Source organism: Amycolatopsis sp. NPDC114484 (assembly GCF_055633755.1).
Map to the genome: position 1 here is coordinate 431,968 of NZ_JBVKDQ010000001.1, position 57,671 is coordinate 489,638.

Annotated in this window: 52 protein-coding genes (1 of these 52 running past the window's edge); 32 read left to right on the top strand and 20 right to left on the bottom strand. The window is 69.9% G+C overall.

Annotated features, from left to right (window positions below; genetic code table 11):
* From ACZ7SW_RS02150 to trmB, 5 genes are all read left to right on the top strand, one after another.
* A protein-coding gene (locus ACZ7SW_RS02150; protein WP_470228583.1) for a hypothetical protein crosses the window boundary here: on the top strand, positions 1-560 show its 3' portion. 187 nt of this gene lie to the left of the window's left edge; the window shows 560 of its 747 coding nt (coding positions 188-747); its start codon lies off the left edge, out of view; the stop codon is at positions 558-560.
* A gap of 156 nt (positions 561-716) precedes the next feature.
* Positions 717-1,625, top strand: coding sequence for an ABC transporter ATP-binding protein (locus tag ACZ7SW_RS02155; RefSeq protein ID WP_470228584.1), 909 nt, complete (start codon positions 717-719; stop codon positions 1,623-1,625).
* Positions 1,622-2,365, top strand: a complete 744-nt coding sequence (locus ACZ7SW_RS02160; protein ID WP_470228585.1) for a hypothetical protein — start codon at positions 1,622-1,624, stop codon at positions 2,363-2,365. Before ACZ7SW_RS02155 ends, ACZ7SW_RS02160 begins: the two co-directional genes overlap by 4 nt.
* Positions 2,366-2,582: 217 nt before the next feature.
* On the top strand, positions 2,583-3,077 hold the full coding sequence (locus tag ACZ7SW_RS02165; protein ID WP_378308959.1) for a hypothetical protein: 495 nt from the start codon (positions 2,583-2,585) through the stop codon (positions 3,075-3,077).
* A 20-nt stretch (positions 3,078-3,097) separates the two neighbouring features.
* Positions 3,098-3,805, top strand: a complete 708-nt coding sequence (gene trmB / locus ACZ7SW_RS02170; RefSeq protein ID WP_344282676.1) for a tRNA (guanosine(46)-N7)-methyltransferase TrmB — start codon at positions 3,098-3,100, stop codon at positions 3,803-3,805.
* Between the two features lie 122 nt (positions 3,806-3,927).
* Here the strand turns inward: trmB and ACZ7SW_RS02175 are convergent, their stop codons facing one another.
* Positions 3,928-6,198 (bottom strand): FtsX-like permease family protein, encoded by a 2,271-nt coding sequence (locus tag ACZ7SW_RS02175; RefSeq protein ID WP_470228586.1) that lies wholly within the window; start codon positions 6,196-6,198, stop codon positions 3,928-3,930.
* Positions 6,195-6,890, bottom strand: a complete 696-nt coding sequence (locus tag ACZ7SW_RS02180; protein WP_037809043.1) for an ABC transporter ATP-binding protein — start codon at positions 6,888-6,890, stop codon at positions 6,195-6,197. Before ACZ7SW_RS02180 ends, ACZ7SW_RS02175 begins: the two co-directional genes overlap by 4 nt.
* A 187-nt stretch (positions 6,891-7,077) precedes the next feature.
* Here ACZ7SW_RS02180 and ACZ7SW_RS02185 point away from each other — a divergent pair, with 187 nt between their 5' ends.
* The 3 genes from ACZ7SW_RS02185 to ACZ7SW_RS02195 are packed head-to-tail and all read left to right on the top strand — an operon-like array spanning position 7,078 to position 10,868.
* Entirely contained in the window at positions 7,078-8,880 is a 1,803-nt protein-coding gene (locus tag ACZ7SW_RS02185; protein ID WP_470228587.1) for a sensor histidine kinase, read from the top strand.
* Positions 8,877-9,530 carry a response regulator gene (locus tag ACZ7SW_RS02190; protein WP_470228588.1) on the top strand — a complete coding sequence of 218 codons (654 nt, stop codon included), beginning with the start codon at positions 8,877-8,879 and terminating at the stop codon, positions 9,528-9,530. The genes ACZ7SW_RS02185 and ACZ7SW_RS02190 overlap by 4 nt, the downstream gene beginning before the upstream one ends.
* A 30-nt stretch (positions 9,531-9,560) precedes the next feature.
* Positions 9,561-10,868, top strand: coding sequence for an amidohydrolase family protein (locus ACZ7SW_RS02195; RefSeq protein WP_470228589.1), 1,308 nt, complete (start codon positions 9,561-9,563; stop codon positions 10,866-10,868).
* Positions 10,869-10,870: 2 nt separating this feature from the next.
* Here ACZ7SW_RS02195 and ACZ7SW_RS02200 read toward each other — a convergent pair whose 3' ends face one another.
* The 6 genes from ACZ7SW_RS02200 to ACZ7SW_RS02225 form a co-directional block, all read right to left on the bottom strand.
* On the bottom strand, positions 10,871-11,548 hold the full coding sequence (locus ACZ7SW_RS02200; protein WP_470228590.1) for an SDR family oxidoreductase: 678 nt from the start codon (positions 11,546-11,548) through the stop codon (positions 10,871-10,873).
* Positions 11,549-11,600: 52 nt separating this feature from the next.
* Positions 11,601-13,280 (bottom strand): arabinofuranosyltransferase AftB family protein, encoded by a 1,680-nt coding sequence (locus ACZ7SW_RS02205; protein ID WP_470228591.1) that lies wholly within the window; start codon positions 13,278-13,280, stop codon positions 11,601-11,603.
* Between the two features lie 141 nt (positions 13,281-13,421).
* Positions 13,422-14,792, bottom strand: coding sequence for a DUF7850 domain-containing protein (locus ACZ7SW_RS02210; RefSeq protein WP_470228592.1), 1,371 nt, complete (start codon positions 14,790-14,792; stop codon positions 13,422-13,424).
* Positions 14,793-14,846: 54 nt separating this feature from the next.
* The gene (locus ACZ7SW_RS02215; protein WP_470228593.1) at positions 14,847-16,928 is read right to left on the bottom strand and encodes a PhoX family protein; all 2,082 of its coding nucleotides are present in this window, start codon (positions 16,926-16,928) and stop codon (positions 14,847-14,849) included.
* A 160-nt stretch (positions 16,929-17,088) separates the two neighbouring features.
* The gene (locus ACZ7SW_RS02220) at positions 17,089-18,309 is read right to left on the bottom strand and encodes an MFS transporter (RefSeq protein WP_470228594.1); all 1,221 of its coding nucleotides are present in this window, start codon (positions 18,307-18,309) and stop codon (positions 17,089-17,091) included.
* The gene (locus ACZ7SW_RS02225; RefSeq protein WP_470228595.1) at positions 18,306-18,791 is read right to left on the bottom strand and encodes a MarR family winged helix-turn-helix transcriptional regulator; all 486 of its coding nucleotides are present in this window, start codon (positions 18,789-18,791) and stop codon (positions 18,306-18,308) included. The genes ACZ7SW_RS02220 and ACZ7SW_RS02225 overlap by 4 nt, the downstream gene beginning before the upstream one ends.
* Positions 18,792-18,876: 85 nt before the next feature.
* Here ACZ7SW_RS02225 and ACZ7SW_RS02230 point away from each other — a divergent pair, with 85 nt between their 5' ends.
* Both ACZ7SW_RS02230 and ACZ7SW_RS02235 read left to right on the top strand, forming a co-directional pair.
* Positions 18,877-19,515, top strand: coding sequence for an HAD family hydrolase (locus tag ACZ7SW_RS02230; RefSeq protein WP_470228596.1), 639 nt, complete (start codon positions 18,877-18,879; stop codon positions 19,513-19,515).
* A 107-nt stretch (positions 19,516-19,622) separates the two neighbouring features.
* The gene (locus tag ACZ7SW_RS02235) at positions 19,623-20,480 is read left to right on the top strand and encodes an SAM-dependent methyltransferase (RefSeq protein WP_470228597.1); all 858 of its coding nucleotides are present in this window, start codon (positions 19,623-19,625) and stop codon (positions 20,478-20,480) included.
* 70 nt (positions 20,481-20,550) lie between these two features.
* On the opposite strand, the gene ACZ7SW_RS02240 is transcribed toward ACZ7SW_RS02235, so the two are convergent.
* The gene (locus ACZ7SW_RS02240; protein ID WP_470228598.1) at positions 20,551-21,639 is read right to left on the bottom strand and encodes an inositol-3-phosphate synthase; all 1,089 of its coding nucleotides are present in this window, start codon (positions 21,637-21,639) and stop codon (positions 20,551-20,553) included.
* A 65-nt stretch (positions 21,640-21,704) separates the two neighbouring features.
* Positions 21,705-22,262, bottom strand: coding sequence for a PadR family transcriptional regulator (locus ACZ7SW_RS02245; RefSeq protein WP_452077986.1), 558 nt, complete (start codon positions 22,260-22,262; stop codon positions 21,705-21,707).
* 245 nt (positions 22,263-22,507) lie between these two features.
* On the opposite strand from ACZ7SW_RS02245, the gene ACZ7SW_RS02250 reads away from it, so the two are divergent.
* The 3 genes from ACZ7SW_RS02250 to ACZ7SW_RS02260 all read left to right on the top strand — a co-directional run bounded on the left by ACZ7SW_RS02250 (position 22,508) and on the right by ACZ7SW_RS02260 (position 28,661).
* Positions 22,508-22,909 carry a DUF5318 domain-containing protein gene (locus ACZ7SW_RS02250; protein WP_470228599.1) on the top strand — a complete coding sequence of 134 codons (402 nt, stop codon included), beginning with the start codon at positions 22,508-22,510 and terminating at the stop codon, positions 22,907-22,909.
* Between the two features lie 319 nt (positions 22,910-23,228).
* Entirely contained in the window at positions 23,229-25,892 is a 2,664-nt protein-coding gene (locus tag ACZ7SW_RS02255; RefSeq protein WP_470229228.1) for a transglycosylase domain-containing protein, read from the top strand.
* Between the two features lie 441 nt (positions 25,893-26,333).
* Positions 26,334-28,661 carry a transglycosylase domain-containing protein gene (locus tag ACZ7SW_RS02260; RefSeq protein ID WP_470228600.1) on the top strand — a complete coding sequence of 776 codons (2,328 nt, stop codon included), beginning with the start codon at positions 26,334-26,336 and terminating at the stop codon, positions 28,659-28,661.
* Between the two features lie 64 nt (positions 28,662-28,725).
* On the opposite strand, the gene ACZ7SW_RS02265 is transcribed toward ACZ7SW_RS02260, so the two are convergent.
* The gene (locus ACZ7SW_RS02265; protein WP_470228601.1) at positions 28,726-29,784 is read right to left on the bottom strand and encodes a Gfo/Idh/MocA family oxidoreductase; all 1,059 of its coding nucleotides are present in this window, start codon (positions 29,782-29,784) and stop codon (positions 28,726-28,728) included.
* Between the two features lie 57 nt (positions 29,785-29,841).
* Between ACZ7SW_RS02265 and ACZ7SW_RS02270 the strand changes: the two genes are divergently transcribed.
* Complete coding sequence (locus ACZ7SW_RS02270) at positions 29,842-30,909, top strand: ROK family transcriptional regulator (RefSeq protein WP_470228602.1); 1,068 nt, start codon at positions 29,842-29,844, stop codon at positions 30,907-30,909.
* Positions 30,910-30,944: 35 nt separating this feature from the next.
* Positions 30,945-32,510, top strand: a complete 1,566-nt coding sequence (locus ACZ7SW_RS02275) for a glycosyltransferase family 87 protein (RefSeq protein ID WP_470228603.1) — start codon at positions 30,945-30,947, stop codon at positions 32,508-32,510.
* Positions 32,511-32,565: 55 nt separating this feature from the next.
* Here the strand turns inward: ACZ7SW_RS02275 and ACZ7SW_RS02280 are convergent, their stop codons facing one another.
* Complete coding sequence (locus tag ACZ7SW_RS02280; RefSeq protein ID WP_470228604.1) at positions 32,566-33,339, bottom strand: deoxyribonuclease IV; 774 nt, start codon at positions 33,337-33,339, stop codon at positions 32,566-32,568.
* A gap of 116 nt (positions 33,340-33,455) precedes the next feature.
* Here ACZ7SW_RS02280 and ACZ7SW_RS02285 point away from each other — a divergent pair, with 116 nt between their 5' ends.
* From ACZ7SW_RS02285 to dnaB, 12 genes are all read left to right on the top strand, one after another.
* Positions 33,456-34,289: a hypothetical protein gene (locus ACZ7SW_RS02285; RefSeq protein WP_470228605.1), complete on the top strand. Its 834-nt coding sequence runs from the start codon at positions 33,456-33,458 to the stop codon at positions 34,287-34,289.
* A 178-nt stretch (positions 34,290-34,467) separates the two neighbouring features.
* Positions 34,468-35,376, top strand: coding sequence for a hypothetical protein (locus ACZ7SW_RS02290; protein WP_470228606.1), 909 nt, complete (start codon positions 34,468-34,470; stop codon positions 35,374-35,376).
* Positions 35,377-35,455: 79 nt separating this feature from the next.
* On the top strand, positions 35,456-36,376 hold the full coding sequence (locus ACZ7SW_RS02295; protein WP_470228607.1) for a hypothetical protein: 921 nt from the start codon (positions 35,456-35,458) through the stop codon (positions 36,374-36,376).
* Positions 36,377-36,478: 102 nt separating this feature from the next.
* Positions 36,479-36,802 (top strand): 30S ribosomal protein S6, encoded by a 324-nt coding sequence (gene rpsF / locus ACZ7SW_RS02300; protein WP_116206072.1) that lies wholly within the window; start codon positions 36,479-36,481, stop codon positions 36,800-36,802.
* Between the two features lie 29 nt (positions 36,803-36,831).
* Entirely contained in the window at positions 36,832-37,368 is a 537-nt protein-coding gene (locus ACZ7SW_RS02305) for a single-stranded DNA-binding protein (RefSeq protein ID WP_470228608.1), read from the top strand.
* Positions 37,369-37,402: 34 nt separating this feature from the next.
* Positions 37,403-37,651: a 30S ribosomal protein S18 gene (rpsR, locus tag ACZ7SW_RS02310; protein ID WP_009085242.1), complete on the top strand. Its 249-nt coding sequence runs from the start codon at positions 37,403-37,405 to the stop codon at positions 37,649-37,651.
* A gap of 14 nt (positions 37,652-37,665) precedes the next feature.
* On the top strand, positions 37,666-38,130 hold the full coding sequence (rplI, locus tag ACZ7SW_RS02315) for a 50S ribosomal protein L9 (protein ID WP_009085244.1): 465 nt from the start codon (positions 37,666-37,668) through the stop codon (positions 38,128-38,130).
* A gap of 197 nt (positions 38,131-38,327) precedes the next feature.
* On the top strand, positions 38,328-38,690 hold the full coding sequence (locus tag ACZ7SW_RS02320; protein ID WP_470228609.1) for a hypothetical protein: 363 nt from the start codon (positions 38,328-38,330) through the stop codon (positions 38,688-38,690).
* Positions 38,691-38,697: 7 nt separating this feature from the next.
* A complete protein-coding gene (locus ACZ7SW_RS02325) occupies positions 38,698-39,303 on the top strand; it encodes a DUF3558 domain-containing protein (protein WP_470228610.1) in 606 nt (201 codons plus the stop codon).
* A 42-nt stretch (positions 39,304-39,345) separates the two neighbouring features.
* Complete coding sequence (locus ACZ7SW_RS02330) at positions 39,346-40,713, top strand: hypothetical protein (RefSeq protein ID WP_470228611.1); 1,368 nt, start codon at positions 39,346-39,348, stop codon at positions 40,711-40,713.
* Between the two features lie 11 nt (positions 40,714-40,724).
* Positions 40,725-41,522 carry an ESX secretion-associated protein EspG gene (locus ACZ7SW_RS02335; protein WP_470228612.1) on the top strand — a complete coding sequence of 266 codons (798 nt, stop codon included), beginning with the start codon at positions 40,725-40,727 and terminating at the stop codon, positions 41,520-41,522.
* Positions 41,523-42,237: 715 nt separating this feature from the next.
* Positions 42,238-43,641, top strand: coding sequence for a replicative DNA helicase (gene dnaB / locus ACZ7SW_RS02340; protein ID WP_037809085.1), 1,404 nt, complete (start codon positions 42,238-42,240; stop codon positions 43,639-43,641).
* 101 nt (positions 43,642-43,742) lie between these two features.
* Here the strand turns inward: dnaB and ACZ7SW_RS02345 are convergent, their stop codons facing one another.
* The 4 genes from ACZ7SW_RS02345 to ACZ7SW_RS02360 all read right to left on the bottom strand — a co-directional run bounded on the left by ACZ7SW_RS02345 (position 43,743) and on the right by ACZ7SW_RS02360 (position 46,143).
* The gene (locus tag ACZ7SW_RS02345; protein WP_470228613.1) at positions 43,743-44,735 is read right to left on the bottom strand and encodes an aldo/keto reductase; all 993 of its coding nucleotides are present in this window, start codon (positions 44,733-44,735) and stop codon (positions 43,743-43,745) included.
* A 117-nt stretch (positions 44,736-44,852) separates the two neighbouring features.
* The gene (locus ACZ7SW_RS02350) at positions 44,853-45,203 is read right to left on the bottom strand and encodes a hypothetical protein (RefSeq protein WP_470228614.1); all 351 of its coding nucleotides are present in this window, start codon (positions 45,201-45,203) and stop codon (positions 44,853-44,855) included.
* A gap of 14 nt (positions 45,204-45,217) precedes the next feature.
* Positions 45,218-45,718 (bottom strand): TetR/AcrR family transcriptional regulator, encoded by a 501-nt coding sequence (locus ACZ7SW_RS02355; RefSeq protein WP_470228615.1) that lies wholly within the window; start codon positions 45,716-45,718, stop codon positions 45,218-45,220.
* A 59-nt stretch (positions 45,719-45,777) separates the two neighbouring features.
* Positions 45,778-46,143, bottom strand: coding sequence for an ArsR/SmtB family transcription factor (locus ACZ7SW_RS02360; protein ID WP_470228616.1), 366 nt, complete (start codon positions 46,141-46,143; stop codon positions 45,778-45,780).
* 87 nt (positions 46,144-46,230) lie between these two features.
* Between ACZ7SW_RS02360 and ACZ7SW_RS02365 the strand changes: the two genes are divergently transcribed.
* The gene (locus ACZ7SW_RS02365) at positions 46,231-47,409 is read left to right on the top strand and encodes an MFS transporter (RefSeq protein WP_470228617.1); all 1,179 of its coding nucleotides are present in this window, start codon (positions 46,231-46,233) and stop codon (positions 47,407-47,409) included.
* Positions 47,410-47,412: 3 nt separating this feature from the next.
* On the opposite strand, the gene ACZ7SW_RS02370 is transcribed toward ACZ7SW_RS02365, so the two are convergent.
* On the bottom strand, positions 47,413-47,952 hold the full coding sequence (locus ACZ7SW_RS02370) for a YciI family protein (protein ID WP_470228618.1): 540 nt from the start codon (positions 47,950-47,952) through the stop codon (positions 47,413-47,415).
* Positions 47,953-48,055: 103 nt separating this feature from the next.
* On the opposite strand from ACZ7SW_RS02370, the gene ACZ7SW_RS02375 reads away from it, so the two are divergent.
* Positions 48,056-48,835, top strand: coding sequence for a dioxygenase family protein (locus ACZ7SW_RS02375; RefSeq protein WP_470228619.1), 780 nt, complete (start codon positions 48,056-48,058; stop codon positions 48,833-48,835).
* An 82-nt stretch (positions 48,836-48,917) separates the two neighbouring features.
* On the opposite strand, the gene ACZ7SW_RS02380 is transcribed toward ACZ7SW_RS02375, so the two are convergent.
* Positions 48,918-52,037 carry a beta strand repeat-containing protein gene (locus ACZ7SW_RS02380; RefSeq protein WP_470228620.1) on the bottom strand — a complete coding sequence of 1,040 codons (3,120 nt, stop codon included), beginning with the start codon at positions 52,035-52,037 and terminating at the stop codon, positions 48,918-48,920.
* Between the two features lie 193 nt (positions 52,038-52,230).
* Positions 52,231-53,262 (bottom strand): hypothetical protein, encoded by a 1,032-nt coding sequence (locus ACZ7SW_RS02385; RefSeq protein ID WP_470228621.1) that lies wholly within the window; start codon positions 53,260-53,262, stop codon positions 52,231-52,233.
* A gap of 299 nt (positions 53,263-53,561) precedes the next feature.
* Between ACZ7SW_RS02385 and ACZ7SW_RS02390 the strand changes: the two genes are divergently transcribed.
* The 3 genes from ACZ7SW_RS02390 to ACZ7SW_RS02400 are packed head-to-tail and all read left to right on the top strand — an operon-like array spanning position 53,562 to position 56,568.
* Positions 53,562-54,782, top strand: a complete 1,221-nt coding sequence (locus ACZ7SW_RS02390) for an AI-2E family transporter (protein ID WP_470228622.1) — start codon at positions 53,562-53,564, stop codon at positions 54,780-54,782.
* Positions 54,779-55,915 carry a MacS family sensor histidine kinase gene (gene macS, locus ACZ7SW_RS02395; RefSeq protein ID WP_470228623.1) on the top strand — a complete coding sequence of 379 codons (1,137 nt, stop codon included), beginning with the start codon at positions 54,779-54,781 and terminating at the stop codon, positions 55,913-55,915. Before ACZ7SW_RS02390 ends, macS begins: the two co-directional genes overlap by 4 nt.
* A complete protein-coding gene (locus tag ACZ7SW_RS02400; RefSeq protein WP_470228624.1) occupies positions 55,912-56,568 on the top strand; it encodes a response regulator in 657 nt (218 codons plus the stop codon). The genes macS and ACZ7SW_RS02400 overlap by 4 nt, the downstream gene beginning before the upstream one ends.
* A 2-nt stretch (positions 56,569-56,570) precedes the next feature.
* Here the strand turns inward: ACZ7SW_RS02400 and ACZ7SW_RS02405 are convergent, their stop codons facing one another.
* On the bottom strand, positions 56,571-57,473 hold the full coding sequence (locus ACZ7SW_RS02405) for a hypothetical protein (RefSeq protein WP_470228625.1): 903 nt from the start codon (positions 57,471-57,473) through the stop codon (positions 56,571-56,573).
* Positions 57,474-57,671 lie beyond the last annotated feature (198 nt).

A 57,671-nucleotide genomic window follows, 5' to 3' on the forward strand; every position in this document is an offset into this window, starting at 1 on the left:
TGCTGGCGGCGCTGTCAGTGACCACTGAGTACCGCTTCGGCACGATCCGCACCACGTTCCAGGCGGTGCCGCACCGGGGCAGCGTGCTCGTCGCGAAGGCCACCGTCGTCGCGCTGCTGTCGCTCGTGATCGGCGAGATCGCCGCCTTCGGCGCGTGGGCGCTGGGGTACGCGATCCGCCCGTCGGATTCGGTGGCGCTGCACACCTCCGCGGACTGGATCAACGTCGCGGGCGTCGGGGTGGTGTTCGCTTTCGCCGCGGTCATCGCGGTGGCGGTCGGCACGCTGATCCGGCACAGCGCCGGTGCGCTCTCGCTGCTGCTGATCTACGTGCTGGCGGTGGAAAACCTCGTGCAGCTGATCCCGACCGTCGGCCCGAAGATCCACCAGTGGCTGCCGTTCAACGTCGCGGAGCGCTTCCTCGGCGGTTCGGCTTCCTCGCGAGGCCCCGGCCTGCCGGACGCGGTGCTGTCGCAGTGGGGTTCGCTGGCCTACTTCGCCGGGGTGGCCGTGGTGCTGCTGGCGATCGCGATCGGCGTCGCGAAGAAGCGCGACGCGTAAAGACCCACAGGGGCGTTCGGGCGAGTCAGGCGGGGGCCGGCGGAGCCGAACAAGGGGAAAAAGGGAAAAAGGGGAACAAGATCCGGGTCGCCTTTCGGGGGGCGGCCCGGATCTTTCCGTTTCGGTAGAGTTCGGGTCCACGAGAAGGGGGACGGCGTGCTCGAAGCGACTGGACTCACCAAGTCCTACGGCGACACCGTCGCGGTGCGAGACCTGACATTCACCGCGCGAGCCGGTCGCGTCACCGGGTTCCTCGGTCCGAACGGGGCGGGCAAGTCCACCACGATGCGGCTGCTGCTCGGGCTCGACGCGCCCACCGCGGGCACCGCGCACATCGAGGGCAAGCCGTACCGGCAGCTGTCCGATCCGCTGCGCACGGTCGGCGCGCTGCTCGACGCGACGTGGCGGCATCCGGGCCGTTCCGCCCGCCAGCACCTGCGATTCCTCGCCGCGACGAACGGACTGCCGGACCGGCGCGCCGACGAGGTGCTAGACCTCGTCGGGCTGTCCGCGGTGGCTCGCAAGCGCGCGGGCACGTTCTCGCTCGGCATGCTGCAGCGGCTGGGGATCGCGAGCGCACTGCTCGGCGACCCGCGTGTGCTGCTGTTCGACGAACCGGTGAACGGACTCGACCCCGAAGGCGTGCACTGGGTGCGTCAGCTGCTGCACGGGCTCGCCGCGGAAGGCCGCACGGTGTTCGTGTCGAGCCACCTGCTGCCGGAGATGGAGCAGACCGCGCAGGATCTCGTGGTGATCGGCCGCGGCCAGCTCATCTATCAGGGCACCATGGCCGATTTCGTGGCCCGCGCCGGTTCGCGCGGCGTCCGGGTGCGCACGCCGCACGCGGACGCGCTGCGGAAAGCGCTCGCCGGACAGGGCGCGGTTTTCACCGAGGATTCCGGTGCGTTCCTGGTGTCCGAAATGGACAGTGACGCGATCGGCGAACTGGCCCACGGCGCGCGCGCCACCCTGCACGAGCTGAGCCCGCTGGCCGGTTCGCTCGAGCACGCCTACCTCGAATTGACCGGCCAGGCGGCCGAATTCACCAGTGGAGGTGCGCGGTGAATCTGCTGCGGGCGGAACGGATCAAGCTTTTCAGCACTCGCGCGCCGTGGTGGTGCGCGCTGATCGCGGTGGCCGCGCCGATCGCGTTCACCGCGTTGTTCCTCGGGCTGTCCGGGGCGGAAATCACCGCGGACGTGAGCAACACCCAGCTCGCCACGAGCACCGGCCGCACGGTCGCGCTGGTGCTGGCGGTGCTCGCCGCGACCGCCGACTTCAGCTGGGGCACGCTGCGGCTGACCTTCCAGGCGGTGCCGACGCGGACGCCGGCGCTGCTCGCCAAGGGCGCCGTGGTGTTCGTGGTCTGCGCGGTGCTCGGCCTGCTCGCCGGCGTCGGCTCGTGGGGGCTGGCGCATCTCGTGCGGCCGGACGCCGACCTCGGCCTGCACTCCGGAGCGGACTGGCGGATCGTGTTCGGCCAGGTCGCGACCTTCGCGCTGGCCGGACTGTTCGGCGTCGGCGTCGGCCTGCTGCTGCGCAGTTCCGCGCTGAGCCTGGCGATCGTGCTCGTGTGGACGCAGCTGGTCGAGGGCCTGGTGCTGCTGATTCCCAAGATCGGCAGCGATCTCTACCAGTGGATGCCGTTCTACGCCGCTTCGCAGTTCGCCGGTGGCGATTTCACCAGGACGACGCTGAAACTGTCGCCGCCTTTCGGGCCGTGGGGTTATCTCGCGTATTTCGCGGCGCTCAGCGTGGTGTTGTTCGCCGCGGGGGTGGCCACCGCGAATCGGCGGGACGCCTGACCTGCACGTGCACATTCCCGATTGCGTGGCGGGCGAACGGATTAAATTCACGTAAACCGGTGTGGCTTCTCTCACAGGGAGCGGACATACTGTCGGAAACCCACGGATATTCAAGCAGAGCCCCGTCTCAGCTCTCCGGAGGTGAACCGTGACGGTGGACGTTGATCAGGAATTCCATTCCCGCGACGCTGCGGTACCAACCCCCCGGCTCGAGCCGATGCTGGACCTCGAATGGTCCCAGGCGATCGAACTGCCCCGGTTCGCGCTGCCCGCGACCCGGCCCGCCGAACTGCGTCAGGCGTGGGTGCACCGCGCCCCCGAGGACGCGGTGCTCGGGCTGTACCGGCGGGCGAGCGGAACCGACGAAACGCTTCCCGCGCCGTGGTGGCTGCGCGCGGTCGCGAGCGGACGGCTCGATTCGCGCGAACTCGGCTTCCGCATCGAGGACCGGGTGGCGCAGCTGCTCGGCAAGCGGATGGGCTGGGAGTTCGTGCCGTGGGCGGCCGACGGCGAATCCGGGTACTGGGAGTTCATGCCGTCCGAACGCGGCAAGTCCGGCCATTCCATCCCGACGACCGTGCTGAACACCGACCGGCACGACGGCTGGATCGACGTGCTGCCCGCGCATTCCGCCCGCGCCCCGGAGCCGGTGGCGGTCGCCGGACTCGCCGGACTGCGCTCCCGGCTCGGGGAGTTCGAAGCGGTCCGCTGACCCGCCCGTATGTTGTCCGGGTGGAAAACGAGGACCAGCCACGGCTGCGCAGCGTGGTCAGCTACGTCAAACGCGGCGGCCGGATGACCGTCGGCCAGCAGCGGGCCTGGGAAGAACACTGGCCGCGGCTCGGCCGGACGGTGTCCGAGCTGCCCGCGGGACCGGTCGACTTCACCGCATGGTTCGGCCGGGAAGCGCCGGTCATGCTGGAGATCGGTTCCGGCATGGGCGAGACGACCTCGCAGCTGGCCGCCGCCGCGCCGGAGCTGAACTACGTCGCCGCCGAGGTGTACGACCCCGGCCTCGGGCAGTTGATGCTGCGCGCGGAAAAGCTCGGCGTGACGAACCTGCGGCTCATGCACGGCGACGCGGTGGTCCTGCTGACGTCGCATGTCGAGCCCGGCACGCTGTCCGGCGTGCGATTGTTCTTCCCGGACCCGTGGCCGAAGAAGCGCCACCACAAGCGCCGGATCGTGCAGCCGGAGTTCGTGGCGTTGATCGCGTCGCGGCTCGCGCCCGGCGGGACGTTCCATATGGCGACGGACTGGGAGCACTACGCGGAGCAGATGCTCGAGGTGTGCTCGGCGGAGCCCGCGCTGCGGAACCGGTACGCGGACGAGCCCGGCGGCTGGGCGCCCCGGCCGGAATGGCGGCCGGTGACGAAGTTCGAACAGCGGGCGGACCGGGAGGGCCGCGTCTCGCACGACTTGATCTTCGAGAAGCGCTGATCTGGGGTTGATCGCTGGCCGAACGTGACGATGGGCCGTCGCCGGGTTCCCATCCCCGGCGACGGCCCATCGCTTCCCGCACCCCCGGTGCCGCCCCTCCCCCGACGAGGGGCGGCCGCCAGCTATTCGTCGGCCAGTGGTTCCGCCTGCACCCGCTTCAGCGCGGGCGTGCAGACCGACGCGCCGAGCAGGGCGACCCCGATCCCCAGCACCACCGGCGCGGCGATCCACGGACTGAACACGACCGACCCCCGTTCCATCGTCGCCATGAACAGCCCGAGCCCGACCACCACACCGGTCACGCCCGCTCCGATAGTGGCCACCAGCGCGGGCAGCGCGGCCTCCATTCGCAACGCCCGGGACAGCACCCGTACCGGTGTGCCCGCGGCCATCAAGGCGCCGAACGTCCGTCGCCGGTCCATCACCGAACCCGCGGTCGCGACCGCCGCGCTGCAGCCGGCGAGGATGCCCGCCGCGACCAGGCCGATCACGGTGACCCGGCGCAGGTCGCTGAGCTGCACCTGCTGTCCGTAGAGATACTGCTCGCGGCTGCCGATCTCCTTCCCGACCGCGTTGGGCACCAGAGCGGTCCGCACGATTTCGCGGTTGGCTTCGGCGGTCGGCACGACCAGGGTGACCTGGCTCGGTTTGATGCCGGCGGGCACCGCGGACGGGTCGATCACGTACTCGCCGTAGTTGTTGTGCCTGTCCGGGTGGTAGGTGCCCGTGGCGACCGCGCCGAGCGGGACGCCCGGGCTGTCGTCGCCGCCGTAGTGCGCGACCCGCAGATTGCTCGTGTCCAGCTGGTACGAGGTGTACAGGCCGACCCCGGGCTTGCAGTCCTGCTGGGTGATCCCGAGCCGGGTCAGCTTGGCGGCGTCGGCGCAGGTCATGACGTAAGCGCGCTGCATCGACCGGTAGTTCCCCTCGCCCTGCATCACGTAGACGCTGGCCACCGGGACGACGCGTTCGGACAGTCCGGCCTTCGCGAGCGTGCTGTTGGTCCGCTCGGTCGCTTCGGGAGCCCGGTCCACGTTGACGTCGACATACAGCGCCGAGTCCACGTACTGGCGTCCGCCACCGGCGAGGGATTCGATCGACGGCAGCAGGGTGAGCGCCATCGACCCGGTGAACACCGCGAGCACGATCCCCGCCGAAGCCCGGTAAGAGCCCTTCGGGTCGTTGCGCAGCCGACGTCCGGCCAGCAGCGACGACGGCCGCCGCCAGATCCGCACGAACGTGCCGCCGACCGCCGAGGTCACCCACGGTCCGACCACCATCGCCGAAGCGACCACCAGCAACAGACCGAACAGCACCAGGTTGCTGCTGCCGCCGCTCCGCGCGCCGAAAACGGTGTAGAAGAAGAACAATCCGGCCGCCGGCAGGGCGAGCAATCGCCACCAGCGCAACGGCTTCACGGTGTGCCCGCCGCTCGCGAACAACGGCGTGCGCACCACCCGGCGGAGGCCGAGCACCCCGGCGAGCACGACGAGCACCGGGACCAGCAGCACGGCGAGCACGGTCAGCCCGACCGGCAGCGCGAAGTCCGACGCCAGCCAGGTCCCGCCGTCCCACGGCACGAACGTGGCCAGCCCGCGCAGCGCCGGGCTCAACAGCAGGCCGAGCAGTGCGCCGACGCCCGCGGACAATCCGGTTTCGGCGGCGACCATCGCGGTCACCTGGCCGGGAGTCGCACCGGCCAAGCGGATCGCGGCGAGCCGTTGTTCGCGGCGGGCGGCGGTGAGCCGGGCCGACGACGCGACGAGCACCAGGCTCGGCACGAGCAGAACAATGATGCCGACCCAGGACAGGACCGTGAGCAGCCCGTCCGGATGTCCCTGTCCCCTGGGGAAGGACGAGGCCGGGAACGCGTCCTGGCCGGGCAGGTCCTTGTGGCCGTACGGCCGCATCTCCTGCGTGCTGTGCCCGACGAGCGCGACGAGCTGTTCCGGGTACCGCAGCGCCTCGTCGCCGAAGGCCGCGACCGGCTTGCCGAACCGATTCCCGAGCTGGTCGGCCGGGGTGGCGTTGAGCAGCTTCCCGAGCGCGGGCGACACGATCGTCTCGCCGGGGCCGGGCAGCCGCGGGATGCCCGGGGGCAGCCGCAGCGAGTCGACCGGGCCGGTGACCGCGATGTCCACGCGGGCGACCTGTTTGCCGTCGAAGTAGTCCTTGGAGGAGTTGACGAGCAGGGCCTGCTGCTCGCCGGAGTCGTAGCGGCCGCTGCTCTGCCACAGCGCCCGCTGCTCGCGCGCCTGAGTGGCGTACGGCAACGTCGCCAGCAGCAGGACGAGCCCGGTCGCGACGGCGACGCCGACCGCAGTGAGGATCGCCGAGGTGCGGGTCCGCCGGTCGCCGCGCAGCACCCGCAGGGCGAGCTGGAACGGGTTCATGCCGCGAGCCTCGTCGCGATCAGGCCGTCGCGGATCGCCACCGTGCGCGGCATCGATTCGGCGAGTTCACGGTCGTGCGTCACCACGAGCACCGCGGCGCCGGACGCCTGCGCGGCGGCCAGCAGCGCGTCCATCGTCTCGCGGCCGGTGCGGGTGTCGAGGGCGCCGGTCGGCTCGTCGGCGAAGATCACCTTCGGGCGATGGGTGAGCGCTCGGGCGATCGCCACGCGCTGCGCTTCGCCGCCGGAAAGCTCGCCGGGGCGGCGGGCTTCCTTGCCGGCCAACCCGAGTTTGCCGAGCCATTCCCGCGCCGCGGCAATCGCTTCGCCACGAGTTCCGCCGGCCAGCAGCGAAGGAAGTGCGACATTCTCTTCCGCGGTCAGCTCGGACACGAGCATTCCGGACTGGAAGACGAAACCGAATTCGGTGCGCCGCAGTTCGCTGCGCCGCTTTTCGCCGAACTGGTCGATCCGCTGTCCCTGCAACCAGATCTCGCCGCTGTCGGCGCGCAGGATGCCCGCCAGCACGTGCAGCAGCGACGTTTTGCCGGATCCGGACGGGCCGACGATGGCGATCGCTTCCCCCGGCTGGACGTCGATGTCGATTCCGGCCAGCGCGTGCTGCTGCCCGTAGCGCTTGACCAGCCCGCGCCCCGACAACACCGGTCCGGCGCTCCACTGTGGATTCGTCATCCGCCAGCTCTCTCCCTGTCTCCGTCATTCGTCTTCGACTGCGACGGAAGGCAGCTTCGCGGATTCGAGCGGAGGTCCACTTCGGGCAGACGGCCGGTAACGGCGGGGCCGCCATCGGCCGATCGGCCGATGGCGACGAACCACGTGGCCAAGGTGCGCACGGGCGCGAATCATCTACCGTCACGGTGTGCCGCACTCCCCGCCGTCGAAAACGCTTGCCGCGCGGGCGACCGAACTCGCCCGCCGCCTCGACATGTCCGTGCTCGTTTTGCTCGCCGCGCTGGCGTTCGACCTTCTGTTCGTGACCGACGCGGCACTCGACAACGTCGGCCCGCGATTCATCGACCTCGGACTCTTCCCGGGCGTTTTCGCGATGGCGGCGTGCGCGTTCTGGGCTCGCAAACGCGCGGCGGTGGCGGGCGTATTCGGCGCGCTGACGCTGATGTTCTGCACCTTCGTCATCCGCTATCTCGGCGTCCCGACCTACTCCAGCGTGCTGGCGAACCTGACCGTCACCGAGTTCGTGGCCGGGATCGAGATGGTCTATTTCCTCGCTCGCCGGGCCCGCCCCGGGGTCGCCTTCGCGGTGATCAGCGCGCTGGTGATGGGCGCGCTCACCGCGGTATTCGGCCGCGGCTCCTACCGCGATCTGAGCGCCAGCAGCATCGCGCAGACCATGCTGTTCGGGTTCCTGTTCCTCGTCGGAACGGTGATCACCGGCGCGGTCGGCCGCCCGCGCCGCGAACGCGACCCGGCGACGGTGGAACGCCTGCGCAATATGCACCGGTTCACCGAATTAGTGCGCGGCCAGTGGCCGTTGATCGGCATGCTCGCCGTCGGGGTGCTGATCGAATTCGGCTACACCTACGAAAGCGGCAGCCGCGGTTTCCCACTGCTGGCCTGCTCGATCGGCGCCGCCGCGGTCACCGCGCTGTCGCCGCGCCGTCCGCGCGACGCGATCCTGGTGGTGGCCGGGATCCTCCTGCTGTCCGCGCTCGCGACGCCGTTCCTGCATCCCAGCCACAGCTATCAGCTTCTCGGCGGCATCCCGCCGACCCAGATCGTGGCCGCCTTCGGCGTGGTCGTGAACGTCGTGCGCGCGGTGCCGCTCGCGCGGGCGTGGCCGCGGATCGCGCTGCTGTCCGGCGTGGTCGCGGTCGGCACGATCTTGAACTTCGGCCAGTACCGCACCGGCCGCCTGCTCACCGACCCGGCGACGCTCGGAATGCTCGCCACCGTCGCGGTCCTGCTGCTCGGCATCGCCATCGCGATCGGCCTCTACCTGCGCTCCCGCGATTCCGAGCGCGCGCAGGTGGTGAAATCGGCGGTCACCGACGCGCAGACGTCCGAGCGGATGGCGCTGGCCAGGGAGCTGCACGACGTGGTCGCGCACCACGTGACCGGGATCGTCGTGCAGGCACAGGCCGCGCGGATGATGGGGGAGAAGAACCCGGAGCTCGCCCTGGAGGCGATGGGCCGGATCGAGAACGCGGGCGTCGAGGCGCTCGCCGCGATGCGCCGTCTGGTCCGCAGCATGCGCGGCGACGCACAGGCCGGCTCGGGCGAGTTCAACGAGCAGGCGACCACCGATCTGGCCGCGGACTTGCACCGGCTCGTGGAGGCGGGCAACCACGGCGTGCCGACGAAACTGCAGCTCAACCTTCCGCCGGACCTGCCGCACGAGGTCGGCCGGTCGGCGCTGCGGCTGATCCAGGAGTCGCTCACCAACGTCGGCAAGCACGCCTCGGACGCCACCGAGGCGCTCGCGCTGGCCGAGGTCGTCAACGGCGAACTGCACTTGCGGGTGACCGACAACGGCAGCGGACAGACTCATCGTCCGGCCGGCGGGTCGGGCGGATACGGTCTGGTCGGCATGCGCGAACGCGTCGCGCTGCTGCACGGCAGGCTTTCGGCAGGCCGCGAGCGCAGCGGCGGCTGGCGGGTCGAGGCGTGGCTGCCGCTCGAGGCGAACGGGGAGACAGACGGGTGATCCGGGTACTGATCGCGGACGACCAGGAAATGGTGCGGATGGGTTTCCGCATGATCCTGGACGCCCAGGACGACATCGAGGTGGTCGCGGACGTGCCGGACGGGATCTCCGCGGTCTCGAAGGCGCGCGAACTGCGCCCGGACGTCTGTCTGCTGGACATCCGCATGCCGGGGCTGGACGGGCTGGAGGTCACCCGTCAGCTGGCCGGGCCGGACGTCGCCGACCCGCTGAAGGTCGTCGTGGTCACCACCTTCGACCTCGACGAATACGTGCACACCGCGCTGCGCAACGGCGCGAGCGGCTTCCTGCTCAAGGACGCCGGGCCCGCACTGCTGATCGAAGCGGTGCGCGCGGCCGATCGCGGCGACGCGCTGGTGTCGCCGCAGATCACCGTGCGGCTGCTGAAGCATTTCGACGGCGGCACCACCGCCAAGCGTGAGGCTCCGGCACCGTCGGAACCGCTGACCGCGCGCGAGATGGACGTGGTGAAGGCCGCCGCGCGCGGGCTCACGAACACCGAGATCGGCACGGAGCTGTTCCTGTCGCTGTCGACGGTCAAGACGCATTTGGCTTCGGTGCAGGGCAAAGTCGGCGCGCGTAACCGAGTGGAAATCGCAGCTTGGGCTTGGCGTAGCGGCGTAGTGGATTAACCGCTACTGGGACGCCCGTACTATCTCGTTATGTCGCGTCGATTCCATGCCCCGGTAGTTCTGCCCGCCGACCTGTCCTGTTCGCTGCTCCGCGACGCCGTCGTGGATGTCGACGACGAGGGCCGGATTTCGTTCGTCGGACCGGCTTCGAGCGCGCCGGAGTTCGCCGGCGAGGAGACCCGGCTGACCGGGATCCTGTTGCCCGGCTTGGTGAACGCGCACGCGCACAGCCCGATGACGCTGCTGCGCGGGATGGGCGGCGACCTTCCGCTGCTGCGCTGGCTGCGCGAGATCATCTGGCCGACCGAGGCGAAGCTGAAGCCGACCGACGTGCGCACCGGCATGCTGCTCGGGTCGGTCGAAATGCTCCGGCACGGCGTGACGACCAGTGCGGAAATGTATTTCGAGGGCGAGCAGCTCGTGGACGCGGTGCTCACCACCGGCGGCCGGGTGCTCGTCGCGCCGCCGGTGATCGAGCTGCCCGGGATGGACTGGCGCGAGACGCTGGCCGCGATCGACCGGTGGATCGACGCCGACGGGCTGCGGTTCGGTCCGGGGGAACGGATCGAGCTGGGTTACGGCCCGCATTCGGCGTACATGCTGAACCCGGACGGCCTGCGCGCCACCGCGGAATCCGCGGCCGCGCGGGGCGCGCTCGTGCAGATCCACGTCGCCGAGGCGGCCGCGGAGGATGTCGAGCAGCGCAAGGAGTACGGATCGGTGCCGCGGCTGCTGGATTCGCTCGGCGTGTTCAATGGCCGCACGCTCGCCGCGCATTCGGTGCATTTGTCGGATGAGGACATCGCGATCTTCGCCGCGCGCGGGGTCGGGATGGCGCATTGTCCTGGGTCTAACGCGAAGTTGGCCTCGGGGATCGCGCGGATCAAGGACTTGCGCGCGGCAGGCGTCGCGATCGGGCTCGGCACTGACGGGCCCGCGTCGAACGATGACATCGACCTGTGGGAAGAGCTGCAGCTGACGGCGATGCTGGCCCGGTTGGCCAATGACGATTCGACTGTGGTGACGGCCAAGGACGTGTTCCTGATGGCCACCCGCGGCGGTGCCGAGGCGCTCGGCCGGCACGATCTCGGCGTGCTGGAACCGGGCCGCTGGGCAGATCTGGTGCACGTCGACCTCGACGACCCGGCGTTCGCGGCCGGCCTGGACGTGCCGGACGAGCAGTTGCTGGCGAACCTCGTGTGGGCAGCCGGATCTCGGCGGGTGCGGGACGTGTGGGTCGCGGGCGAGCAGGTCGTCGCCGAGGCGGAGCCGACGCGGGTCGACCGCCGCGAGATCCAGGCGACGGTGGCCGACACCGCCGCCCGGCTGCGGGCCTGACCTCAGCGGGGACGGACCTGGATTTCGGTGAAGTGGGCTTCCGGGGTGGCGGTCACGGCGGTGAGCACGGCCGTCGCCACGGAATCCGGGCGCAGGTATTTGTCGGCTTCGTAGTCGCCGCCTTCTTGGGCGCGGGCCTCGCGTTGCATGTCGGTGTCGGTGCGGCCGGGGAAGATCGACGTGACGCGCAGGTCCGGTTCTTCGGCGCGGAGTGAGTCGGTGAAGGCGCGCGCGGCGAATTTGCTTGCGGCGTAAGGGCCCCAGCCCGGGCGGGCGGTGTAGCCGGCTCCGGAGTTGAGCACGACGACGTGGCCGTTCGCGGCGCGGAGCGCGGGCAGCAGCAGCCGGGTCAGCTCCGCCACCGCGATGACGTTCACCTCGAGGTTCGTCCGCCAGACGGAGGACGGCGAGTCGGCGATTGTGCCGATTTTCCCGATCCCGGCGGAGTGGACGAGGACGTCCAGGCGGTCGATCTTGCTCGCCGCGGCTTCCAGCGAAGCAGCGTCGGTGAGGTCGACCGGCCAGGGCTCGGCTCCGGGGAGTTCCTCGGCCACCTTCGCCAGGGCGTCGGTGTCGCGGCCGCCCAGCAGGAGGCGATGCGTCGGGGACAGCTGGTGCGCGATGGCCGCGCCGATGCCCCGGGAGGCACCGGTGATCAGGGCGAGCGGGAGGTCGGTCATACCGGCCACGGTAGGCGTCCGCCGCTGATTCGCCAGTCCGGGGAGTCGTCGATCACTTCACTGGGGCGCAGGAGGCCGCGGCCCACGGGTCGCGCGGGTAGCGGATCTCCGTGCGGTGCAGCGCGCCGGTGAAATTGTCGATAAACCGACTCCAGGTGAGTGGCTCGCGGGTCGAGGCGAGCACCTCCTGGACGTCCGGGCAGCGCAGCGCCTGGCGGGCGGCGTCGATCTCGGCGGGCTGGAACATCCGGATCTGACCGTCGGTGGCGAAGTCGCCGTGTCCGGCTTCGGCGATCTCCCAAGCCGCGACCAGCCACTTCGAGTGCCCGGGGCGGCCGCCCGCGATGGACGACGAGTGCGCGGCCAGGTCGCTCGCCAGGCCGTAGCCGTCGTGGATGCGCACGTCCAGGGACACGATGTTGCTGATCGCGCCCATGCTGTCGGCCGCCATGGTCACGTACGGCCGGTCGGTCGGGAAGCGGAACCACTGCTTCACGTCGCCGTAGCTGTAGACGAGCACCGCTGGCTGCGTCGTCCCTTCCACCGCGTCGACGGCGTGGCGGATGACATCCTGGCCGAGGTAATCCGTCGCCAGCACCGGGTGTTCGTGGCCGGTCGCCCACGACCAGTAGCCGCGTTCGTCGGTGACGCTCACCGCTTGATGCGTGTTTGCGTAGGGCACGCGCAGCCAGCCGCCCGCGACTACCGCCCACGCGGCGACCCCGGCGGCGAACGCGACTGTCTTGTGGGTCAACGGGATCGCCATGACCGGGAGCAGCAGCACGAACAACGCGGGCAGCAACATCCGGCCGTGCATGAAATCGCCGCCGACGCGCACGACGTACAGCGCCAGCAAAAGCGCGCCTGCCAACGAAGTCAGCAGCAGAATCCGTGACCGGCTCGCCAGGATCGCGGCGATCGCAAGGAGCAGCAACGGAATCCACAGCACGTACGGGCTGATCAAATCGACCAGGTAGGCGAACCCGCGCGGCCAGTCGCTGTTGGCCGCTTCCTTGGCGAGCGCGGTGTTCGGCGTGAGCAGGCCGTAGTAGCCCATCCGGAACACCTGATAGGCCAACGGAATCGCGATCCCGGCACCGAGCCAGCCAAGCGCGGCAAGCCATCGCGGACGACTCAGCAGGACGAGTGCGATGAAGCCGATAATGCTGAACAGCGCCAGATCCGGTCGGACGAGCGGGCCCAGTCCGAGCACGATCGCGGTGGCGACGGGCGTTTTGCCGCGCACCAGAAGCCACCAGCCCAGCCCGAGCCACAGCAGCACCAGGCCGGTTTCCAGGCCGGAGGTCGCGAAGTCCCGGAACGGCGGGAGCGCGCACACGACCAGCGCCCCGGCGGGAGCGACCGGTCCGGCGTAGAGGCGACGGGTGCCGTCGAGGCCGAAGAAGAGGCCGCCGACCGCGCACAGCAGGCCGGTGAGCACCGCGATCCATTCCAGCGGCGGGCCGGGGATCGTGCCGGCCCCGGCGAGAAGCCAGGTCCACAACGGACTCGTGCTCGCCTCGACGCGCTCGCCGACGTTGAACACCGGCCCGTTCCCGGCGAGGATCTGCCGGACGGTGCGGAGCACGAGCAGACCGTCGTCGCTCATCCACCGGCGGTGCCAGGCCAGCACCGTATCCAGCACGAGGACCGCCCCGATGGCGGCCCACGTCCAGGTCATCGGGCGGCGGTACCACGGGGAAAAGTCTTCCGGCAGAGCGCCAGCGGTCATGATTGGTCCAGACCTCCCCCAGACGTGGTGTGCAGCCACAGTCTCGCATCCGGCCGGACGTGACGCTCAGTGGTCGCCGTCAATGTCCGTGAAGGACTCCTTGAGAGAATCTGATTCCCTCGAGGAGCCCTTCACGGACCTTTAGCGGGCAGGCGCGGCGGAGGCGGTGGGCGTGGGCGGGACGGGCGGGGCGAGGCCGATGTCCAGGTCCATCCGCTCGCGGTCCTTGCCGCCGAGGGTGAACAGCGAGGTACAGCCGGTCGCCGGGTCGACGGCCGAGTCCAGGCCCGGCGCACCCGCGCCGCGTTGGGTGACGGTGAGGCCGTCCGGCAGCTTCGAGACGTCGAAGCACACCTGGTAGGTGCCGTCCTTGCGCTGGTCGAACAGGTAGCTGCCGTCGGCGTTCGTGCGCGCGGTGGCGACCGTGCCGCCCGCGCCGTCCTTGAGCGTCACCGGCAGATCCGGGTAGCCGGGTTCGTCGTCGTCCTGCATGCCGTTGCGGTTCACGTCTTTCCACGCGCGGTCGCCGATCTTGCCGACCGCGGGCTGCGGCGTGACCGAGACCGTCGCGGTCGCTTTCTGCTCGGCCAGCGGGCCGCCCGGGCCGGTGGCCGAGACCTTCGCGGTGTTGACGTGCCCGTTGTCGTCCTCGGTGAGGTTCGGGTGATCGCAGGTGAGTTCGCGCGACGCGCTGGCGGCGAGGTCGAACGCGCCGGGAAGCCCAGCGCACCACGGGTCCTTCACCAGCAACCCGGTGAGCGGCTGCGAACCGGTGTTGGAGACGGAGACGCGGAACTGCGCGGCGTCGCCGGCCGGGATGGCGGCCGACGGGCCCCACGTTCCGTCCGCCGGATTCCGCACCTCCATCTTCACCGCGAACGCGGCGAGGGCCACGTGCACGCAGTCCCACAGCACCCAGTTGTGGTTGGTGCTGGCGAAAAACGAGACCTCCGCGGTGTCGTCCGGCGCGGTGACCGGTGCCAGCTCCTGCTGCGCGAGCTTGCCGTCGGACGCGACGTCGTGCGTGACCGCGAGCGGTTTCTCCGCCAGCACCTGACCGGTGCGGTCGGCGAAGCGCAGCCCGGTGGTCGCGCTCGCGTGCGAACCGAGGCCGGACTGCGCCGTACCCGCCCACACCGACAGCGAGTATTGCCCGCCGGGCACCGCTTTCACCTGCTGGGTGGCCGAGCTGACGCGGCCGTCCGGCGTCTGGATCTGGGCGTTGACGTGCCCGTCGACCGCGTGCGCGGCGCTGGTGGCCAGCTTCGGCACCCGGTCCGGCGGAGTGCCGCGCGGAACCGGCGCGGCGGGGCTGAACAGGTACCCCCTCGGCGGCCCGCCGGGCGAACCGGCGTCCTCCACGCTCGGGTTGGCCGCGATGCCGCCGCACTCCGGAGCCCCCTCGGCGGGAGCAGACCCGGGAGAAACGACGGCGAGCGCGCCGACCAGCATCGCTGTACTGGCCGCCGCGCCCGCCGTGCGTCCGATCGCGACTTTCCTTGCCCGCCTCACGCGGTGAAGCTAGACCCAGGAAGGCCGATCGGCGGTGAGAAACACCCCAAAGAGTTACTTGCGGCCGATCCGGCCGGGCAATCCGAAGGCGCCCTTCTTCCACACCGACACGATCGCCGGCCTCGGCTGGGAGCTGCCGCCGTCCGGCCAGTGCGAGGTCGGGTTCGCCGAACTCGGCGCGTCCTCGCCCGGATGCTGCACCGCGACGAGCACGAGGTTCTCGGTGACGACCGGACCGCACGTCTCGGCGCCGACCGGCACGGAAAGGAACTGTTTCACGTGCCCGCGCTCGGGACCGGTCACCGGAACCGAGAAGAGGCCGTCGTTCGCGCCGAGGGTGTTGCCGTCGGTCGAGATCCACAGGTTGCCGTGCGGGTCGAAAGCCACGTTGTCCGGGCACGAGATCGGGCTGACCTGGTCCTTCGGGAAACCGCCGAAGTAGGTGTCGGCCGTGGCCGGATCGCCGCAGACGAGCAGCAGCCGCCAGGAGAACCGGGTCGCGGCGCTGTCGCCGCGGTCCTCGTCCCATTCGAGGACGTGCCCGTTTTTGTTGCGGGTGCGCGGGTTCGCCTCGTCCGGGGCCGCCTTGCCCGCCGCGCCGCGGTCGGAGTTGTTGGTCAGCGCGGCGTAGATCCGGCCGTTGACCGGGTTCGGCTCGATGTCCTCCGGACGGTCCATTTTGGTCGCCCCGGCCCGGTCGGCGGCCTGCCGGGTGAACACGTAGACCTCCTCCGCGGTAAATCCGTCCACAAAGGACTTGTCGCCGCTGGCAAGGGGAATCCACTCGCCGGAGCCGTCGAACTCGCCGTCGGCGGGCAGCTTGCCGGAGCCGTCGATCTCGCCGGGGCTGTTGCCGGAGAACTTGGCGACGTACAGGGTCCCGTCGTCCAGCAGCGCCGAGTTGTGCCGCCGGGCGAGCGCGGAACGCCCCTTCTTGTACTTGCCCTTCGAGACGAACTTGTAGATGTACTCGAACCGCTCGTCGTCGCCGGAGTACACCGCGACCCGGCCGTCCGCGGTGATCTTGACGTTCGCCGCCTCGTGCTTGAACCGGCCGAGCGCGGTGTGCTTCACCGGCGTGGAATGCGGGTCGTTCGGGTCGATTTCCACGACCCAGCCGAACCGGTTGGGCTCGTTCGGCTCGCGGGAGACGTCCCAGCGCTGGTCGAAGCGCTCCCATTTGCGCGTGCTCTCGCCGGTGCCGATCGCGTACCGCTTGAGCCGCGCGGCCCGCGTCGGGTCGGAAACCTTGTCCGCGTGGGCGAAGTACTGGTGGAAGTTCTCCTCGCCGGACAGCACGGTGCCCCACGGCGTGACGCCGCCGGAGCAGTTGTTCTGCGTGCCGCGCACGCGCTTTCCGGACGGGTCGGCCGACGTCTTGAGGTACTTCGAACCGGCCGCCGGACCGCGCACCTCGAAGATCGTGTCGAGCGTGATCCGCCGGTTCAGCGGGCTCGGGACAGTGCGCAGCGCGCCGCCGATCGGATCGCGAAGCGTCTGCAGCACCGACAATCCGTGTGCCGCCCAGGCGATCTTCACCTGCTCCTCGGTGGGATTGGCCGGGTCGTACTGATCGGCCGGGAAGAGGTGCACCTCGGTGGTGTACTCGTGGTTGACCACCAGCAGATTGCGCAGGCCGAGCGGATCCTGCGGGATCAGGCCGACGAAGTCGTTGTTGTAGCCGAACTGCTTGGCCTGCGCGGCGGCGGTCTGCTTGCGGAAGTCGAACTTCGGCGCGCCGGGGACCACCGGGTCGCCCCAGCGGATCACCACGTGCTGGGCATAACCGTCGGGGATGCTGACGACGTCGAGTTTGTTCGGCGGCACCGGCGTGAAGTCCGTGCCGGGCACCGCGCGGCCCTTCGCCAGCGGAACCGGGGCTTGAGTCGGCGTGGCCGCGGCGGCGGTGCCGGACAGCGCGGCGAACCCGCCCGCGGCCGCGGCCATCACCGCGCCCGCCTTGAACACCCCGCGACGCGAGACTCCCTTGGCGATGTCGCCGAAGTATTCGTTGCCGGTCGGGTTCGGGGCCTCGTGCGCGCAGGAGTTGCCGCAGCGGTATTCGCAGGTGATCGGTGACCGGCCGCCGGAATGCGCGGTGAACAAGGGCAGCAGTCGTCCGGGCTCCAGGGACACGGGGCCTCCAGGGTCGCTTCTAGGTGGGAACGGAGCGACCGTATGCGGCGAAAACCCCCTGAACCGGACTAAAAGGTGAACAGCGGGTGTATTCCGCCAAAGACGACGATCGCCCCCGAACAGACAGTCCGGGGGCGATCGCCGAGTGTCGCGGAAAGGCTCAGAACTCCTCGTCGCCGACGAGCGCGGCCTCCTTCGGCACGGTGTGCGGGTCGGCCTTCTTCTCCCGCTGCGACAGCAGGACGGCGGCGATCACGCAGAGCACGGCGGCGACCAGGAACGGACCCTGCTCCCAGCCTATCCACTCGGCGATGTGGCCGACGAGCGTGGCCGCGACCGCGCCGCCGAACCAGCGGCAGAAGTTGTACCCGGCGCTCGCGACCGGCCGCGGCGCGTCGCTGATCGACATCGCGGTTCCGGTGAACAGCGTGTTCAGCAGCCCGGAAACCAGACCGGACACGATGATCCCGACGACCACCACCGGCTTGCTCGGGATGGCCAGCACCAGCATCAGCACGGTGTAGCCGGTCACCGCCAGCGCGGCGGCGTGCCGTTCGCCGAAGCGGGCGGCCATCTTCGGCGCGAGCACCACGCCGGCGATCGCCACGCACAGGCCCCAGCCGCAGAAGATCAGGCCGACGGCGATGGCGTTCCAGCCGAGCACGAACGGGGACCAGGCGAGCACCGCGAAGAACGCGGCGGTGTAGAGCGCCGAGGCGATCGACGTCCGGAGCAGGCCGGGGTGCTTGAGCGCGCGGATCGGGTCGAGCAGCTTGATCGGTTCGCGCTTCTCGCGCGAATCGCTCTTCAGGAAGATCGAGCACAGCACCAGCGCGGCGACCATCAGCACCGCGGTGCCGAGGAACGGACCGCGCCACGAGATCGTGCCCAGCAGCGCGCCGAGCAGCGGACCGACCGCGAGACCGACCCCGAGCGCGGCCTCGTAAAGCAGGATCGCACCGGATTGGCCACCGGTCGCCGCGCCGACGATCACCGAAAGCGCGGTGGCGATGAAGAAGGCGTTGCCGAGCCCCCACACCGCGCGCAGGCCGACGAGCTGTTCGATCGAACCGGCCGCGGCGCACAGCGCGGTCGCGGCGACGATCAGCGTCAGCCCGACCAGCACGGTCCGCTTGGCCCCGAACCGCGCGGACATCGCGCTGGTGAAGAGCATCGCGATCACCTGCACGCCGAGATACGACGTGAACAGCAGCGTGACCTGGGACGGCGAGGCGTTCAGGCCCTTGGCGATAGACAGCAGGATCGGGTCGACGAGACCGATGCCCATGAACGCGATGACCGCGGCGAACGCGGTGATCCACACCTGTTTGGGCTGGCCCTTGACCGCGTCCAGCAGGCTCGAGTGGTGCTCAGCGCTCATCGCGGATCAGTTCCTCCTTCAGACATAACAGCGAGTTCCGCGGCGGGGTCGTCACGGTGGAAGTCGGCGATCAGCTTGGTGAGCGCGGGAAGCGCGGCGTCGATGGCGGCGCGCTCGGCCGGGTCGAGACGGCCGAGCCGCGCCCGCAGCTCCGCCTCCCGGCCCGCGATCATCTCGGCGTAGAACCGCTCGCCTTCCGGGGTGGCCTCCACGAGCACGGCGCGCCCGTCCTCCGGGTCGGGACGGCGGGTCACCATGCCGAGCCGTTCGAGCCTGCGGACGACGTCGGTCATCGACGGCATCCGCACGCGCTCGAGCCGGGAGAGCCTGCTCATCCGGCTCGGCCCCCGGCCGACCAGCTCCGACAGCACCGACCCCTGGGTCAGGGTCAGCAGCTGCGCGGATTCGCGGCGCACCAGGTAGTACAGCCGGAACACCACCGGCCGCAGCCGCTGCGCCAGATCGCCCGTCGAGGAAGTCACTTAGCTAGGCTAACAAAAATTAGTTAGGGTGGCGAAGTAATTCGGCTCACAAGGTGGTCCAGGCCAGTACGCCTAGGCTGGTCCGGTGGATGCGGTGATCTTCGACCTCGACGGCGTACTGGTGGACTCCGAGACGACGTGGGACGAGGTGCGCCGCTCCGTGGTAGCCGAGCACGGCGGGACCTGGCGGCCGGAGGCGACGCGCGCGCAACAGGGGATGAGCACGCCGGAATGGGCGCGCTACCTGGTGGAAACCCTCGGCGCACGGCTCACCCCGGACGAGATCGCGCGCCTCGTGATCGACGAGATGGCCGCCCGCTACGCCGACCGCCCGCCGGTGATCGACGGCGCGGACCAGGTCGTCCGGGAGATCTCCCGGCACTGGCCGGTCGCGATCGCCAGTTCGTCGCCGCCGGTGCTGATCCACTCGTTCCTGACGGCGTGCGATTTGACGTCGCTGGTCCCGGTGGCGGTGTCGAGCGAGGAAGTGGCCGCCGGCAAGCCCGAACCGGACGTCTACCTGCGCGCGGCGATGCTGCTGAACGTCGAAGCTTCCCGCTGCGCCGCCGTGGAGGACTCGACGAACGGCCTGCGCGCGGCGTTCGCGGCGAACATGACGGTGTTCGCGGTGCCGAACCCGCACTTCCCGCCGGACCCGGCGGCGCTGCGGGACGCCACGGTGCTGCCGAATCTGGCCGCGCTGCCCGCCGCGCTCAGTGAGTGACGCAGCCCACAGCGGCAAATAGCCCCAAATCGGTCGCAGCCGGTATCCAGCCGGTCGCGCGGTGCCATCCTGAACGCCTGCCAACAAGATCGGCTTCAGGGGTGGAAATGGCTGCACCGGAACAGGATTGGGACATCGTCAGCAGCGTCGGACTGACCGCGCTCGGGGTGGCCGCGGGCCGGGCGATCGCGACCGGGGCCGCGGATCCGCTGATCGAGGATCCGTACGCGGCGGAGTTCGTCCGCGCCGCGAACCCGCCGCGGCCGATGCCGATCGAACCCGTCGACGACCCACTCTGGATGGCGATGGCCGATTACCTCGCGGTGCGGTCCCGGTTCTTCGACGACGTGGTCACCGGCACGGACGCGCCGCAGGTGGTGATCCTCGCCGCCGGGCTCGACGCCCGCGCGTACCGGCTGGACCTGTCCGGCCGCGACGTCTACGAGGTGGACCAGCCGCGAGTGCTCGCGTTCAAACAGGACGTGCTTGACGGTCTCGGCGCGGAACCGCGCTGTCGCCGCCACGCGATCGGAGCCGACCTGCGCGAGGACTGGCCCGCCGCCTTGGAAAGCGCCGGATTCGACCGCGCCCGTCCGACGGTGTGGATCGCCGAAGGATTGCTGCCGTACCTGCCCGCGCCGGCCGAGGAACTGCTGTTCGACCTCGTGCACGCCCGAAGCGCGCCGGGCAGCCGGATCGGCATCGAGCACATCCCCGACCTGGGCAGTACCGACATCCTCGACACCATCCGGTCCTCGGACGCCGGAGCCCGGCTCGGCCTGGACGTGAACGACGTGCTCTCGACCGAACCGCGCCGCAACCCGGTCGAATGGCTCGCCGGACAGGGCTGGCGGACGACCGTCGACCGCGCGGGCGACCTCGCCGCCAGCTACGGCACCCAGCTGGCCGACCCGCTCGGCGACGCCATGACGAAAACCGAGCTGGTGACCGCCGACCTGCCCTGAAAAGCCGTGAGGGGAACCCTGACGGAATCTGATTCCCTCAGGGTTCCCCTCACGGACAGCGAGCCGGGGGTCAGCGCTCCAGTTCGCCGCGGATGAAGGCGTCGACCGCGTCGCGGGCGGTCGAGTCGTCGTACTGCTCCGGCGGCGACTTCATGAAGTAGGACGACGCGGACAGGATCGGGCCGCCGATGCCGCGGTCCTTGGCGATCTTCGCCGCGCGCACCGCGTCGATGATGATGCCCGCCGAGTTGGGGGAGTCCCACACCTCGAGCTTGTACTCGAGGTTCAGCGGCACGTCGCCGAACGCGCGGCCCTCGAGGCGGACGTAGGCCCACTTGCGGTCGTCGAGCCACTGCACGTAGTCCGACGGTCCGATGTGGACGTTGCCCTTGCCGAGCTCGCGGTCCACCTGCGAGGTGACCGACTGGGTCTTCGAGATCTTCTTCGACTCGAGCCGCTCCAGCTCCTTCATGTTCAGGAAGTCCATGTTCCCGCCCACGTTGAGCTGCATCGTGCGGTCGAGCTGCACGCCGCGGTCCTCGAACAGCTTCGCCAGCACGCGGTGCGTGATGGTGGCGCCGACCTGGGACTTGATGTCGTCACCGACGATCGGGACGCCCGCGTCCTCGAACTTCTTCGCCCACTCCGGGTCGGAGGCGATGAACACCGGCAGCGCGTTGACGAACGCGACGTTCGCGTCGATCGCGGCCTGCGCGTAGAACTTGTCGGCCTCTTCGGACCCGACGGGAAGGTAGGAGACGAGCACGTCGACCCGCGCGTCGCGCAGCGCGGCGACCACGTCGACCGGAGTCTCGTCGGACTCCTCGATCGTCTCGCGGTAGAAGCGGCCGAGGCCGTCGAAGGTGTGCCCGCGCTGGACAGTGACGCCGAGCGGCGGCACGTCGGCGATCTTGATCGTGTTGTTCTCGCTGGCGGAGATCGCCTCCGAGAGGTCCCTGCCGACCTTCTTCGCGTCGACGTCGAACGCGGCGACGAATTCGATGTCCCGCACGTGGTACTCGCCGAACTGGACGTGCATCAAACCGGGAACGCGCGCACCGGGATCCGCGTCGCGGTAGTACTGCACACCCTGGACCAGCGACGAGGCGCAGTTGCCGACGCCCACGATGGCCACCCGAACGCGGCGGTTCTCGCCCATGCCGGTTTCTCCTTCAATCTCATTCACTTGCATCTGCAGGTCTGCCGCCCCGTTGCGGCCGCCGCTCAACCGCGTCCCGGCTGCTCCGGGCCGCGCTGCTCGGCTTGTTCGTGCGCGATCAGCTCGTTGAGCCAGCGCACCTCCCGCTCGCTCGACTCCAGCCCCAGCCGGTGCAGCTCGCGGGTGTAGCGGTCGATCTTCTCCTCGGCCCTGGCCAGCGCGTCCCGCAATCCTTCGCGCCGCTCCTCGACGCGGCGGCGCCGTCCTTCCAGGATTCGCATCCTGACGTCGGCCGGTGTCCGCGAGAAGAACGCCAGGTGGACGCCGAATCCCTCGTCGTCCCACGTCTGCGGTCCCGCGTCGCCGAGCAGTTCGGCGAAGCGTTCCTTGCCCTCGGCGGTGAGCTTGTAGACGCGGCGGCCGCGCCGGGACCAGGCCCGGTCGTCCGCCTCGTCGAACTCCTCGACGAGATAACCGGCCCGCAGCAGCCGGCGCAAGGTCGGATACAGCGAGCCGTACGAGAACGTCCGGAACATCCCGAGCGTCTCGTGCAAACGTTTGCGCAGCACGTACCCGTGCATGGGCGTCTCGTGCAGCAATCCGAGGATCGCGAGTTCGAGCACACCACACCCCATCTCGGGAATACGCCGCGACCGGCACCGTTGACCACACGGAACCGGCTCAGCCAACCTACTCGCCGAGTATATCGCGCCGATACATCGAAGTGGCGGAAGTAACCCGCTGCCAGCACTCGCCCGACGATCCGTGATCAGAGCGTTATCTAACTTTCGGCGTGTCCGAACGGTTGCCCTGGGTGCGGGAAAGCAGGGGGCACCGCGGACACAGAAAGAGCCCGTACTCTGTCCTCGTGCGAAACCAGCGGCAGGTTGTGGATTACGCCTTGCAGCGCCGTGCGCTGCTGGCCGGCGTCCGCTCCGGACGCGTCGGAGACCACGAGGTCTGCGACGCGAGCCCGTACCTGCTCCGCGCGGCGAAATTCCACGGCAGACCCGAGGACCGGGCCTGTCCGATGTGCCGCCGGACGCCGCTGCACCTCGTTTCGTGGGTGTACGGCGACGAGCTCAAGCACGTCTCGGGGTCGGCACGCACCCCCGCCGAACTGGCCCGGATGTCCGGGGTTTTCGGGGAGTTCACCGTCTATGACGTAGAGGTGTGCCGGACGTGCCATTGGAACCATCTGGTTTTGTCCTATGTACTCGGCACGGGAGAACCCCAGCCGACCCGGCCGCGAAGGACTGCCGGGCAGTGACGAGTACCACAACCGCTGCAGAACGCGGGGCGGCGCCAGTGCAGACAGTGCTGCCTTCGGAGGCCCATTCGTGAACGACGACCGCGACCGCTCCTGGCCGAGCCAGGAGCCAGATGCACCTCGCCGTGCCCGGCGACCGCAGGAGGACCCCGGTCCCGCCTGGCCCGCCGATGACGCCCCCCGGCGCCCCGCGCCGCCCCGCCGTCCTCCCGCGGGCGGCCCGCGGCCGCCGCGTGCCCAAGGCGGTCCGGAATGGCCGAGCGGCGACGAGGGCGGTCCGCAGTGGCCCGCCGCCGACGAGCCGCGCCGTCCGCAGCGGATGCCGCAAACCCGCGCTCCGCAAGGCCGTCCGCCGCAAGGCCCCGGCCCGCAGGACCGTGGCTCGGGCACCCGTGCGTCGCAGATCCTCGACGGGCAGGGCGCGCCGCCGCCGCGCCGCCAGCCTCCGGGCGGACGGCCCGGGCCCCAGGGCGGTCCGAACGGCGGTCCGAACGGGAACGCCACCCAGGGCTTCCGGCAGCCGCCGCCGGGCGGACGGCCGCCCCAAGGCCGCCGGGTCCCGCCGCCGCCTCCGCCGTCCTATCCGGAGACCGACCGCGAACCGGACCTGATCACGCACGCCGCGCACAACGGCTACGCCCCGTACGACGACCGGTACGACGACGCCTACGACGACCCGTACGACGAGGAAACCCGCCTCGCCCAGTACTCGGACGACGCGGACTTCGAGGACGACCCGGAAGGCGAGGAGGACGGCAAGAAGAAGAGCAAGGCCGACCTCACGCCGAAGCAGCGGCGCAAACGCCGGTGGAAGATCATCCGGCGCGTGCTGTACGCGATGTTCGGCCTCTTCTTCGTGGTGCCCGCGATCGCGTTCGTGATCACCTACTTCACGGTCGACGTGCCCTCGCCGCAGGAAGTGCTCGCGAAGCAGAGCCAGCCGATCACCTTCTACTACGGCGACAAATCGGTGATGGGCCGGGTGGTCCCGCCGGGCGGCAACCGCGAACTGCTGCAGCCCAACCAGGTGCCCGAGGTCGTCAAGCACGCCGTGTACTCGGCCGAGGACGCGACCTTCGAGACCAACTCCGGCTTCAACGTGATGGCGATCCTGCGGTCGGTCTTCAACCAGGCGACCGGAGGCACCGGCGGCGGTTCGACCATTTCGCAGCAGTACATCAAGCAGGCGACCAAGAACGACGCCCCGACGCTGACGCGCAAATGGACCGAGCTGGCGAAGTCGTTCAAGCTGAACAACGAGACGTCCAAATCGGACATCATCACCGGCTACCTGAACATCGTCTTCTTCGGCCGCGGCTCGAACGGCGTCGCCGCCGCTTCGAAGGCGTACTTCGGCAAGGACGTCGGACAGCTCAACGCGTCCGAGGCGGCGCTGCTCGCCGGGATGATCCAGGGCCCGAGCCGCGACCGCGACACCGCGTACGTCCAGAAGCGGTGGAGCTACGTGATGGACCAGATGGTGGCCAACCACTGGCTCTCGCCCGCCGACCGCAAGGCCGCGCAGCTCCCCACGATGATCCCGCGCGACGCGCAGCAGAAGCAGGACGCGGGAACGCTGGACTACCACATCCGGCAGCGCATCGTGCAGGAGCTGGAGGCAAAGGGCTACGACGAGGACAAGCTGTACTCCACCGGCGCGAAGATCTACACGACGATCGACCCGAACGCCCAGAAGCTCGCGGAGCAGTCCATCCAGGACAATATGGAGGGCCAGACCGACGAGAACCTCAGAGGAGCGCTGGTCGCCGTCGACCCGAGAACCGGGGGCGTGCTCGCCTATTACGGCGGGCCGACCACGGTGAAGAACGACGCGGGCAAGGACACGCTCGCCACGGACTGGGCGAATGTGCCGCAGAACCCGGGCTCGTCCATGAAGGCCTTCGACCTCACCGCCTGGCTCAAAATGGGCAAGGGACTCGGCGAAACCTTCGACGGCACCGACCGGCGGGAACTCGGCGGCCGAGTGGTCCGCAACGCGGGCGAAAGCTCCAGTTGCGGTCCGCAGTGCACGGTCAAGAAGGCCATGGAGGTCTCGGCGAACACCGTGTTCTACGACATGGTGCTGAACTGGACGAAACCGGCCAGGGTCGCGGAGGCCGCGAAGGAAGCTGGCGTGCAGGCCGCCCCGAAGGGCAAGGCCAAGCTCGGCACGAGCGACGCCAACATCGCCCTCGGCGGTGGCGCCACCGTGGTCACCCCGGAGGACATGGCCGCCGGGTACGCGTCGTTCGCCTCCGGCGGCGTCCAGCGCGCCCAGCACTTCGTCTCGAAGCTCACGAACTCCCAGGACGAGGTCATTTTCGACGACTCCGCCGGGCAGGGAAAACCCGCGTTCGACGACAACGCGGACAAGAGCAAGCAGATCGCCGGGAACGTCACCGACGCGCTCGGCCCGGTCATCGCCGAATCGCACCTGAAGTGCCCGAGCGGCCACGAGTGCGCGGGCAAGACCGGTACCCAGCAGTACGACCCGAAGGACAGCGACCCGGCCTCGTACAAGGATCGCAACGCCCAGACCTGGATGGTCGGGTACACGCCGTCGGTGTCGGCCGCGGTCTGGATCGGCGGCGACGGCAACAAGGCGCTGCACGACAAGAACGGCAAGCCGATCTTCGGCAAGACGATCGCGGGCCCGGCCTGGCAGGACTTCCTCACGAACTACCTGAAGGACAAGCCGGGCGAGAAGTTCGACAAGGTCGACCCGATCGGCAAGGACGCCGACCAGGTCGTCACGTCGAGCAAGGCGGCCCCGCCGCCGCGCGAAACGTCCAGCGAGCAGGCACCGCCGCCGACCACGGAGTCCTCGTCGGCGCCGCCGTCCACCTCGTCGCACCCGCCGTCCTCGACGACGACCAGCCCGACCCGGCCGAGCGGCATCTTCGGCGGCGGCACCGAACCCGGCAACCCGGGCAGCGGGGGCGCTCCCGTGGTGAACGGCGATCCGCCGAGACGCACCGGCTGATCCGCGACCGCGCGCTGTCAAGAGGCTCCTCTCCGCATCGGAGAGGAGCCTCTTTTTGCCGGTACCGCCCCTCGATGGGTGCGGTAGGTTCACCGACGGTCTCCCTCCCCCGAGAAGGGGATCGGCCAGGCGAGTGAACCTCGACCGGGGTTGGCGCGTCTGGTGCTCAGAGGGCCTTCTGCGTCCGCAGCTCGCCCGCGTCCGAGAAGAGGATCCGCAGTGAATGACGACCGCAGCCGCTCCTGGCCCGACCGGGATCCCGACCCGCGGCGTCAACCACCTCCCTCGCAGTCCGGGCCGCCGCCGTGGGCCCGCGGCCCGCAACGCCCCGCCGCCGGTCCGGCCGGTCCCGCTGGTCCGGCGGGGTCTCCGCCGCCGGGACGCCGTCCGCCGCCGCCCGGTCGCCGCCCGGTCCCGCCGCCGCAGCGCGAACCGGAGCTGATGACCCACCGGATGGTCGAGGACGACTACCGCGATCCGGGTTACCGCAACGCCGATTACCGGGACGCCGACTACCGCGACGAGGGCCCGCTCGATCCGGACGACGGCTATCCGCCGGAAGCCCTGGACAAGAAGGGCCGCACGCCCGAACAACGCAAGAAAAGACGCTGGAAGATCATCCGGCGCTGTTCGTACGCGTTCGTCGGCCTCTTCATCGTGATCCCGGCGATCGCGTTCGTGATCACTTACTTCATGGTCGACGTGCCCTCGCCGCAGAGCGTCGCGCAGGGCCAGAACCAGGCCGTCACCTATCTGTACGCCGACGGCAGCCCGATGGGCAAGGACGTGCCCTCCGGCGGCAACCGGCAGATCCTCACCCCGGCGCAGATCCCGGACGTGGTGAAACACGCGGTGATCGCGACCGAGGACTCGACGTTCGAGACCAACTCCGGCTTCGACGTCACCGGCCTGCTGCGCGCGGCGTTCAACCAGCTCACCGGCAAGGCGGGCGGCGGGTCCACGATCTCGCAGCAGTACATCAAGAAGGCCACCGACAACGACGCCCCGACGCTCACCCGTAAATGGACCGAGCTGGCGAAGTCCTTCAAGATGAACCAGACGTACGAGAAGCAGGACATCATCACCGCGTACCTGAACATCATCTACTTCGGGCGCGGGGCGTACGGCATCGGCGCGGCGTCGCAGGCCTTCTTCCACAAGGACGTCTCGAAGCTCGAATACTCCGAGGCCGCGCTGCTCGCCGGGCTGATCCAGCAGCCGGGCCGTTCGGAGAACCCGAAGGTGGCGCAGGGCCGCTGGAACACCGCGCTCGACCGGATGCTCGAGAACAAGTACATCACCGCGCAGCAGCGGCAAGCGGCACAGTTCCCGCAGGTGATCCCGCTCGAGGAATCGAAGGACGACGCGAACGCGCCCTACAAGTTCATCACCACCCAGGTGAAGGCCGAGCTGGCGCAGCACGGCATCGACGACGACAAGTACTTCGCGGGCGGCTACACGGTCCAGACCACTATCGACAAGCACGCCCAGGAGGTCGCGACCCAGGTGGCGACCGACGCGCTGAAGGACCAGTCCGACGACCGGCTGCTGGATTCGCTGGTGGCGGTCGATCCGAAGACCGGCGGGGTGCTCGCGTACTACGGCGGGCCGGCGACCGTTGAGGTCAACGGGAAGAAGCAGGGCGCTCGCGACTGGGCGAACACGCCGCAGAACCCCGGTTCGTCGATGAAGGCGTTCGACCTCACCGCGTTCCTCAAGATGGGCAAGGGAATCAACTCGACCTTCGACGGCAGCAACAACCGGGTCTTCGACGGCCGGGTCGTACGCAACGCGGGTCCCAGTTCCAGCTGTTCCGGGCAGTGCACGGTCGCCGAGGCGATGAAACGGTCGGCGAACACGGTGTTCTACGACATGGTGCTGAACGAGACGCATCCGGGCCCGGTCGGGCAGGCCGCCCAGGAAGCGGGCGTGAAGACCAAGGACAGCGGCGGCAAATCGCTGATCTCCACCGCGGACGCCAACATCGCGCTCGGCGGTGGGAACACCCAGATCACGCCCGCGGACATGGCCAGCGCGTATGCGACGTTCGCCGCCAACGGCATCCAGCGCGACCGGCACTTCGTGCAGAAAGTGACCAACTCGCAGAAGGAGGTCGCCTACGAGGCACAGCCGAGCGCGGGCAAGCCCGTGTTCGACAGCAGCGCGGACAAAGCCAAGCAGATCGCCGGCAACGTGACCATGGCACTGGGCCCGGTGATCGACTTCTCGCACCTGAAGTGCCCGTCCGGGCACGAATGCGCGGGCAAGACCGGTACCCAGCAGCACACGAAGCGGCCGGGCGAACCGGCGTGGGCGGCGAACGCGAACGCGCAGACCTGGATGGTCGGCTACACGCCGTCGGTCTCGGTCGCCGCGTGGGTCGGCGCGGACGGCGACCAGGCGCTGCACGGTTCGGGCACGTCGCCGATCTACGGTTCGACGATCGCGGGTCCGATGTGGCAGAAGTTCCTCGACGGCTACCTCAAGGGCAAGCCCGCCGAGAAGTTCGACCAGGTGCCGCTGATCGGCGCTCAAGCCCCGCCGCCGCAGGGGGACCAGAACGCGGGCGACGAGCCGCCGCAGCAGACCAACAGCAACCAGCCGGACCCGGGCGACGACGGCAACGACCACGGCGGGCCGATCACCGGCGGGCCCACCCAGCCGCATTGGCCGAGCGGGCTCCCGCACTGGCCGTCCGGCAAGCCGACGTCGCCGCACAACCCGCCGAGCGGCGGTCCGTCGACAGGCGAGGATCCGCCACAGGAGTAAGGAAAAGGCCGTGGCCGCGACGGTGGGGGGAGGCCGTCGCGGCCACGGCCGTTCGGGGGCGGCGTCAGCCGCCGAGCGTGACCACGCGGCCTTCGGCGCCTGAGCGGTGCGCGGCTTCGATCACGCGCAACGCCTCGACCGCGCTCGCCGGGTCGACCGGGAAGTCCGCCTCGCCGCGCAGCGCGTCCCGGACCTGGGCGTAAAACGCTTCGTAGCAACCGGTTTCGGTCGGCACCAGTTCGGTGTCGTCGTTCACGCCGAGCCTTCCGGCGTCGCTTTCCGGCTCCACGCCCCAGCCGTCGTCGCCGGGGCGGAGACCAGCTTTGATCTGCGGCTCCTGGACGTCGAGGCCGTATTTGGTGAACGTCGCCTGATCGCCGAGCACGCGGAAGCGCGGGTTGCGAGTGCCGGCGAGCGCGGACGACCACAAGTGTGACCGCACGCCGTTCGCGTGGTGCAGGGCCACGAACACGTCGTCGTCCACCTGGACACCGGGACGGCGGCGGTCGACCTCCGCGTAAACCTGGGTGACCGGGCCGAACAGCTGCAGAGCCTGGTCGACGATGTGCGCGCCGAGGTCGTAGAGCAGACCGCCGGCTTCCGCCGGATCGCCGAATTCGCGCCAGTTGTCCTTGATCTTCGGCACCCAGCGGTCGTAGCGGGATTCGAAGCGGAAGACGGTACCGAGACGACCGGAGTCGAGCACCTTGCCGACGGTGCGGAAATCCGAGTCCCAACGGCGGTTCTGGAACACCGTGAGCCCGACGCCCTTGGCCTTCGCCGCGTCGACCACCTGCTGCGCTTCGGCCGCGGTCGGCGCGAACGGCTTGTCCACGACCACCGGAATCCCGGCCTCGATCGCGCGGAGGGCGAGCGGCACGTGCGTGCGGTTCGGCGTGGTCACCACGATCAGATCGAGGTCACCCGCACGGGCGAAAAGCGCGTCCGCGTCCGGGACCACTTCGGCGCCGGGGTGCTCGGCGCGCGCCTGCGCGGCCCGATCCGGGTTCGCGGTCACCAGCACGGCCGGGACCAGGCCCGGCGTCGCCGCGACCAGCGGCGCGTGGAAGATCCGGCCGCCGATCCCGTATCCGAGGATGCCGACCCGCGCGTCATCAGCCATGGCCCCTATTAAACAACACTGTTGCGTAATAGGCCACCCGTCCGAGATGATCGGCCGATGGCGGAAACCGGCGTCAACCTGCGCGGGCTGCGACGCCACAACCGCGCGCTGCTGCTCGGGCACATCCTGCGCGCGGGCGGGCTGAGCCGGGTCGAGCTGGCGCAGCGGTCCGGGCTGACCCAGCAGGCCGTGTCGAAAATCGTGTCCGACCTGCTGCCGGAAGGGCTGCTGGACGTCGAACGCCAGGCCGCGGCCGGGGTCGGCAAACCGCGCACGATGCTGCGGCTGCGCGCGGAAGCCCGCTGCGCACTCGGCGCGCAGCTCGACCGGGACGGCTACCTCGTGCTGCGCACCGGTCTGACCGGCGAGGTCGAGGACATCGTGGAAGGCCCGCTGCCGATCGGATTCAGCCCGGACGTCGCGGTGACCGCGATCGCCGAGGGCGTGCGCAAACTGCTCGCCGACGTCGATCCAGCGCGCGTGCTCGGGCTCGGCGTCGGCGCGGTGGGACCGCTCGACCACCACGCGGGCCGCGTCCGCGACGCCACGAACATGCCCGGCTGGCACGACGTCCCGCTGCGCGATCTGCTCTCCGAACGCACCGGTCTGCCGGTCACGCTGGACAAAAACACCAATTCCGCCGCCTTCGCGCACGCCTGGCCGGAAGAAACCGCGGCAGCGACGGCGGTGGTGCTCGTCGGCACCGGAATCGGCGTCGGGCTGCTGATCGACGGGCGCGTTTACCGAGGTCCGCGCACCAACGCGGGTGAGTTCGGCCACACCACCATCGCCTACGCCGGACCGCGCTGCGCCTGCGGCCGCCGCGGCTGCGTCGAGGTCATGCACCGCGCCGCGGGCACCCCGCACGACGCCGCCCGGCTGCTCGGCATCGGGCTCGCCGATCTGGTGCAGGTGCTCGATCTCGAACGGATCGTCCTGTTCGGACGGACGATCCGCGGCGCGCCGGAGGTCTACCGCGAAACCGTCGCCGGACAGCTGCGAGACCTGCTGCCGGTGCCGTACTGGCAGCGCATCGACGTCGAGTTGAGCGATCTCGACGAGGAGGCCGTGGCCCTCGGCGCCGCGTTCGAGGTGCTTGCCGGGTTTTACGAGGATCCGAAATGACCGGCAGCCCACTCGCGGACCGATAGCATCCCGACGTGTCCCGCGTCTCCGAACCCGCTGCCGCCGACGAGCCCGATGCGGCTCCCCGCACGCTCACCCCGGCGGAGCGGATCGCCCCCAGCCGGCACGACCCGCTGGTGGCCGCGGCGACGAGACCCGTCGGCGGCCCGATCGGCGCGCACGCGGCGGTAGGCAGACAGTGGTTCTGGTCGCCGCAGCGCGTCGGGCTCGCGATGGCCGTGCTCGCGCTGGTGGTGTGCTGGTTCGGCAAGGCCTCGTGCATCCAGCAGTACAGCGATTCCAACGGCGTGCACCAGCTCGACTGGCGCTCCGGCCGTCCGTTCGTCGCGATGTGCTACTCCGACATCGTCCCGCTCTACAGCTCGGAAAAGCTCGACGACGCGCACACCTTCCCCTATGTCACGTCGTGGAAGGAGGATTCGCAGACCGCGGAGAACCAGACCCGGTACATGGAGTACCCGGTGGTCACCGGCCTGTTCCAGTGGATCAACGCGAAACTCGCGGCGGGCTGGACCTCGGTCGCGAACGCGGGCTGGCTGCCCGGCGCGCTGCCGGTGGCGATCTACTTCAACATCTCCGCGTTCTGGCTCGCGCTCGCCTGGCTGGTCACCGTGTGGGCGACCGGGCGGACGACGAAACGCCGGCCGTGGGACGCGGTGCTCGTCGCCATCTCGCCGCTGGTGCTGGTCCACACCTTTACGAACTTCGACGCACTCGCCACCGCGGCCACCGCCGCCGGGATCCTGGCGTGGTCGCGAAAACGCCCGGAGGTCGCCGGAGTCCTCTTCGGACTCGGCGTCGCCACGAAGCTGTATCCGTTGCTGCTGCTCGGGGTGCTGTTCCTGTTGTGCCTGCGCGCCGGGAAACTGCGCGCGTGGAGCCGGACCGCGGCGTTCACCGTGCTGGCCTGGCTGGTGGTGAACGTCCCGTTCATCGTGGCCGCGCCACGCGGCTGGTGGGAGTTCTTCCGGCTCAACACCTTGCGCCCGATGGACCCGGATTCGGTCTACAACGTGATCTCCTACGCCACCGGCTGGGCGGGCTTCGACGGTGTGCTCCAAAAAGGACAGTCACCGACCGTGCTGAACATCGTGGTCGCGGTGCTGTTCGTGCTCTGCTGCGCGGGAATCGCGTATGTCGCGCTCACCGCGCCGCGGCGGCCGAGGTTCGGGCAGCTGGCCTTCCTCGTCGTGGCGGCGTTCCTGCTGACGAACAAGGTGTGGAGCCCGCAGTACTCGCTGTGGCTGGTCCCGCTGGCGGTGCTGGCGATCCCGCGCTGGCGGCTGTTGCTGGGCTGGATGGTCATCGACGCGGCGGTGTGGGCGCCGCGGATGTTCTATTACCTCGGCGTCGACCACAAAGGACTGCCAGCGGGCTGGTTCCTCGGCGGGGTGGTCATTCGCGACCTCGCCGTCGTCGGGCTGTGCGTGCTGGTGATCCGCGAGATCTACCGTCCGCGCACCGATCTGGTCCGGCTCTCCGGCGACGACGACCCGGCGGGCGGCGTGCTGGAGCGGGCCCGCGACAAGGTCACCTTCGCGCCCTTCCGCCGCTCCCGCACCGAACAACCCGTCGCCTAAGCCGTGAGGGGAACCCTCACGGACTCTGATTCCCCCAGGGTTCCCCTCACGGACTTCAAGCGAGCTGTTTGCGCAGGTACGCGATGTCGGCGGCCTGGCCTTCGCCCGGCGTCTCGACGACCACCGGCGCGCCCGCCTGGCGCACGACCTCGGCGAGCAGCTCCGGTTCGATCGTGCCGTCGCCGTCGATCACCGACGCGTGCCGGTCACGGTTGGAACCGTGCTCGTCGCGGGAGTTGTTGCAGTGCACCAGGTCGATCCGGCCGGTGATGGCCTTGACCTTCTCCACCGCGGTCGCGAGATCCCAGCCCGCCGCGTAGGCGTGGCAGGTGTCGAGGCAGAAGCCCGCGCCGAACTCGCCGACCTTGTCCCACAGCCGGGCGATCACGTCGAGTTCGCGGGTCATCGCGTTGTCGCCGCCCGCGGTGTTCTCGATCAGGATCGGCACCGCGAAGCCGCCTTTTTCCGCTTCGCGCTCGAAAAGCTTGCGCCAGTTGACCAAACCCTCCTCGACGTCGTCGCCAGCGCCGACGTGCCCGCCGTGCACGATCAGGCCCTTCGCGCCGATCGCGGCGGCCCCGTCGGCGTGCTGGGTGACGTTCTTGCGGGACGGGATGCGGATCCGGTTGTTCTTGGACGCGACGTTGATCAGGTACGGCGCGTGGATGAACACCTCGACCGGGGAGGCCTTGATCTCCTCGCCGTGCGGATGCGGTTTCGGTGCCTTCCACCCCTGCGGGTCGGAGAGGAAGAACTGGACGACGTCGGCTTCTCGCTCGGCGACGGCGGCCAAGGGATCGTCGTCGCGGACATGGGCGCCAATCTGCATGCCCTGACGCTACTACCGGGGGAATCGCCCCCTTCCGCCCCAGTTGGTGACGCTCGTGGAGTACCGTGAGCGCGTTCCGTGACCCATTCGGAGTGAGCAAGTCGGGGGAGGAAGGCATGCGGAAGCGCGCTGGACGGATGACCGCACTGGGAGTCGCGCTCGCGGCACCGCTGCTGTCCGCGGCCCTTGCCTTTCCCGCCGCGGCGTCCGCGGACCCGAACCCCACTCTGAACGGCGACTGCGAATCCACGCTGCAGAACGGCAAGAGCGGCAACGGTCTCGCGCTCGACGCGGGCGCTCCGCTCAACGCGCCGAACCGGCTCACTGTCGGCCTCGATTCGAAGGCGAAGCAGACCGACGGCAACAACACGTTGCTCACGCTTCCCGTCGGCGACACCGTCCGCACGTTGGGCGTCGGCGAGGTCCCCGCTGTCGGTGACACAGCGGCGAAGGACACTTGCCCGATGCTGCAGGCCGTCGCGAACGGCGTCGGCAATGCCACCCAGGGACTGGTTGGCGGCGTACCGCCGCTTGTTCCGACGCCGACGCCCAAGCCGCCGAACCCCACGCCGCCCACGCCCAACCCGCCGTCCCCGGCTCCCGGCCCCGGCCCCGGCGGTCCGGGCCAGCCCGTCCCCGGCGGCGACACGCTCGGCCCGGTGACGTCGGTCGGCGGACTGTCCGGCCTCGACTCGGTGTCCGGCATCTTCTCCGGAGCGGCGATGCTCCCGGCGACTTTCGTGCAGGCCCCGCTCGTCACCCAGGTCGTCCCGGGCCAGCTGCCGCAGCAGGACCAGGTGCCGACGGTCGACGCGAAGAAGTCCGGCACCGCCGAGGCGCTGCCCGCGGCCAACCCGCCCGCCCGGCTGCCGCTGCTGATCGCCGTGCTGGCGCTCGCGATGGTGGCCGCCGCGCTGGTGCGCGCGTGGCTGCGCCGCAAGCCCGCCTGACGCCCGCATAGACACTGACTCTCAGTAGCGCCCGCTTCCACCCGAATGCCTGACCTCGGAGGGGAGGCGGGCGTTACTCGTCTTCGTTACCGTCGTTGTCCTCAGCAAGGCAGGTACAACGGACGCGGCGAAAGGGTCGACGGCCATGCAGCAGCACCGGGCACGGAGGGCCACCGCAGTGGGCGCCGCCGCTTTCGTCCTGGCCGGCTCCGCCGCGCTCGCCGCCCCAGGCACCGCGTCCGCGGACACCCTGACGCCGAAATGCGGCTCCACCATCACCGCCAAACCGGGCGACCACGTCAAGGCGACCACCCCGCTGCTCGGCCTCCCGCTGGACCTCGGCATCGTCGGCCAGGTCTCGGGCGTGCTCACCGGCACCATCGACGCGCTCCTCGGCGCGGTCTGCAAGGTCACGGTGAACGTGGTCAACACCGTCGTCGCGCCGGTCCCGGTGGTCGGCGCGCCTGCCGCGAGCGCGGTCAACAGCGCGGTCGCGGGCGGCACCAACGCGGTGCAGCAGGGCGTCGCCGCCGTCGGCCAGGGCTTCAGCGGCAGCCAGCCGGGCAAGCAGAACCCGGGCCCGAACCCGCAGCAACCGCCGTCCGGCGGCAATGGCGGCAGCCCGCAGCAGGGCGGCTCGCCGGGCCAGCAGTCCCAGATGCCGGGCTCCACCAGCCCGGTCCTCGGCGATTTCGGCGGCGCTGGCGGCGGGGCCGCGCCGTTCTCGGCTTTCCTGCCGAATTTCAGCAATTTGTCGTACGGCTACAGCACCGGATACGCGCCGATGCGCGATTACAGCGGCATCCCGATGGCGATGGCCGGATTGTTCAGCCCGTCGCCCTCGCTGCGCTACGGCAGCCAGATCCCGGGTTACGCGCCGCAATACGGCGTTTCCAACCCGGACGGCTCGGCCGGCGGCGACCGCACGATCCAGAACGCCGGTAACGCCGAAGCCTTGCCCGGCACCGGCGGCAACCACACGAACGGGTTGGACTGGCCAGTTCTGGTGGCAGTTTTGGCACTCTCCGGAGTCAGCGCGGGCCTGGTCCGCACCTGGGTGCTCCGCCGAATGGCCGCTGCAGGTTAAGCCAACTCACCAGTATCTTTACCGGAGTCCATTCGTTGTTCCTGATGCGACGAACCATGCCCACGGACCCCGGAGGATAGTGCTCGTGCGGAAAATCCCCACCTGGAAGCGAACCCGTCGAGCACTCACCGTCACCGCTCTCGCCGCCCTCTTCACCGGCGGCACGTTCCTGGGCACCGGCACCGCGTCCGCCGCGACCACGCTCGCGAACCAGTGCAAGGGCGCGGTCACCGGCGGCATGGGCGATTCGGTCGCGGTGCCCGGCTCGGCGGTCAAGGAGATCGTCCGCCAGTCGGCCAAGGACCAGGTGACCTTCTGGAGCTTGGCCACCGTCTGGCCGGACTCGCTGGCGAACGCCATCGCGAACAAGGGCAACCTGCAGGTCGGCGCGATCCCGAACGCCGCGGGCGGCACGATCGGCGGTGACGCGATCGGCCAGGTCGTCTCGAACGCACTGAAGAACGAGTGGGGGCTCGGCGTACTGCCGGACACCAAGACCAAGGTGCTGAACGGGATCCGCAGCGGAGTCGCGTCCGCGTGCGGGCTCACCACGACGGCGAACAACTACCAGGCACCGTCGTCCCCGAGCTCCCCGTCGAACGGCGGCACCCAGTCGAACGGGAACGCGCCCGCGCAGAACGGCGGCGGCAACCCGCTGGGCAACTACCAGCCGGGCTCGACCGGGATCGCGCCGCCGCGCGACTACGGCGGCATCCCGACCGCGACCCCGGGCAGCCCGGGCGCACTGGGCACCGCGATCGCCCCCGGCGCGCGCTACGGCACGCTGCCCGGTTCCGGCGCGCTGCCGCAGCAGCCCGCGGCCGGACAGGACCCGCAGGGTCAGCAGGGCCCGGACATCCGCAACGCGGGCAACGCCGAATCGCTGGCGAGCCAGGGCCGGCCCTCCGACGTCCAGCTGCCGATGCTGCTCGCGGTGATCGTGCTGGCCGGCGTCACCGCCGGGCTGGTCCGCACCTGGGTGCTGCGCCGCGTCAGCTGACCCGCCGGACGGGACTGTCGGACCCGCCGGGTACGCTTACCTGGACAAACCCTCCTGTCACGGAATCCGCCGTGACCGCGAGCCCATAGGAGGTGAGTGGTTATGTCACGCCATTACGAGGTAATGGTCATCCTGGACCCGACGCTCGACGAGCGTACGGTCGCGCCCACGCTGGACAACTTCCTCAACGTGATCCGCACTTCGGGCGGAAGCGTCGAGAAGGTCGACGTCTGGGGCCGCCGTCGCTTGGCGTACGAGATCAAGAAGAACGCCGAGGGCATCTACGCGCTGCTGGACCTGAACTCGACGGCCGACGCCGTCAAGGAACTGGACCGCCAGCTGTCGCTGCAGGAAACCGTGCTGCGCACCAAGGTCATGCGCCGCGAGGTCAAGGCCGCGGCCAAGCCCGCGCCCGCCAAGGCCTGATCCGAGCCCGATCCGAAGGGACGCCATCCGTGGCTGGAGACACCGTCATCACCGTGGTCGGGAACCTCACGTCCGACCCGGAGCTGCGCTTCACCCCGTCCGGTGCGGCGGTCGCGAACTTCACCGTCGCGTCCACCCCGCGCACGCTCGACCGCCAGAGCGGCGAGTGGAAGGACGGCGAGGCGCTGTTCCTGCGCTGCAACATCTGGCGGCAGGCGGCGGAAAACGTCGCCGAGTCGCTCACGCGGGGCGCCCGCGTGGTGGTGCAGGGGCGGCTGAAGCAGCGGTCTTTCGAGACCAAGGAAGGCGAGAAGCGCACCGTCGTCGAGCTCGAGGTCGACGAGATCGGCCCCTCGCTGCGCTACGCGACGGCGAAGGTCAACAAGGTCAGCCGCGGTGGCGGCGGCGGCGGTGGTGACTTCGGCGGCGGAGGCGGCGGCGGCTTCAACGGCGGCGGCGGAAATCGCGGCGGCGGCGGCAACAGCGCGCCCGCAGACGACCCGTGGGGCTCGGCCCCGCCCGCGGGCGGTGGCGGCGGAGGCTTCTCCGACGAACCCCCGTTCTGATCTCATTTCTTTCTAGAATTCCAGGAGTACAACAGTGGCCAAGCCACCCATTCGCAAGCCCAAGAAGAAGGTCTGCGTGTTCTGCAAGGCCGAGAAGAAGGGCCGCCCGGAGACGATCGACTACAAGGACACCAACCTGCTGCGGAAGTACATCTCCGACCGCGGCAAGATCCGTGCCCGTCGCGTCACCGGCAACTGCAGCCAGCACCAGCGCGACATCGCCATCGCGGTGAAGAACTCGCGCGAGATGGCGCTGCTGCCCTACACGTCCACCGCGCGCTGAGGGGAGTCATAGTCATGGCGAAGATCATTCTCACCACCGACGTGGCGAACCTCGGCGGCCCCGGCGACATCGTCGAGGTCAAGGACGGATACGCCCGCAACTACCTGCTGCCGCGCGGCTACGCCATCGTGGCCAGCAAGGGCGCGGAGAAGAACGTGCGCACGATCCAGCGCGCGCAGGAATCCCGCCGCATCCGCGACCTCGACCACGCCAAGGAGATCAAGGCGACGCTCGAGGGCCTCGGCGCGATCCAGCTGACCGGCAAGGCCGCGGCTGGCTCGAAGAAGCTGTTCGGCTCGATCACCGCCGGCGAGATCGTCGACGCGATCAAAGCGCAGGGCGGCCCGCTGCTCGACAAGCGCGTCCTCGACCTGCGCGACCACATCAAGACGGTCGGCAAGCACTCGGTCAACGCCCGCCTGCACCCGAACGTGAAGGTGGACCTCCGGCTCGAGGTCAAGGCCGTGGCCGCGAACTGACGCTCGCGTCCTTTTTTCCGCGAACCGCCCCCGGGGATTCTTCCCCGGGGGCGGTTTCGTTTCGGCGGACTTCCCGCAGCTCGGACCGCCTCTCGAAACAACTGAACGCGAAGCGGGAACCAACTGGCGTGCGTTACCATCCAACTTGCTGATCTCGCCGCTTGGGGAGCGAGAACTGTGCCAAAGGGGGTCACCGGATGTCCGACGTACCACCGCCCGCGCCGATCATGGTCGGCGGATACGGATCCGCAGGCGGGTACAAATTCAGCGAGGACGAGGTCGACTCGGTCATCAAGCAGTGGGAAGACCTGCTCACGAACCTGAAGACGGACCTCAGCCACGCGCAGACGATCGCCGACGTCAAGCGTCCGGCTGACGAGTTCGCCAGCAACGACTTCGTCGACAAGGGCGCGAACCCGTCCGGGCAGACCCTGCTCCAGCAGCACCAGCGCATGGTCGACTACGTCACCAACTTCATCATCGCGTTGAAGGCCGCCAAGAACAAGATCACCGTCGCCGAGCAGGAAGCACGCGACGCCGCAAGCAAGACGAAGGTCTGAGCTGCTCATGCCGCACCGCACCACCCGGATCGCCACCACCGCCGTCATCGCTCTCGGCCTCCTGACCGCCTGCGGCGGAGGAGGAAAAACCGGCGGAGGCGACGCCCCCTCGCAAGCGCCCGCCAGTTCGAGCGCGGCCGGAGGCGGCTCAGGCCCGAAGGTCCCCGCCCCGCTGCCCACTCAGGACTTGCTGGGCGACAACCCGTGCAAGGTCCTCACCGACGCCGAGACGACCGACTTCGGGCTGGCCGTCCCGGGGAAGACGCTGACCGGAGACCTTCCCGGCTGCAACTGGACGTCGTCCGAGCAAAGCCTGAACTCCATCGGCCTCCGGGTGGCGCCGCAGAACAAGAACGGCATCAGCGACATCTACGACCAGAAGGCGGGGCAGGCCTACTTCGAGCCGGTGAGCGTCGACGGCTATCCGGGCGTCTTCACCTCCAAGGCCGATCTGCGGCCCAGCGGCAACTGCCAGCTGTGGCTCGGGGTTACCGACCAGCTCGCCATCACCATCACGCCCGCGATCGGGGTCGGCCCGAACAAGAGCAACCCCTGCGGTCTCGCGCAGAAGTTCGGGAACGCGGTGGTCAAACACCTCAAGGCTGCGAAATGACCACCAGGCAGCTGGTGCCCAGCACGGAAGGAATGGCTCATCATGGGGAATGACGCCAATACCGTAGGCAAGGAACTGAAATACGCGGCGGGCGGTGCCGTGGCCGGTGCCGCGGTCGGCTCTGTCGTACCGGTCGTCGGCACCGCGGTCGGCGCCGTCGCAGGCGCCGCGGTCGGCAGCCTCGTCGGCCTGTTCAGCGGAGGCCCGGACGCGAAGCTCGCCGAGGCGGACCTCGGCGGCCGGTCGATCGACGCGCGCACGATCTGGGAGAAGATCCACGTCGGCGACAGCTCGTCGCTGCAGGGCGGCGTCACCGCGGCCAGCAGCCTCAAGACCGTGCACAACGACCGGATCACCGAGATCGACGGCCTGAACAAGAAGATGGACGCCGCCTGGCAAGGTGGCGGCGCCACCGCGGCGGCAGCCGGCGCGCACCCGCTCGGCACGTGGCTGCAGGACTCGGTCAACAACCTCGGCAAGAGCCACACGTACCTGAACACGCAGGTCGACTGCTTCTCCACGGTCAAGGGCAAGGTCCAGGAAATCGCCAAGGACCCGCCGCACGCCGGGTTCCTCGACGGGATCAACCCGATGAGCGACAAAGACGACGAGATCAACAAGTACAACGAGGACGGCAAGGCCAACGTCCAGGCCTACACCAACTACTTCAACGCCAGCGGCCAGAACGCGGGCGGGCTGCCGCAGTACAGCGCCTGGCAGGGCAACAACATCTCGAACCCGGGCGGCAACGGAGGCGACTTCGGCGGCGGTCCCGGCGGTTCGGGCGGCAACTTCGGCGGTGGCCCCGGCGGCGGTGGCGGCGGCTTCACCCCGCCGAAGGTGGACACGCCCAAGTTCACCCCGACCCCGCCCAACACCCCGCCGCACACGACGTTCCCCGGCGGTCCGGGCGGTCCTGGGCACGGCGGCGTCACCGACCCGACCGGCCACTACCCCGGCGGCGGCGACGGCACGACCACCTCGGGCTGGACGCCTCCGTCGACCGACGTGAACAAGTTCAACCCGAGCACCTTCGGCCCTGGCGGCGGTGCGGGCCAGTTCGGTCCGGGCGGCGGCGGTGGCGGCGCGGGTTCCGGCGCCGGCGCGGCCTTCGGTCCCGGTGCGTTCGGCGCGGGCGCGGGCTTCGGTCCCGGCGGCACCGGTTCCGGTGCGGCCGCCGGCGGCATGGCAGGCGGAGCCGGAGCGGGCGGCATGGGAGCCGGAGCCGGCATGCGCGGCGGCGCGGCGGGCAAAGCCGGTGCGGCCGGAATGGGCGGCATGGGCGGCGGCGCCAAGGGCGGCAAGGGCCAGGAGGACGAGGAGCACCAGACGAAGTACCTGGTGGAAGAGGACGCCAACGAACTCTTCGGCTCCGACCAGCTGACCGTTCCTCCCGTGATCGGTGAATGAGGCCAGCCGACGTGATCACGCTTGACCGACCCACCAAGTTCACCCTCCCGACGCTGTACAACCTGATCCGGCGCCGGGGCGGTGAGCCCCATCAGGCCATCGCCGAGATCCCGGTGTTCCACGACCCGGACGCCGAACGAAAGCTGGACCAGCAGGTCAACGAGGCGTTGACCGAGTCCGGCCTGATGGGACCGCGCGGCATGGACCGCGATCTGCTCGCGCTGATCGAATCCATCTCGCATCCGCAGCTGGAGTACTACGGCTGGTTCGACGGCACGTTCGAAGACGGCAGCCCCGGCAACTACTCGGTGCTGTGCGGCAGCGGGAACGGCGGCGGCTTCGGGCTGCTCCGGATCATCGGCGAGAACACCGTCACGGTGTCGCGCCAGCGGCCGGACCTGCTGCTGCAGACGTTCCTCGACCTCCTGCCCGCGGGCAGGGCGGCGTCCGGGCAGCCGCTCGTCACCAGCCGCAGCGAGTACGAGAGCGGCCGGTCCGCCGGGTCGGAGGACGTTTCGCAGCGCTCGATCATGCAGAGCGGACAGCGCACCGACCAGCTTTCGCCGCTCAAGGAGATCCAGCGGATCCTCAAGCTGCCGCGCACCGGCAGCGGCGCGCTGTACGTCGCCACTCGCCCGAACGGCGGACGGCGGCGGCGCATCCCCAAGCCGGTGAACTTCATCGACACCAGCGAGGGCCGGTGGTTGATGGAGGAGCGGCCGGGACAGGACTCGCTCATCGTGTTCACCCCGGGCACTCCGCAGGCGCTCTCCGAACGGCTGCGGCAAGCCCAGAGCGCCTTGGGCTGACGGCCTCGAGCGTTACTCCGGGTGGGGTTCCCGGCACGGCACCGAGAGGTGACCGGCCGGTGAACCTCACCCGGTTTCGCGTTTACACCCGGTTAACCTGCACTTTTCCCGGATTGGTCACCGTCCGCAGTCGCCGGCTGGGCCAGGTGTGGAATTCTCCTTCGTTCATCCCATCGGGTCAGTGATCTACCGTGCGTAGCAACCATCCACAGGGCAGTGGATCGCCGCCGGTGCGACACGCCGAAGAACCAGTTCGACACGACACGCCGGACGAGTTTTCGCGAAGTTCTCCACAGTCTCTGCACATGCCTTGACCTGCGGGTTTATCGAAGCCGATCAGCACTGTCCCCACTTTGTCCACAGGCTCACCGGCACCTGTGATTCGTTGCCCCCAGTCATCCACAGGTTGTCCACAGGACGGTCAACACCCGGAATTGCGCTCGTCCTTCCGGGGGATCTAGCGTGCGTTCGCGCCCAGTACTCCCGGTGGCCCCGCGTGGCGGTCACCGGCGCGGGGAACCGCCCGGTCCATCATCGAAGAGAGCCGGACGAGCGATTGGGAAAGCCGGGCAGACTCCGGCATACTCGAACAGGTGTTCGCCTTGACCGGCCTCCGCGCGAGGCGGGCGGCGGACGCGGTTCGGCACAGCACAGGCGCACGCGAGACAACGGGGCCGGCCGGAACGACGGCGGGGCGAGGGGAGGTGTCCGGGCAGTGGCGGTGACCGATGACCGCGGTCCGGCGTACGCGGAGTCCGATCCGGGTCCGAGCGACCCCGGCCCCGGCGGGTTCGACCGCCAGCCGCCGCAGGACATCGCGGCGGAGCAGTCCGTGCTCGGCGGCATGCTGCTGTCGAAGGACGCGGTCGCCGACGTCATCGAAGCGCTCGGCCCCGGCGATTTCTACCGGCCCGCGCACCAGGCCGTGTACGACTGCATCCTCGACCTCTACGGCCGCGGCGAACCGGCCGACCCGATCACCGTGGCGGCCGAACTGGAACGGCGCGGCGAACTTGGCCGCGTCGGCGGGGCGCCGTACCTGCACACCCTCATCGCGACCGTGCCCACCGCGGCTAACGCGGGCTATTACGCCGAGATCGTCTCCGAGAAGGCGGTGCTGCGCCGGCTCGTGGAAGCGGGCACGCGCATCGTGCAGTACGGCTATGGCGCGGCCGCGGCCGACGGCGCCAACATCGACGAGGTCGTCGACCGCGCACAGGCCGCGATCTACGACGTCACCGAGCGCCGCACGAGCGAGGACTACGTCGCGCTGGAGGATCTGCTCCAGCCGACCATGGACGAGATCGACGCGATCGCCTCGCGCGGCGGGCAGTCCCAGGGCATCCCGACCGGGTTCGCCGATTTCGACGAGCTGACCAACGGCCTGCACCCCGGCCAGATGATCATCGTCGCGGCCCGCCCCGGTGTCGGCAAGTCGACTTTGGGGTTGGACTTCGTCCGCTCAGCGTCCATCAAGCACGGCCTGACCAGCGTCATCTTCTCGCTGGAAATGAGCCGCACGGAGATCGTGATGCGCATGCTGTCGGCCGAGGCGAAAATCCGCCTCGCCGACATGCGAGGCGGCAAGATGTCCGATGACGACTGGACGCGGCTGGCCCGCCGGATGAGCGAGGTGTCCGAGGCCCCGCTGTTCGTCGACGACTCGCCGAACATGACGATGATGGAGATCCGCGCGAAGGCCCGCCGGCTCAAGCAGCGGCACGACCTGAAGCTCGTGGTCGTCGACTATCTGCAGCTGATGACGTCCGGCAAGCGCGTCGAATCGCGGCAGCAGGAAGTGTCGGAGTTCTCCCGTCAGCTGAAGCTGCTGGCGAAGGAGATCGAGGTGCCGGTGATCGCGATCTCCCAGCTGAACCGTGGTCCGGAACAGCGCACCGACAAGAAGCCGATGCTGTCGGACCTGCGTGAATCCGGTTCGCTGGAGCAGGACGCGGACATCGTCATCCTGATCAACCGCCCGGACGCCTGGGAACGCGACGACCCGCGCGCCGGGGAAGCGGACCTGATCCTGGCGAAGCACCGTGCCGGTCCGACGAGCACGATCGTGGTCGCACACCAGCTGCACTACAGCCGGTTCGCCGATCTGGCCCACGACTGACGCGCTGCCGGGGCCGGACGAGGCACCGCTCTGGCCCGCCTCCGGCTGGTCGTGACCGGCGAGGTCAGCGCGAGGTCAACGACGACGTCGAGCCCGCCCGGCTAACCCCGAGTGATCTCAGCGGTGTGCGCGGGCGTGTAGCGCTCGCCCATAACCTGGTCGCTCAGCGGGTCCAGCGCCGCCAGTGCCTCGGTGTCCAGAGCGAGCTCCAGCGCCGCCGCGTTCTGTTCAAACCGGGCCGGGCTGCGGGTGCCGGGAATGGTCGCCACCGCCACCCCGAGCCGATCGGCCTGCGCGTATACCCAGGCCAGCGCCACCTGGGCCGGGGTGGCACCCAGCCGGTCGGCGACCTCGCGCACGGTCTGCGCGATCTTCTCGTTGGCCTCGCCCGCCTCCCCGGCGAAGCGGGGGTTGGTGCTCCGGAAATCCTTCTCGCCCAGCGCCGAGCGGTCCAGTGCACCGGTCAGGAACCCGCGCCCGAGCGGCGAGTACGGCACCAGCCCGACGCCCAGCTCGGCCATCACCGGGGTGACCGCCTCGACGTCGCGGGTCCACAGCGAGTACTCGCTCTGCACCGCGGCGATCGGGTGCACCGCGTGCGCCCGGCGCAGCAGCTCGCCGTCGACCTCGGACAGGCCCAGATGACGGACCTTGCCCGCCTCGACCAGCTCGGCCATCGCCCCGACGGTCTCCTCGATCTCCACATCCTGAGGCGGGCGGTGGGCGTAGTACAGGTCGATCACCTCGACGCCCAGCCGCAGCAGCGAGGCGTCGCAGGCGCGCAGCACGTAGTCCCGGGCGCCGCGGATGCGACGTGCCCGGTCTCCGGCGCTGCGGTCGAGTCCGAACTTGGTGGCCAGCTGCACCTGATCCCGGCGGCCGTGGATCGCCCGGCCCACCAGCACCTCGTTGTGCCCGGTGCCGTAAGCGTCAGCGGTGTCCAGGAACGTGACGCCCAGCTCCAGAGCCCGGTTGATGGTGGCCACGCCGCCGTCCCAGTCGGCGGCACCATAGCTCTCGCTCATCCCCATGCAGCCCAGGCCCATCGCGCTGACGGTGAGACCGGGCGAGCCGAGCGTGGTTCGGGTGATCATGCGCGGATACTCCTCCTGCCCGGCGGACCGGGCGGTACCTCGAAGGCTGACGAACGCGTTCGACGCTAGGACGTGGAGCGCGCTCCAGGTCAAGCCGGAGGATTGGAGAACATCGGCTCACCGCAAGGCGTTCTCGACCAGTTCGACGGTTTCGCGGGGGTCCTCGACCTGAATGACCAGACGGGCGTAGCGCTCGTCGGCGAGTTCGACCACCACGGCCTTCGACGGATCCTTGACGTCCCAGAAGACCTTTTCGCCGTCGAGGTGGAACGTGCCCGCCGTGATCACGCCGGGCAGGTGGGCGCCCGGCGCGCGGATCCCCTTGGGATCGGCGGCGATGCCGGGGTCCGCGGTCGCGCCGCGGACGTGGGCCAAGGGGATGGTCAGGCTGCTCTTGAAGGCCCAGAGCTTGTCGAGACCCTCGATCACGACAACGAGGTCGTTGCCGTCGATGGAGACCAGTGCCATGTCTGTTTTCCTTGTCAGTTAAGAGGATCGAGCCGTTGGGTCAGCGCGACACCGGCTCCGTCGGGATTGCCGCGCAGGCGGAGGCCCAGCGCGGCGGACGTGAGAGCGGCGGCTAGTGCGGTGGAGATGTCGAGCGCGTCGGCGATCGCCTGGTCGAGCGTGGCCAGCGCTGCGGCCACCTCGGCTGCTACTTCCTCGTCGGCCGGTGCCCGTTCGACCGCCGCGAGCAGCAGCAGACCGAGGTCGGCCGACGTGAGCAGCCGCAGCACGGTCGCGGAATCCGTTGCCGCGGCGAGAGCTTCGGCCAAGGGACGGACGTCGTCGGCGAGGTGACGGCGCAGGGCGACCAGGTAGAGGCCGCGCTTGCTGCCGAACGTCTTGTACAGGCTGTTGCGGTGCACACCGAGGTGAGTGACGAGGTCGTCGACGGAAACTCCGTCGTACGCGCGGCCACCGAACAACTCCACGGCGGCGTGCACCACCTCGTCCTCGTCGAACGCCCTTCGTCTGCCCACGCCCCGACTATAGGATTTTGGGGAACGATCAGTCAAGAACGACCGTTCCCCGAAAGTAGCTAAGAAGCCGGCTGCCAGTCCGCGACCAAGTCCAGCAGTCCGGGGAAGCGTGCGTTGAGATCCTCCGCGCGCACCCGGCTGCGTCGCTCCAGCCCGTATTGCCGCTGCCGCAGCACGCCCGCCTCGCGCAACGCCTTGAAGTGGTGGGTCAGCGACGACTTCGGACGGTCGAGCCCGAACCAGCCGCACGGATGGTCGTACGCCTCGCGTTCCAGCAGCAGTTTCCGCACGATCGTCAGCCGCAGCGGGTCGCTCAGCGCACCCAGGACGCTCTCCAGCCGCAGGTCTTCTCGCGCCGGTTCGGGCAGGGGCGACGGGAGTTCGGCGGGCGGGACATCCGGATCGGTCACTGAGGACGAGCGCATGCCTTCATTCAACCACTTCAGTACGAGTTTAGTCGAACTACTGCTAGGTTCGAGCCATAGTTCGACTTATCTAGTACTGGAGGATCCATGACCGTCGTCGCCCCCTCGCGGGTCGGTAGCCCTTGGCTTGCCGCCTGGCCGGTCACCGCGGTGTTCGTGCTTTCGAACGCGCCCACCCCGCTGTATGTGCTGTGGCAGCACCGGCTCGGGTTCTCCGCCGGCACGCTCACGGTGATCTTCGCGGCCTACATCGCCGGATTGCTGGCCGCGCTGCTGGTGGCGGGGCGCGCGTCGGATCGACTCGGGCGCAAACCTGTTGTGCTGCCTGGTGTTTTGCTCGCGCTCGTCGCTTGCGGATTGTTCGCCGTCGCGACGTCGGTGCTCGCGTTGGCGATCGCTCGATTGCTGGCCGGGATCGCGGTCGGCATCACGGTGTCGGCGGGGATGGCGGCGGTCGTCGACGTCGGCGGACCCGAACGCGCTCGCACCTCGACGCTCGCGGCGTCTACCGCGATGGTGTTCGGGGCGGGACTCGGGCCGCTGCTTGCCGGGGCGCTGTCGGAAACCCTGCCGGGGCCGACGGTGACGATCTTTGCCGTTTCGGCTGCGCTCCTGCTCAGCGCGGCCTTCGTGGTCATTCGGCTACCGCTGCGGCGTCCGGTCGATTCCGGGGCGGGCGATTGGGTGCGGGTCCCCGCGGTGCCGCGGGCACAGCGCAAGTACGTCGCGCTCGGAATCGCGGTTTTCGCGCCGGGGATCACCTCGACGTCGTTCGTGCTTTCCCTCGGGCCGGCGTTGCTGGCCAACGTGCTCGGCACCAGCAATCGCCTGCTCGCCGGGGTGACCGCGTTCGTCATGTTCGGTGCGGCGACCGCGGTTCAGTTCGCGGCGAAGCGGCTGGAAGTTCGCGCCATCCTGCTCATTGGCGCGGCGACGGGGGTCGCCTGCATGGCCGCGTTGCTGGTCGCCGTGCACGCGCAATGGATCGCGGCCATCGTCGTGACCGCCGTGCTCGCGGGAGCCGCGCAGGGCCTCGGCCAACTCGGCGGACTCACCCTGATCAGCACCCACGTGCCCGAGCGGAGGCGCGCCGAGGCCAACGCTCTGCTCAACTTCGGCGGCTACCTCCCGGCGGCGCTGCTGCCCGTCGGCACCGGATACCTCAGCGACGCCCTCGGAATCGCTACCGGATCAACGATTTTCGCCGTGCTTCTCGCACTTGCCGCGCTCACGGCCGGCGGAATCGTCTGGCGGTCGGCCCGCTGACGATCAGGAACGGCCGCCTGGTTGCCAGTCGTGCACCTCGATCGCGGCGTAGCGCTCCGCGGTAAGGAGCCCGCGAGCCGCGTCGGCATCGGCGGCTTGCACCAGCGCTGCGGTGCCGAGCCAGGCAGTGCCGTCGTCTGACCACAGCGGGCCGTAGGCGATCAAGGCCTCCGTGGCGGCCGGTTCGAGGTCGACGGCGGGGCCGGAACCCAAGCCCAGCACCAAATACAGGTTGGCCGCCTCCGGATCGCCGGGGAACTCCCACATGGTGCGGCCGAGAGCGTTGTCCCAGCGGCGAATCAGGACGTCCCGGTAGGCACCGGCCTGGTAATTCGGTTCCGCGAAAGCGAATTCGCGCGCCGCGGCGGCGTCCGGGAGGTCGACGACGTGCACGCTCCCGGTCGGAGTTTCCCCGTCCAGAGTCGGGCCGCGCGCGATCAGTTCGGCGGCGAAACCGTCCATATAGGACCAATGTTCCTCGATCAGCTCGGCACGCAACGCGGCGGATCCGGGACGGTCGCGGTGGTAGCAGAAGAATTCCACGGGGAGAGTCTGTCGCACAAAGGCAGCCGCCGACGATGAATTCGCCAAGACCGCGAACGGGGCGTACGGTAGTAGTTGAACTTTCAAACATCTGGAGGCAGCCATGGCGACCCGCACCCCGGTCCTGTACCTGAGCCACGGTGCGCCGCCGCTCGCCGACGACGCGACGTGGACCCGGCAGCTCGCCGAATGGTCCGGTGACCTGGCCAAGCCTCGCGCGATCCTGGTCGTTTCGGCGCACTGGGAAGAAGCTCCGCTGACGCTCGGGGCGACCACGACGGTCCCGCTCGTCTACGACTTCTGGGGCTTCCCCGAGCGCTACTACCAGGTCAAATACGCCGCGCCGGGTGCTCCGGAGCTGGCCGCGCGGGTGCGCGCGCTGCTGCATTCGAACGAAACCCCGGTGCACGACGCCCCGGACCGCGGCCTCGACCACGGCGCGTACGTCCCGCTCGTGGAGATGTTCCCCGACGCCGACGTCCCGGTACTGCAGATTTCCATGCCCTCGCTCGACCCGCGGGCGCTCTACGACCTCGGCCGCAAGCTCGCGCCGCTGCGCGACGAGGGCGTGCTGATCATCGGCAGCGGATTCTTCACCCACAACCTCCGCGCGATGCAGGAGGTCAACGGCACCAACGGAACCCCGCCGCAGTGGTCCGCGGAATTCGACCACTGGGGCGACGAGGTGCTGCGTGCCCGCGACCTCGACGCGTTGCTCGACTTCCAGCACAAGGCGCCCGCCGCCGCGATGGCGCACCCGCGGATCGAGCACTTCGCGCCGCTGTTCGTGTCGCTCGGGGCCAGCTCTGCCGAGGGCGAGGGCCGCACGGTGATCGACGGTTTCTGGAACGGGCTGGCGAAGCGGTCGCTCGAATTCTCCTGACCCAGCACAAAAAACGGGCCCGGAAGCACGTGGCTTCCGGGCCCGTCCGGGGTTATCCCCGACTCGCTTCAGGCGAAGCGGTTCACTTCTTGAAGATGCCGGTCACCTTCGCGGCCAGCTTCTGGAACGCACCCAGCGGGCCGGTCGCGTCACCGATCGCCGGCACGGCCGGAGCGGTCGGCATCGTGGTCGGCAGCGTCGCCGGGGCACCCGGAACGGCGGGCACGGCGGCGAACGCCGGCAGCTGGTTCAGCGTCGGCAGCGACGTCTTCACCGGCAGCTGAGCGGGAACGGCCGGCACCGCCGGCACGTCCGCGCGCTCGGCGCCCGCACCCGGCAGAGCCGGAACGCCCGGCAGGGCCGGAACCGCGGGGGCCGACGGCAGGTGGATGCCGTTCTGCAGCCCGGAAACCGAAGGCAGCGCCGAAGCACCCTTCAGCTGGTTGAGCTGGTTCAGCGCGGACAGTCCGCTGACCTGCGGCACGTCGGCACGCTGGGTGCCCGGCAGGGCCGGGGCGGGCAGCGTGGTGGCGGTGGGCAGACCGGACAGGCCCGGCAGGGCCGGAGCCGAAGGCAGCGACGGCGCGGCCGAGGAACCGCCCGGCAGACCCGGCACGGCGGGCAGCGCGGGGAGCTGGTCGGCACCCATCTCGCCGCCGATCGGCACGTTGATGCCCGGCTCGGGGTCAACCACGGTCGAGTTGGTGGCCTCGGCGGTGGCCACGCCGATGACCTCCAGCGGCACGCCGAAGACCTGCACCAGCGCGCTGACCGGGTGGTAGTAGTCGAAGCCGGACAGCGCCGAGCCCGTACCGTCGGTGCTGCTGGCGTCGTCGCCAGCGGTGACGACGGTCTGGTTGTCGCCGATCGCGTGCGCCACGCCGCCCACGGCGATCGCGTCGCCGAAGACCTGCGCGACGGCCGGAGCCGGGACGTCGAGGATGTCGCCCGAGAGCGAGCCCTCCATGCCTGAGGTGGTGTCCTTGCCCGCGTTGGTGACGACGGTGTTGTTCATGCCGTCGCCCGAGGACACGCCCGCGACGGAGACCGCGTCGCCGAAGACCTGCGCGACCGGCGCGGGGTCCGCGCCGACGATGTCGCCTGCCACGGATCCGCCGTCACCGTTGGTGATGGCGGTGCCACCCGAGGTCGAGGTGATGTCGTTGGTGGCGGTGCCGTGGCCGAGTGCGCCACCGGCGAGCCCGTCGCCGAAGATCGTGCCCGCGCCGGCGACCGGAGCCTTGACGATGTTGCCGGCGAGCGCGCCGTCCTTGCCGTCGGTGCCGGCGTTGCCGCCCGCCTTCGAGTCGGTCAGGTTGTCCGCCATGCCGGTGCCGATGCCGGCGACCGCGCCGCCGACGCCGTGGCCCTGGACCGGCAGCGAGACCGGGGCCTCGACGATGTTGCCGGCACCCGCGCCCTTCGTGCCGGTCGCGTGCACGTCCTGGCCCGCGGTGGAGGTGGTGTCGTTGCTGGCTTTGCCGTGGCCCTGGCCGACGAACGCGCCGCCGATGCCGAACAGCTGCAACGGGGTCGACACCGGGACGGTGCCGAGGTTCGAGCTCAGGAAGCCGTTGTCGTCCTGGGTGTTGCCGCCTCCGCCTGCCTTCACGACCTTGGTCTCGGAACCGTCGCCCGAGCCCTGCCCGATGAACGAGCCGCCCACGCCGAACACCTCGGCCGGCGCGGCCACCGGGACCTGCACGATGTTGCCCGAGCCGGACGAGTCGTTGCCCTGGCTGCCGTCGTAGTTGCCGGCGGTGACGGTCTTGGTCTCGGTCGAGGTGCCCGAGGCGTTGCCGATGTGGCTGCCGCCGATGCCGTGCACCTCGGGGGCGCCGGCGATCTGGGTGTTGACGATGTTGCCGGTCAGCGTGGAGCCGTTGCCGCGGGTGTAGCTGCCGTCGCCGGAGGTGGCGGTGGTGGTGTTGTCGCAGTTCGCGACCGCGCGGCCGATGTAGGTGCCGCCCACGCCGCACGCCTCGACCGGGAGCGCCACTGCCGGGTCGACCACGTTGGCCGAGCCGGCGGCGTCGTTGCCGCTGGTCTTCACGAAGCCGCCGGAGGTGGCGGTGGTCTCGTGGGTGGGGGACGAGTCCTGGCCGGTGGTGGCGTTGCCGATCCACGAGCCCGCCACGGACGCGACGTTCGCGACCGGGCTGGCCTGCGCGGCGGCGGCGTTGCCGGACAGGAACGACTGGTCCCCGTCGGTCTCGAGGTAGGTCGGGATGCCCTTCAGGCTGCCCGGACGGGTGTCGCCCGCCTTGGCGTCGGCCGAGGAGCTGGAGACGGAGTCCGCGTCCGAGCCCCACACGCCGCCGGCGTTGCCGTTGAACTTGACCGGCAGCGCGATCGGAGCGCCGACCACGTTGCCGCTGCCCGCGGCGCCCTTGCCGTTCGACTTCATCGAACCGCCGGAGGTGGCGGTGGTGTCGGCGTTGTAGTCGCTGTAGGCGTTGCCGAGGATCCAGGACGCGGCGTTGCCGGTCACCTGGACCGGGGTCGCGAACTGGCCGCCGACGACGTTGCCGGACAGGCCGGAGCCCTCGCCGGTGGTGTCGATGTTGCCGGTTTCGCTGGTGCTCTGGTGGGCCGAACCGCCCTTGACCGCACCGCTGCCGCCGGCCAGGCCGACGCCGTTGCCCGCGATCTGCACCGGCAGCGCCCAGTCGAGCGCCACGACGTTGCCGGCGATGCCGGAGTACTTGCCGTCGGTCGCGACGTCCTGGTTGTGGTTGTAGGTCTGGTCGTGGTCGGTGCCCTGCACGTGGGCGTCACCGATGACCCCGACCGCGTTGTCGACGACCTGGATCGGGACGACGAGGTCGCCGTTGACCTTGTTGCCCTTGAACGCGTCGCGGGTCGGCGTGAGCTGCCGCGGCGCGTCCGCCTTCGGGAGGCTGTCGGTCAGGCTGCCCGCGGAGCCGCCGGGCGTCTTCGCCGAGGCGAGCGCTCCCTTGACGGCGGAGGTGACGGGCTTGGTGCTGATCTCGTTGTGGTGCGCCGGGAGGTCGACCTGCCCGAGCGGGGTGCCGATCGCGTTGTTGGCTTCGTCGATCGGGACGGTGACGTTGAGATCAAGCGGGGAGGCCGGGGTGTCCGGGTTCACGTTCTCGTCGGCCGAGGCGATGCCGGTGCCCAGCATCAGCAACCCACCCGTGACCAACGCGGTCTGGAGTCCGCGCTTTGCCCAGGTCTGCATGGGGTTTTTCTCCTTCATATCGGGGTCCCTTGCGGGTTTGTGGCGGTGCGCCCTGTCTCTCAGGGAATGCACCGGGGAATGCGTGCGCGGAAATTGCGCAGCGCGCGAAAAACCCGCGGGATTTCTGTCGATGACGGCAACGGCACGCAAAGGTGTCCGTTGGGAGCGTCAAAGACCCCGCGGGTGAAGTGGATCAGTCAGGAGTGACGCCGGGCTGCTCGCCCGGAGTGCGCGGAGTGTGCGCGAGGCCGGTGCGGGTCGAACCCGCGACGGCGTTGTCGACGGCGGCGGCGACCCAGGAGGGAACGCCGAAGTTCAGTCCGTCGAGGTGTCCTCCGGGCGCGGTGCTGCCACCGGCCGGGGAGTTCGGGATGGAAAGCGGCGCGGCGGGAAGCTGCGCCGGGGAGAACGGGGCACCGGGCAGACCGCGGTCGCCGTGGTGCCGCGACGGCAGTTCGACTCCCTGCACCGGATCGACGGACTGCGCGCCCATCGACGGGAAGACCGACTGCAGTGCGTCGGACGTGGTCATCGCGGCGGCACCGAGGTTTTGCTCCGCCTCGGCGGGCTGCTCGGGAATGCCCGGCGCGGGCAGCTGCTCGGCCCCGGGGGCCGGAGCGGAAGGCAGTTTCGGCAGGTCGACCAGGTTCGAGGGAGCGCTCGGGTCGAGCAGATCCCACAGCTTCCGGCCGAAATCCTGCGCCGCGGGCGGCGGGGTGGTCGCGTCGGCGATCACCTGGCGGGCGTCCTCCGGCTTGCGCGCGATGTGCTCGAGCGAGCCGAGCGTGCGCTCCACCGGTTTGACGACCGCGTGCCGGCCGAGGTCGCTGACCGCGGCGCTGACCTTTCCGGCGGCCTCCTGGCCGCTGGCGAGGTCGTCGCGGTGCGGACCGCTGAGCTTGCCGAGCGAACAGGTGGGCCGCGCCGTGCCTGGTTCAGACCACGTGGTGGCACCCTGGCCGCACGAGGAAAGCCCTTGCACCGCACTGGTGACGTCGCCCGCGAAACGGGCCGCGCCGTCGGTGACGTCGCCGATCCCGGCGGCCGTCGCGTCGGTGACCGGCGTGACGCTCGCGTCGACCGGGTCCGCCGAAGCGGCCGAAGAGGAGACGGCCCACGCCGCCGCGGTGGCCGCGAGCGCGCCGCCGACGACGAACAACGCACGCGACGCGAGACGGCCGAAGCGCGTCGCGCCCCGCCTCTCGTGCACAGCGTCGTTCGTCACAGGTGATTTCTCCTCAAGGGCGAAAATTGATTTCGGTTTTCGGCGGGAACGGCACAGTTCCGCGGTGGTGCAAAACCGAGACAACCAAATTTCCGGTCCCCCGCGCATCCTTGACACGGCTTGATGCCACCATCGTGTGAACAACACAGAGTGTGGCCGGGTCTCACGATGGGTCATTCCCGGAGAAGACGGCCGGTTACTCCAGAGTCGGTTCGCGCGGCACCGGCGAAGCGGTGATTCGCGCCGACCGCTGGGCGATCCGCCCGGTTTTCCCCGGCCGGGCCGATACGGTTGACCCTGTGAGCCAGCCAGGGCGCGGACAACGCGAACAACCGTCCCTTTCCGAACCAGTCGCCGACGTCACCGGCTTCATCCCGCGCGGCCTGCGCGTCTCCGCCGCGCTGTCGTGGCGGTTCATCGTCGTGATCGCCGCGCTGTACGCGGTGGTGTGGCTGCTGGGCTATCTCGCCTCGGTCGTGGTGCCGGTGTCGATCGCGCTGCTGCTTTCGGCGCTGCTCGCCCCCGCGGTGTCGCGGCTCGTGCAGGTCCGCTTCCCGCGCGGGCTCGCCACGGCGATCGTGCTCGTGGCCGGGCTCGCCGTGCTCGGCGGGCTGCTGACGTTCGTGATCACCCAGTTCTCCAGCGGGCTTCCCGAACTGCAGCAGCAGCTGACCACGAGCCTCAACCAGATCAAGGACTGGCTGATCAACGGTCCGCTGCACCTGCGCCAGGAGCAGATCCAGGACTTCATCAACCAGGCCATCGGCTTCCTGCAGAACAACCAGGCGTCGATCACCACCACCGCGCTGACCACCGCGGGCACCGTCGGCGAGATCCTCACCGGCTTCGTGCTGACGCTCTTCGTCACGATCTTCTTCCTCGCCGGCGGCGACGGCATCTGGTCGTTCCTCGTGCGCGGTGTTCCGGGACGGGTGCGCAGGCGGGTGGACGTGGCGGGACGGCGCGGCTTCGCGTCGCTGGTCAGCTACATCCGCGCGACGGCCGCGGTGGCCGTGGTCGACGCGGTCGGCATCGGCATCGGGCTGTGGATCGTCGGCGTGCCGCTGGTGATCCCGCTGGCGACGCTGGTGTTCCTCGGCGCGTTCATCCCGATCATCGGCGCGCTGATCACCGGCGGCGTCGCGGTGCTGATCGCGCTCGTGTCGAAGGGCGTCATCGGCGCGGTGGTCGTGCTGGCCATCGTGATCGGCGTGATGCAGCTGGAAAGCCATGTGCTGCAGCCGTTGCTGCTCGGCCGCGCGGTGCGGCTGCACCCGCTCGCGGTGGTGCTGGCGATCGCCACCGGGCTGGTCGCCGCCGGTATCGCGGGCGCGCTGCTCGCGGTGCCGCTGCTGGCTGTGCTCAACGCCGGGATCCGGTCGCTGCTGCACGAACACGATCCTGATCCGGCGACAGTCGACGCGCTGCACAGCAAGGCCGCGAACCCGAACAACGACCCGGAAGAGGGTGCGGACGACAAGGACGCCGGCTCCGAAGACAGCACAGAAGACGAGAAGTGAGCGTTCGATCCATCCGAGACCCGGTGGCACCGCTGTGGCGCGGTGTCGTGGTGCTGCGCGTCGTCACCTGGTTGTTCGCGCTGGCAGTGGCGATCGCGCACCACTCGAGCTTCCAGCGGCCGTGGCTCGCGTGGCTCGTCATCGGAGTGATGGCCGTGTGGTCTGTCGTGTCGAGTCTGGCGTACATGCGCGAGAACGGGCGGTGGCGCTGGCTGGTGATCTTCGACCTCGTACTCACCACAGCTCTCATGCTCACGTCGCCGTGGATCCTGTCGGACGCGCAGTTCGACAACGCGACGACGCCGTTGATCACCACGGTCTGGGCGGCGGTAGCGCCGATCGCGACGGCAACGCGCTTCGGCGCGCGCAGCGGCGTATTAGCGGGCCTCGTCGTGGCAGTAGGTACTGGTGTCGCACGCGCGAACGTCGACATCGACGTCATCCGTGACGGTGTGCTGTTGTGCGCGAGCGGTCTCCTTGTCGGCATGGCCGCGACGCTCGCGCGCAGCTCCGCCGAAGCGCTCGCGCGCGCACTTCGCACCGAAGCAGCGACGGCCGAGCGTGAACGGCTCGCGCGCTCGATTCACGACAGTGTGCTTCAGGTACTCGCGCGCGTACGGCGTCGCGGTCTCGAAGTAGGCGGTGAAGCTGCGGAGCTGGCGAGGCTCGCGGGGGAGCAGGAGATCGCGTTGCGCGCGTTGGTGAGCAGCGAACCGACCCGGTCCGGCGACACCGCGGACCTCCGGTCGGCGTTGCAACTGCTGGCGACCACGTCGGTGCAGGTCTCGACGCCAGCGGGAACGGTGGACCTGCCCGCGCACGTCACCGAGGAACTCGTCGCGATCACCCGCGAAGCACTGGCTAACGTGGAGAAACACGCTGGTCCGGACGCGCACGCCTGGGTGCTGCTGGAAGACCTCGGCGGCGAGGTCGTGGTGAGCATCCGCGACGACGGGCCGGGGATCGAGGGCGGCAGGCTGGAACGCGCGGCGGCCGAGGGTCGTCTCGGGGTAGTGAAGTCGATTCGCGGCCGGGTGGCCGATCTCGGCGGGACCGCGGTGCTGGACAGCGCACCCGGCCGGGGCACGGAGTGGGAAGTGCGGGTGCCAGCCACGATGAGGGACGGGCGATGACGGAACGGACGATCTCCGTGATGGTGGTCGACGACCACCCGATCTGGCGCGACGGCGTGGCCCGCGACCTCAGCGAGAACGGGTTCGAGGTGGCCGCGACCGCGCCCGACGCCCCGGCGGCGGTCCGGATCGCGCGCGCGGTGCGGCCGGACGTGGTGCTGATGGACCTGAATCTCGGCACCACCTCCGGCGTCGAGGCGACCCGCGAGATCACCGCGGCGGCACCGGACACGCGGGTGCTGGTGCTCTCGGCCAGCGGCGAGCACAGCGACGTGCTGGAAGCGGTGAAGGCGGGCGCGTCCGGCTACTTGCTGAAATCGGCGTCCGCGGCGGAGCTGGTGGACGCGGTGCGCCGCACGGCCGACGGCGATCCGGTGTTCACCGCCGGGCTGGCGGGCCTGGTGCTCGGCGAGTACCGGCGGATGGCCGACGCCCCCGACGGCGCGCCGGAACCGCCGCGGCTCACCGACCGGGAGACCGACGTGCTCCGGCTGGTCGCGAAGGGGCTGACCGCGCGGCAGATCGCGGAACGGCTGGTGCTCTCGCACCGGACGGTGGAGAACCACGTGCAGTCGACGTTGCGGAAACTCCAGCTGCACAACCGGGTCGAGCTGGCGCGGTACGCGATCGAGCACGGGCTCGACGAGGACTGAGTTCACGAGGTCGAGACCCCGGCGGCCTGCTGCGCCGCGGCGAGTTTCGCCTTCCCCAGCCGCCAGGCCGGTTCGCCCGGATGCCACGCCGCGACCACCCCGTCGTCCACGACCAGGTCCCCGGCCTCCGTCCACTCCAGGCCCGAGTGCTTCAGATTCTCCGTCGAGTAAGGCATCGACGGCGCTTGCTGCCAGGTGCCGTCGCGCAGATTCAACAGCCACAGGTCCCGGGTCTGCGTGCCGGTTCCGGCGAACGACGGCGTGCCGAAGTCGACCACGGCGACGGTGCCGTCCCGGCTGGGCAGCACGTACGGGTTCGGCTGCGACACCGGCAACGTCACCGGTTTCCGCGCTCCGCTGCGCAGGTCGAGCACGGTCAGGTCGGTGAGTTCGCCGAGAACCAGCCGATCACCGGCCGCGGCGAGGATGCGCGGCGACTGCTGCACGGTACGTCCGGTGGCCGGGTCGATGAGGACGTCGACAGTCTCCGCGGTGCCACCGCCGACAGTGATCAGCAGCCCGTGCGACGTCTCCACCCGGACGAGCGTGCGGCACTCCGCCACCGTGCCCCGGCCGAACGAGACGCCGGTGAGCGCGACGTGCTCCAGCCGGCAGAGGTCCGGACTGTCCTGGCGGATCAGCCACACGCTGGTGCCGTCCGCGCCCGGTGCGGCGCTCACCGCTTTGCCGAGCGACCGCGGGGGCGAAAGTCCCAGGTAGACATACACCTCGGCGGGATCGCAGGCGGCCTGCGAGCAGATCGGCGCGGTCAGCACGACCGGCGTGTGGCCGACCCGCAGCACCGACACTGCCCGCTGCCCGCCGGGAACGCCGGGCAGGGTTCCGCGCACGCCCGAATCGGCGTCGAACACCGTCGGCGGCGACGTGGCCAGCAACAACTCCACGCCGATGCCGCCGGTGGCGACGCCGCCGTCGAGGCCGGTGGGCGGGGGCGTGGTCGGAGTCGGGCGTACCGAGGAGGTGACCGGAGCCGGTGCCGGGAGGCCGCTGGTGCAGGCGGTCAGCAGACAGCAGGCCGCGACCAGCGCGACTGTTGCGCGGAGTACGGGTCCGTTCAGGGTTTTTCCCCGATCTGCCAGCGG

Coding starts and splice junctions, on each gene's coding strand:
- ACZ7SW_RS02220 (WP_470228594.1), bottom strand. CDS start 18,309: ATGAGCGCTGAGCACCACTCGAGCCTGCTGGACGCGGTCAAGGGCCAG.
- ACZ7SW_RS02235 (WP_470228597.1), top strand. CDS start 19,623: ATGGCTGCACCGGAACAGGATTGGGACATCGTCAGCAGCGTCGGACTG.
- ACZ7SW_RS02325 (WP_470228610.1), top strand. CDS start 38,698: ATGCCGCACCGCACCACCCGGATCGCCACCACCGCCGTCATCGCTCTC.
- ACZ7SW_RS02350 (WP_470228614.1), bottom strand. CDS start 45,203: ATGGCACTGGTCTCCATCGACGGCAACGACCTCGTTGTCGTGATCGAG.
- rplI (WP_009085244.1), top strand. CDS start 37,666: ATGGCGAAGATCATTCTCACCACCGACGTGGCGAACCTCGGCGGCCCC.
- ACZ7SW_RS02360 (WP_470228616.1), bottom strand. CDS start 46,143: ATGCGCTCGTCCTCAGTGACCGATCCGGATGTCCCGCCCGCCGAACTC.
- ACZ7SW_RS02180 (WP_037809043.1), bottom strand. CDS start 6,890: ATGACGAATCCACAGTGGAGCGCCGGACCGGTGTTGTCGGGGCGCGGG.
- ACZ7SW_RS02380 (WP_470228620.1), bottom strand. CDS start 52,037: ATGCAGACCTGGGCAAAGCGCGGACTCCAGACCGCGTTGGTCACGGGT.
- ACZ7SW_RS02255 (WP_470229228.1), top strand. CDS start 23,229: ATGCCGCAAACCCGCGCTCCGCAAGGCCGTCCGCCGCAAGGCCCCGGC.
- ACZ7SW_RS02330 (WP_470228611.1), top strand. CDS start 39,346: ATGGGGAATGACGCCAATACCGTAGGCAAGGAACTGAAATACGCGGCG.
- ACZ7SW_RS02400 (WP_470228624.1), top strand. CDS start 55,912: ATGACGGAACGGACGATCTCCGTGATGGTGGTCGACGACCACCCGATC.
- ACZ7SW_RS02200 (WP_470228590.1), bottom strand. CDS start 11,548: ATGACCGACCTCCCGCTCGCCCTGATCACCGGTGCCTCCCGGGGCATC.
- ACZ7SW_RS02205 (WP_470228591.1), bottom strand. CDS start 13,280: ATGACCGCTGGCGCTCTGCCGGAAGACTTTTCCCCGTGGTACCGCCGC.
- ACZ7SW_RS02345 (WP_470228613.1), bottom strand. CDS start 44,735: ATGATCACCCGAACCACGCTCGGCTCGCCCGGTCTCACCGTCAGCGCG.
- ACZ7SW_RS02280 (WP_470228604.1), bottom strand. CDS start 33,339: ATGCAGATTGGCGCCCATGTCCGCGACGACGATCCCTTGGCCGCCGTC.
- ACZ7SW_RS02365 (WP_470228617.1), top strand. CDS start 46,231: ATGACCGTCGTCGCCCCCTCGCGGGTCGGTAGCCCTTGGCTTGCCGCC.
- ACZ7SW_RS02175 (WP_470228586.1), bottom strand. CDS start 6,198: ATGAACCCGTTCCAGCTCGCCCTGCGGGTGCTGCGCGGCGACCGGCGG.
- ACZ7SW_RS02240 (WP_470228598.1), bottom strand. CDS start 21,639: ATGGGCGAGAACCGCCGCGTTCGGGTGGCCATCGTGGGCGTCGGCAAC.
- ACZ7SW_RS02320 (WP_470228609.1), top strand. CDS start 38,328: ATGTCCGACGTACCACCGCCCGCGCCGATCATGGTCGGCGGATACGGA.
- ACZ7SW_RS02165 (WP_378308959.1), top strand. CDS start 2,583: ATGCTGGACCTCGAATGGTCCCAGGCGATCGAACTGCCCCGGTTCGCG.
- ACZ7SW_RS02195 (WP_470228589.1), top strand. CDS start 9,561: ATGTCGCGTCGATTCCATGCCCCGGTAGTTCTGCCCGCCGACCTGTCC.
- ACZ7SW_RS02260 (WP_470228600.1), top strand. CDS start 26,334: ATGACCCACCGGATGGTCGAGGACGACTACCGCGATCCGGGTTACCGC.
- ACZ7SW_RS02375 (WP_470228619.1), top strand. CDS start 48,056: ATGGCGACCCGCACCCCGGTCCTGTACCTGAGCCACGGTGCGCCGCCG.
- rpsF (WP_116206072.1), top strand. CDS start 36,479: ATGTCACGCCATTACGAGGTAATGGTCATCCTGGACCCGACGCTCGAC.
- ACZ7SW_RS02270 (WP_470228602.1), top strand. CDS start 29,842: ATGGCGGAAACCGGCGTCAACCTGCGCGGGCTGCGACGCCACAACCGC.
- ACZ7SW_RS02265 (WP_470228601.1), bottom strand. CDS start 29,784: ATGGCTGATGACGCGCGGGTCGGCATCCTCGGATACGGGATCGGCGGC.
- ACZ7SW_RS02285 (WP_470228605.1), top strand. CDS start 33,456: ATGCGGAAGCGCGCTGGACGGATGACCGCACTGGGAGTCGCGCTCGCG.